General features: G+C 70.4%; 54 protein-coding genes (1 of these 54 running past the window's edge). 30 read left to right on the top strand and 24 right to left on the bottom strand.

Annotation, left to right across the window (positions count from 1 at the left end; all coding sequences use genetic code 11):
* The first annotated feature begins 173 nt into the window (after nt 1-173).
* Nucleotides 174-479 (top strand): WXG100 family type VII secretion target, encoded by a 306-nt coding sequence (locus tag JOB34_RS03965; protein WP_179478947.1) that lies wholly within the window; start codon nt 174-176, stop codon nt 477-479.
* Nucleotides 480-491: 12 nt separating this feature from the next.
* Here JOB34_RS03965 and JOB34_RS03970 read toward each other — a convergent pair whose 3' ends face one another.
* Both JOB34_RS03970 and JOB34_RS03975 read right to left on the bottom strand, forming a co-directional pair.
* Nucleotides 492-2,528 carry an NADPH-dependent 2,4-dienoyl-CoA reductase gene (locus JOB34_RS03970; protein ID WP_208051501.1) on the bottom strand — a complete coding sequence of 679 codons (2,037 nt, stop codon included), beginning with the start codon at nt 2,526-2,528 and terminating at the stop codon, nt 492-494.
* A 94-nt stretch (nt 2,529-2,622) separates the two neighbouring features.
* Nucleotides 2,623-3,438 (bottom strand): DUF1028 domain-containing protein, encoded by an 816-nt coding sequence (locus JOB34_RS03975; RefSeq protein WP_208051502.1) that lies wholly within the window; start codon nt 3,436-3,438, stop codon nt 2,623-2,625.
* A gap of 76 nt (nt 3,439-3,514) precedes the next feature.
* Between JOB34_RS03975 and JOB34_RS03980 the strand changes: the two genes are divergently transcribed.
* A complete protein-coding gene (locus JOB34_RS03980) occupies nt 3,515-4,009 on the top strand; it encodes a SigE family RNA polymerase sigma factor (RefSeq protein ID WP_347813709.1) in 495 nt (164 codons plus the stop codon).
* A 2-nt stretch (nt 4,010-4,011) separates the two neighbouring features.
* Nucleotides 4,012-4,995: a hypothetical protein gene (locus tag JOB34_RS03985; protein WP_208051504.1), complete on the top strand. Its 984-nt coding sequence runs from the start codon at nt 4,012-4,014 to the stop codon at nt 4,993-4,995.
* A 12-nt stretch (nt 4,996-5,007) separates the two neighbouring features.
* Here JOB34_RS03985 and JOB34_RS03990 read toward each other — a convergent pair whose 3' ends face one another.
* From JOB34_RS03990 to JOB34_RS04005, 4 genes are all read right to left on the bottom strand, one after another.
* The gene (locus JOB34_RS03990) at nt 5,008-6,945 is read right to left on the bottom strand and encodes a potassium transporter Kup (RefSeq protein WP_208051505.1); all 1,938 of its coding nucleotides are present in this window, start codon (nt 6,943-6,945) and stop codon (nt 5,008-5,010) included.
* Between the two features lie 51 nt (nt 6,946-6,996).
* Nucleotides 6,997-8,127: an aminotransferase class I/II-fold pyridoxal phosphate-dependent enzyme gene (locus JOB34_RS03995; RefSeq protein ID WP_208051506.1), complete on the bottom strand. Its 1,131-nt coding sequence runs from the start codon at nt 8,125-8,127 to the stop codon at nt 6,997-6,999.
* A 353-nt stretch (nt 8,128-8,480) separates the two neighbouring features.
* The gene (groL, locus tag JOB34_RS04000) at nt 8,481-10,109 is read right to left on the bottom strand and encodes a chaperonin GroEL (protein ID WP_179478932.1); all 1,629 of its coding nucleotides are present in this window, start codon (nt 10,107-10,109) and stop codon (nt 8,481-8,483) included.
* A gap of 248 nt (nt 10,110-10,357) precedes the next feature.
* A complete protein-coding gene (locus JOB34_RS04005; protein ID WP_179478930.1) occupies nt 10,358-10,663 on the bottom strand; it encodes a DUF3263 domain-containing protein in 306 nt (101 codons plus the stop codon).
* A 163-nt stretch (nt 10,664-10,826) separates the two neighbouring features.
* On the opposite strand from JOB34_RS04005, the gene JOB34_RS04010 reads away from it, so the two are divergent.
* Both JOB34_RS04010 and JOB34_RS04015 read left to right on the top strand, forming a co-directional pair.
* Nucleotides 10,827-11,030: a CopG family transcriptional regulator gene (locus JOB34_RS04010; protein ID WP_208051507.1), complete on the top strand. Its 204-nt coding sequence runs from the start codon at nt 10,827-10,829 to the stop codon at nt 11,028-11,030.
* Nucleotides 11,027-11,746, top strand: coding sequence for a hypothetical protein (locus tag JOB34_RS04015; RefSeq protein WP_208051508.1), 720 nt, complete (start codon nt 11,027-11,029; stop codon nt 11,744-11,746). Before JOB34_RS04010 ends, JOB34_RS04015 begins: the two co-directional genes overlap by 4 nt.
* A gap of 128 nt (nt 11,747-11,874) precedes the next feature.
* Here the strand turns inward: JOB34_RS04015 and JOB34_RS04020 are convergent, their stop codons facing one another.
* Nucleotides 11,875-13,218, bottom strand: a complete 1,344-nt coding sequence (locus JOB34_RS04020) for a pyridoxal-dependent decarboxylase (RefSeq protein ID WP_208051509.1) — start codon at nt 13,216-13,218, stop codon at nt 11,875-11,877.
* Nucleotides 13,219-13,275: 57 nt separating this feature from the next.
* On the opposite strand from JOB34_RS04020, the gene JOB34_RS04025 reads away from it, so the two are divergent.
* From JOB34_RS04025 to JOB34_RS04050, 6 genes are all read left to right on the top strand, one after another.
* The gene (locus tag JOB34_RS04025) at nt 13,276-13,953 is read left to right on the top strand and encodes a uracil-DNA glycosylase (protein ID WP_208051510.1); all 678 of its coding nucleotides are present in this window, start codon (nt 13,276-13,278) and stop codon (nt 13,951-13,953) included.
* A complete protein-coding gene (locus JOB34_RS04030) occupies nt 13,950-14,741 on the top strand; it encodes an SGNH/GDSL hydrolase family protein (RefSeq protein ID WP_208051511.1) in 792 nt (263 codons plus the stop codon). Before JOB34_RS04025 ends, JOB34_RS04030 begins: the two co-directional genes overlap by 4 nt.
* 52 nt (nt 14,742-14,793) lie before the next feature.
* On the top strand, nt 14,794-15,306 hold the full coding sequence (locus JOB34_RS04035; protein ID WP_208051512.1) for a helix-turn-helix transcriptional regulator: 513 nt from the start codon (nt 14,794-14,796) through the stop codon (nt 15,304-15,306).
* Between the two features lie 82 nt (nt 15,307-15,388).
* Nucleotides 15,389-16,324 carry a substrate-binding domain-containing protein gene (locus tag JOB34_RS04040; RefSeq protein ID WP_208051513.1) on the top strand — a complete coding sequence of 312 codons (936 nt, stop codon included), beginning with the start codon at nt 15,389-15,391 and terminating at the stop codon, nt 16,322-16,324.
* Between the two features lie 85 nt (nt 16,325-16,409).
* Entirely contained in the window at nt 16,410-18,179 is a 1,770-nt protein-coding gene (locus tag JOB34_RS04045; protein ID WP_208051514.1) for an ATP-binding cassette domain-containing protein, read from the top strand.
* Nucleotides 18,176-19,453 carry a hydroxyacid-oxoacid transhydrogenase gene (locus tag JOB34_RS04050; protein WP_208051515.1) on the top strand — a complete coding sequence of 426 codons (1,278 nt, stop codon included), beginning with the start codon at nt 18,176-18,178 and terminating at the stop codon, nt 19,451-19,453. Before JOB34_RS04045 ends, JOB34_RS04050 begins: the two co-directional genes overlap by 4 nt.
* Nucleotides 19,454-19,478: 25 nt before the next feature.
* On the opposite strand, the gene JOB34_RS04055 is transcribed toward JOB34_RS04050, so the two are convergent.
* The 3 genes from JOB34_RS04055 to JOB34_RS04065 all read right to left on the bottom strand — a co-directional run bounded on the left by JOB34_RS04055 (nt 19,479) and on the right by JOB34_RS04065 (nt 23,504).
* Nucleotides 19,479-20,588, bottom strand: a complete 1,110-nt coding sequence (locus JOB34_RS04055) for a low specificity L-threonine aldolase (RefSeq protein WP_208051516.1) — start codon at nt 20,586-20,588, stop codon at nt 19,479-19,481.
* A gap of 82 nt (nt 20,589-20,670) precedes the next feature.
* Nucleotides 20,671-21,360, bottom strand: a complete 690-nt coding sequence (locus JOB34_RS04060; protein WP_208051517.1) for an SDR family NAD(P)-dependent oxidoreductase — start codon at nt 21,358-21,360, stop codon at nt 20,671-20,673.
* Nucleotides 21,357-23,504, bottom strand: a complete 2,148-nt coding sequence (locus JOB34_RS04065; RefSeq protein ID WP_208051518.1) for a DUF6421 family protein — start codon at nt 23,502-23,504, stop codon at nt 21,357-21,359. Before JOB34_RS04065 ends, JOB34_RS04060 begins: the two co-directional genes overlap by 4 nt.
* 119 nt (nt 23,505-23,623) lie before the next feature.
* Here JOB34_RS04065 and JOB34_RS04070 point away from each other — a divergent pair, with 119 nt between their 5' ends.
* Together JOB34_RS04070 and JOB34_RS04075 are read left to right on the top strand one after the other, a co-directional pair.
* The gene (locus JOB34_RS04070; RefSeq protein WP_208051519.1) at nt 23,624-24,811 is read left to right on the top strand and encodes an acyl-CoA dehydrogenase family protein; all 1,188 of its coding nucleotides are present in this window, start codon (nt 23,624-23,626) and stop codon (nt 24,809-24,811) included.
* Nucleotides 24,798-25,562, top strand: a complete 765-nt coding sequence (locus JOB34_RS04075; RefSeq protein ID WP_208051520.1) for an SDR family NAD(P)-dependent oxidoreductase — start codon at nt 24,798-24,800, stop codon at nt 25,560-25,562. Before JOB34_RS04070 ends, JOB34_RS04075 begins: the two co-directional genes overlap by 14 nt.
* A gap of 3 nt (nt 25,563-25,565) precedes the next feature.
* Here JOB34_RS04075 and JOB34_RS04080 read toward each other — a convergent pair whose 3' ends face one another.
* Nucleotides 25,566-26,480 (bottom strand): aldose 1-epimerase family protein, encoded by a 915-nt coding sequence (locus JOB34_RS04080; protein WP_208051521.1) that lies wholly within the window; start codon nt 26,478-26,480, stop codon nt 25,566-25,568.
* 76 nt (nt 26,481-26,556) lie between these two features.
* Entirely contained in the window at nt 26,557-28,185 is a 1,629-nt protein-coding gene (locus tag JOB34_RS04085; RefSeq protein ID WP_347813710.1) for an AMP-binding protein, read from the bottom strand.
* Nucleotides 28,186-28,281: 96 nt separating this feature from the next.
* On the opposite strand from JOB34_RS04085, the gene JOB34_RS04090 reads away from it, so the two are divergent.
* Entirely contained in the window at nt 28,282-30,474 is a 2,193-nt protein-coding gene (locus tag JOB34_RS04090; RefSeq protein ID WP_208051522.1) for a helicase-associated domain-containing protein, read from the top strand.
* 88 nt (nt 30,475-30,562) lie between these two features.
* Here JOB34_RS04090 and JOB34_RS04095 read toward each other — a convergent pair whose 3' ends face one another.
* The 3 genes from JOB34_RS04095 to JOB34_RS04105 all read right to left on the bottom strand — a co-directional run bounded on the left by JOB34_RS04095 (nt 30,563) and on the right by JOB34_RS04105 (nt 34,081).
* On the bottom strand, nt 30,563-32,518 hold the full coding sequence (locus JOB34_RS04095) for a M13-type metalloendopeptidase (RefSeq protein ID WP_208051523.1): 1,956 nt from the start codon (nt 32,516-32,518) through the stop codon (nt 30,563-30,565).
* 114 nt (nt 32,519-32,632) lie between these two features.
* Nucleotides 32,633-33,571, bottom strand: a complete 939-nt coding sequence (locus JOB34_RS04100) for a hydroxymethylglutaryl-CoA lyase (RefSeq protein ID WP_208051524.1) — start codon at nt 33,569-33,571, stop codon at nt 32,633-32,635.
* A gap of 27 nt (nt 33,572-33,598) precedes the next feature.
* Nucleotides 33,599-34,081: a transcriptional regulator gene (locus JOB34_RS04105; protein WP_208051525.1), complete on the bottom strand. Its 483-nt coding sequence runs from the start codon at nt 34,079-34,081 to the stop codon at nt 33,599-33,601.
* Nucleotides 34,082-34,136: 55 nt separating this feature from the next.
* Between JOB34_RS04105 and JOB34_RS04110 the strand changes: the two genes are divergently transcribed.
* The 7 genes from JOB34_RS04110 (at nt 34,137) to zwf (ending at nt 40,543) form a co-directional block, all read left to right on the top strand.
* On the top strand, nt 34,137-34,934 hold the full coding sequence (locus JOB34_RS04110) for a S41 family peptidase (protein WP_208051526.1): 798 nt from the start codon (nt 34,137-34,139) through the stop codon (nt 34,932-34,934).
* A gap of 42 nt (nt 34,935-34,976) precedes the next feature.
* Nucleotides 34,977-35,702: an alpha/beta hydrolase gene (locus JOB34_RS04115; protein ID WP_208051527.1), complete on the top strand. Its 726-nt coding sequence runs from the start codon at nt 34,977-34,979 to the stop codon at nt 35,700-35,702.
* 309 nt (nt 35,703-36,011) lie between these two features.
* Nucleotides 36,012-36,191, top strand: coding sequence for a hypothetical protein (locus JOB34_RS04120; RefSeq protein WP_208051528.1), 180 nt, complete (start codon nt 36,012-36,014; stop codon nt 36,189-36,191).
* Nucleotides 36,192-36,273: 82 nt separating this feature from the next.
* Nucleotides 36,274-37,020: a DUF4190 domain-containing protein gene (locus tag JOB34_RS04125; RefSeq protein WP_208051529.1), complete on the top strand. Its 747-nt coding sequence runs from the start codon at nt 36,274-36,276 to the stop codon at nt 37,018-37,020.
* Nucleotides 37,021-37,108: 88 nt separating this feature from the next.
* Nucleotides 37,109-38,770, top strand: coding sequence for a DNA repair helicase XPB (locus JOB34_RS04130; protein ID WP_208051530.1), 1,662 nt, complete (start codon nt 37,109-37,111; stop codon nt 38,768-38,770).
* Nucleotides 38,771-38,794: 24 nt separating this feature from the next.
* Nucleotides 38,795-39,043, top strand: a complete 249-nt coding sequence (locus tag JOB34_RS04135; protein ID WP_347813711.1) for a DUF2530 domain-containing protein — start codon at nt 38,795-38,797, stop codon at nt 39,041-39,043.
* Between the two features lie 60 nt (nt 39,044-39,103).
* On the top strand, nt 39,104-40,543 hold the full coding sequence (zwf, locus tag JOB34_RS04140) for a glucose-6-phosphate dehydrogenase (RefSeq protein WP_347813712.1): 1,440 nt from the start codon (nt 39,104-39,106) through the stop codon (nt 40,541-40,543).
* Between the two features lie 61 nt (nt 40,544-40,604).
* On the opposite strand, the gene JOB34_RS04145 is transcribed toward zwf, so the two are convergent.
* The gene (locus tag JOB34_RS04145; RefSeq protein WP_208051532.1) at nt 40,605-41,360 is read right to left on the bottom strand and encodes a hypothetical protein; all 756 of its coding nucleotides are present in this window, start codon (nt 41,358-41,360) and stop codon (nt 40,605-40,607) included.
* A 649-nt stretch (nt 41,361-42,009) separates the two neighbouring features.
* Here JOB34_RS04145 and JOB34_RS04150 point away from each other — a divergent pair.
* Nucleotides 42,010-43,329 carry an HNH endonuclease signature motif containing protein gene (locus tag JOB34_RS04150; RefSeq protein ID WP_208051533.1) on the top strand — a complete coding sequence of 440 codons (1,320 nt, stop codon included), beginning with the start codon at nt 42,010-42,012 and terminating at the stop codon, nt 43,327-43,329.
* Nucleotides 43,330-43,420: 91 nt separating this feature from the next.
* Here the strand turns inward: JOB34_RS04150 and JOB34_RS04155 are convergent, their stop codons facing one another.
* The 5 genes from JOB34_RS04155 to JOB34_RS04175 form a co-directional block, all read right to left on the bottom strand.
* Nucleotides 43,421-44,314 carry a DUF3027 domain-containing protein gene (locus tag JOB34_RS04155; protein WP_208051534.1) on the bottom strand — a complete coding sequence of 298 codons (894 nt, stop codon included), beginning with the start codon at nt 44,312-44,314 and terminating at the stop codon, nt 43,421-43,423.
* A gap of 4 nt (nt 44,315-44,318) precedes the next feature.
* Nucleotides 44,319-44,702 carry a cold shock domain-containing protein gene (locus JOB34_RS04160; protein ID WP_179478864.1) on the bottom strand — a complete coding sequence of 128 codons (384 nt, stop codon included), beginning with the start codon at nt 44,700-44,702 and terminating at the stop codon, nt 44,319-44,321.
* 62 nt (nt 44,703-44,764) lie between these two features.
* On the bottom strand, nt 44,765-45,394 hold the full coding sequence (locus JOB34_RS04165) for an HAD hydrolase-like protein (protein ID WP_208051535.1): 630 nt from the start codon (nt 45,392-45,394) through the stop codon (nt 44,765-44,767).
* Nucleotides 45,391-45,981: a hypothetical protein gene (locus JOB34_RS04170; RefSeq protein ID WP_208051536.1), complete on the bottom strand. Its 591-nt coding sequence runs from the start codon at nt 45,979-45,981 to the stop codon at nt 45,391-45,393. The genes JOB34_RS04165 and JOB34_RS04170 overlap by 4 nt, the downstream gene beginning before the upstream one ends.
* Nucleotides 45,981-46,916 carry a 1,4-dihydroxy-2-naphthoyl-CoA synthase gene (locus JOB34_RS04175; RefSeq protein ID WP_208051537.1) on the bottom strand — a complete coding sequence of 312 codons (936 nt, stop codon included), beginning with the start codon at nt 46,914-46,916 and terminating at the stop codon, nt 45,981-45,983. The genes JOB34_RS04170 and JOB34_RS04175 overlap by 1 nt, the downstream gene beginning before the upstream one ends.
* A gap of 81 nt (nt 46,917-46,997) precedes the next feature.
* Here JOB34_RS04175 and JOB34_RS04180 point away from each other — a divergent pair, with 81 nt between their 5' ends.
* Together JOB34_RS04180 and JOB34_RS04185 are read left to right on the top strand one after the other, a co-directional pair.
* Nucleotides 46,998-47,663 (top strand): maleylpyruvate isomerase family mycothiol-dependent enzyme, encoded by a 666-nt coding sequence (locus JOB34_RS04180; protein WP_208051538.1) that lies wholly within the window; start codon nt 46,998-47,000, stop codon nt 47,661-47,663.
* Nucleotides 47,660-48,685 carry an o-succinylbenzoate synthase gene (locus tag JOB34_RS04185; RefSeq protein ID WP_208051539.1) on the top strand — a complete coding sequence of 342 codons (1,026 nt, stop codon included), beginning with the start codon at nt 47,660-47,662 and terminating at the stop codon, nt 48,683-48,685. Before JOB34_RS04180 ends, JOB34_RS04185 begins: the two co-directional genes overlap by 4 nt.
* Here the strand turns inward: JOB34_RS04185 and JOB34_RS04190 are convergent.
* Both JOB34_RS04190 and JOB34_RS04195 read right to left on the bottom strand, forming a co-directional pair.
* The gene (locus JOB34_RS04190; RefSeq protein ID WP_243757605.1) at nt 48,657-49,433 is read right to left on the bottom strand and encodes an inositol monophosphatase; all 777 of its coding nucleotides are present in this window, start codon (nt 49,431-49,433) and stop codon (nt 48,657-48,659) included. The genes JOB34_RS04185 and JOB34_RS04190 overlap by 29 nt on opposite strands.
* Nucleotides 49,430-50,167 (bottom strand): SDR family oxidoreductase, encoded by a 738-nt coding sequence (locus tag JOB34_RS04195; RefSeq protein ID WP_208051540.1) that lies wholly within the window; start codon nt 50,165-50,167, stop codon nt 49,430-49,432. The genes JOB34_RS04190 and JOB34_RS04195 overlap by 4 nt, the downstream gene beginning before the upstream one ends.
* Before the next feature lie 38 nt (nt 50,168-50,205).
* Here JOB34_RS04195 and menE point away from each other — a divergent pair, with 38 nt between their 5' ends.
* A complete protein-coding gene (gene menE, locus JOB34_RS04200; RefSeq protein WP_208051541.1) occupies nt 50,206-51,363 on the top strand; it encodes an o-succinylbenzoate--CoA ligase in 1,158 nt (385 codons plus the stop codon).
* Nucleotides 51,364-51,403: 40 nt separating this feature from the next.
* Nucleotides 51,404-52,288, top strand: a complete 885-nt coding sequence (locus JOB34_RS04205) for a 1,4-dihydroxy-2-naphthoate polyprenyltransferase (RefSeq protein ID WP_208051542.1) — start codon at nt 51,404-51,406, stop codon at nt 52,286-52,288.
* Between the two features lie 15 nt (nt 52,289-52,303).
* On the opposite strand, the gene JOB34_RS04210 is transcribed toward JOB34_RS04205, so the two are convergent.
* Nucleotides 52,304-53,263: a helix-turn-helix domain-containing protein gene (locus JOB34_RS04210; RefSeq protein ID WP_347813713.1), complete on the bottom strand. Its 960-nt coding sequence runs from the start codon at nt 53,261-53,263 to the stop codon at nt 52,304-52,306.
* A gap of 75 nt (nt 53,264-53,338) precedes the next feature.
* Here JOB34_RS04210 and JOB34_RS04215 point away from each other — a divergent pair, with 75 nt between their 5' ends.
* The 4 genes from JOB34_RS04215 to JOB34_RS04230 all read left to right on the top strand — a co-directional run.
* A complete protein-coding gene (locus JOB34_RS04215; RefSeq protein ID WP_208051544.1) occupies nt 53,339-54,571 on the top strand; it encodes a hypothetical protein in 1,233 nt (410 codons plus the stop codon).
* On the top strand, nt 54,568-55,080 hold the full coding sequence (locus JOB34_RS04220) for a GNAT family N-acetyltransferase (protein WP_208051545.1): 513 nt from the start codon (nt 54,568-54,570) through the stop codon (nt 55,078-55,080). The genes JOB34_RS04215 and JOB34_RS04220 overlap by 4 nt, the downstream gene beginning before the upstream one ends.
* Nucleotides 55,081-55,144: 64 nt before the next feature.
* Nucleotides 55,145-55,528 carry a DUF2255 family protein gene (locus tag JOB34_RS04225; RefSeq protein ID WP_208051546.1) on the top strand — a complete coding sequence of 128 codons (384 nt, stop codon included), beginning with the start codon at nt 55,145-55,147 and terminating at the stop codon, nt 55,526-55,528.
* A 61-nt stretch (nt 55,529-55,589) separates the two neighbouring features.
* Nucleotides 55,590-55,680, top strand: the 5' portion of a protein-coding gene (locus JOB34_RS04230) for a glutamine synthetase family protein (RefSeq protein ID WP_208051547.1). Its footprint extends 1,265 nt past the window's final position; only the first 91 of its 1,356 coding nucleotides appear in the window; the start codon lies at nt 55,590-55,592; the stop codon falls past the right edge of the window.

The raw sequence follows: 55,680 nt of genomic DNA on the forward strand, positions 1-55,680 counted from the left end.
GCCCGGCCAGTGACGGGGCCGGGCCCGACCGGGAGGCTCCCGCCGATGCGGCGGGAGCCTCCTGCGTCATGTCGGGCCCTGTGCACAACTTCTGCGGCGGCTCGCCCGTCGTGCGTAGCGTCCGGTGCAGCGGACCGCCGCACGAGCGGCCCGATCGACACCCGGGAGGGACCATGCATCAGCACGCAGACGGCGCGTTCGCCGTCGACAGCGGTCAGCTGTCACAGCACGGCGCGGACGTGGCGATGATCGCCGGTCAGATCCACGACTCGATGGGCGCGATGCGCACCAAACTGGAGTCGTTGCAGGGCACCTGGAAGGGCGCGGCGGCCGGTCAGTACGTGCAGCTGCACCACGAGTGGGAGGTCGCGCAGGAGAAGGTGCGCGCCACGCTCGAGGACATCAGCGTCGCGCTCGGCCGGGCCGGCGGCGCGTACGCCGCGGTCGAGCACCAGGTGATGTCGACGTTCACGCCCTGAGCCTGCCGATCGCTACAGGCGCGCCGCTAGCTCGGTCGCCTGGCGGATCGCCCGCTTGGCGTCGACCTCGGCGGCCACGTCCGCGCCACCCACCAGGTGTCGCGACGGGTCGTCGGGGCGTGCCAGGTCGCGCACGGACTCCTGACCCGCGCAGATGACCACGGTGTCGACCTGCAGCAGCCGCTGCTCGGAATCGGCCTCGGCATCGGGCTCCTTGCCGTCACCGGAGCGGATCGTGATGTGCAGACCCTCGTCGTCGATCAGGTCGTAGGTGACGCCGCCGATGAACTCCACACCGCCGTCCTTGAGGGTCTGGCGGTGCACCCAGCCGCTGGTCTTGCCCAGCCCTTTGCCGAGTGGCGCCGGTCTGCGCTGCAGCAGGTGGACGGTGCGTTTCGGGGGTTCGTCGTGCTTGGGGCCGAGGCCGGCGCGCGAATCCTGCGGATCCGTGACGCCCCAGCGCGCCTTCCAGTGCTCCACGGTCTCGTCGCGGTCGTGCAACAGGTATTCGCTGACGTCGAAGCCGATGCCTCCGGCACCGATCACCGCGACCCGGGCACCGGCGGTGGCGCGCCCGCTCAACAGGTCGTCGTACATCACGACCTTGGGGTGCTCGATCCCCGGGATCGGCGGGACGCGCGGGGTGACACCGGTGGCGACGACCGTGTGGTCGTACGCCGCCAGGTGATCGTCGTCGACGCGGGTGCCGGTGCGGACCTCGACTCCCAGGACCTGCATCCGCCGGGTGTAGTAGCGCAGCGTCTCGGCGAACTCCTCCTTGCCGGGAATTCGCATGGCGTACCGGAACTGGCCGCCGATCTCGTCATGTTCCTCGAACAGCGTCACGCGGTGGCCGCGTTCGGCGCTCGCCACAGCCGCCGCGAGTCCGGCCGGACCTGCGCCGACGACCGCCACCGTGCGGGCGGCGTGCGGGCCGACCGGCAGCAGGCGCAGGGTCGTCTCGCGACCTGCGCGCGGGTTGACCAGGCAGGTGGCGCGCTGGTTCTTGAAGGTGTGGTCCAGGCACGCCTGATTGCAGGCGATGCAGGTGTTGATCTCGTCGGCGCGATCCTGCTCGGCCTTGCGCACGAACTGCGGATCCGCGAGCAGAGGCCGCGCCATCGAGATCAGGTCGGCCTGACCGTCGACCAGGATCTGCTCGGCCACCTCCGGGGTGTTGATCCGGTTCGAGGCCATCACCGGCACGGTGACGTGCTCGCGCAGCTTGCCGGTCACCGACGCGAACGCCGCCCGCGGCACCGACGTGACGATGGTGGGGATGCGCGCCTCGTGCCAGCCGATGCCGGTGTTGATGACGGACGCGCCCGCCTGCTCGACGCGCTGTGCGAGCTCGACCGTCTCCTCCCAGGACTGCCCGTCCGGGACCAGGTCGAGCAGCGACTGGCGGTAGATCAGCAGGAAGCCCTCCCCCACGGACTCGCGCACCCGGCGTACGACCTGCTCGGGGAAGCGCATCCGGTTGCTCGCACTGCCGCCCCACTGGTCGGCGCGCCCGTTGGTGCGGGCAGTGAGGAACTGGTTGATCAGGTAGCCCTCCGACCCCATGATCTCCACGCCGTCGTAGCCGGCCTGCATGGCCAGGCGCGCCGCCCGGGCGTAGTGACCGATGGTGCGCTCGACGTCCCTGCCGGACATGGCGCGCGGCTTGAACTTGCTGATCGGCGACTTGACGGAGCTGGCCGACTTCACCAGCGGGTGGTAGCCGTAGCGGCCGGCGTGCAGGATCTGCAACGCGATCCGCCCGCCCGCCTCGTGGACGGCATCGGTGATGACCCGGTGCTTGTCGGCAGCACGGGAGGAGGTCAGCTGCGACCCGGCGGGCAGCAGCCAGCCGGTGGTGTCCGGGGCGAAACCGCCGGTGATCATCAACCCGGTCCCGCCGCGGGCGCGTTCGGCGAAGTACTCCGCGAGCTCACCGAAATGCTTGGCCCGGTCCTCCATGCCGGTGTGCATGGACCCCATCACCACCCGGTTGGGCAGGGTGATGCCACCGATCGTGAGCGGCGCGAGCAGCCGGTCGTACGGCATCGAGGACTCCCTGTGCATGGGCGGTGGGCGGGCCGGTGCACGGTATCGCGCCCCACCCCGACCGCCGACCGAGGTCGGACGGGGCGCGCCGGGGTCAGGCGGGGGTCTGCGAACGCAGGATGCGCAGCACCGTCGTGTCGATGTGCCCCGCCCGCAGGCGCAGCTCGAGGTTCTCCACACCCGCCCAGGTGTCCAGGTCGTCGTAGCCGAGGGTGAAGAGCCGCGACCGCACCTCCTGCGCGAGCTCGCCGGCGAGCGGCAGCAGCTCCTCGTCGGTGGGCGGCTTGAACAGCACGTCGTGGATGTCGAGCAGCCGACCGAGTTCCGTCACCGGGTCGGGGTGGTCGTCGACGCGCAGGTCGTACGCCAGGTCGTCACCCGGGGTGTAGCCACCGGTCTGCGAGACGACGTAGAGCGCCGCCGACTGACGCCCTCGACGGTCGCCGCCCGCGGCGTCCCCTGCCACGAGCGCGGCGTAGAGCCGCTGCGCGAGCGACCGGCCCTCCCCCGCGATCCACGCGTCGCTCATCGCTTCGACCACCTCGGGGCCGGTGAGGATGTTGCCCTGGATCGCGACCCCGTCGCGCGCGACTCCGCCCGCCCAGGCGTTGCACTCCTCGCCGGTGAAGGTGACGGCGCGCCCGGCCGCGTCGACGATGCCGACCTGCCGCTCCTCGCGCTGGTCGTCGGCGTCGGTCAGCGAGCGCAGCGTCGCGGCCGCGTCGGCCCCGCCCGCGAGCGCCGCCAGCCCGTCGCGCTTGTAGAGGGTGTTGGCGAAGGACTGCGTGGCGATCGCACCCTGCCCGAGGCGCGCGGCAGGCACCGCGGCGCCGACCCCCAGGAATTTGGATGCGACCGCGACACCGAGGTCGCCGGTGGCCGGATCGTGGCCAACGATGGAGAACGTCATACCGGCCACGCTAACGACTCAACCTTTCGCGCGTCCCCTGCGTAGACAATGCACGCACACAGGGAAGGGGGTGGCTGTGAACACAGCCGACACCGAGGAGTTCGAGCGGTTCGTCCGGGTCTCCTCGCCGGGTCTGCTTCGCACCGCATGGCTGCTGTGCGGCGACCCGCACCGCGCGGAGGAGATGGTGCAGGAGTCGTTGGAACGCGTCTACTTGCGATGGGGACGGGTGCGCAGGGGCGGCCAGCCGCTCGCCTACACCCGTCGGGTCCTGATCAACCTCAACACCGACCGGTGGCGACGGACCCACAAGGAGGTCCTGACGTACGACGGCTCGGTCGGCGAGACCCCGGATGTGAGGGGCGGGTGGGTCGAGGACCGCGACCAGGTCATCCGGCTGCTGCGTCTCCTGCCCCGTCGCGAGCGCGAGGTCGTCGTCCTGCGCCATTACGCCGATCTGTCCGAGCGGGACGTCGCAGACCTGCTTCAGATCAGTGTCGGCACCGTGAAAAGCACTGCGTCTCGTGGCCTTTCGACACTGCGCGCCGCACTGACCGAACAGGAGAGCTGACCATGAGTGATGACATCGAGACGTTGCTACGTCACGCGGACGCGCCCGCGATGGGTGTCAGCGCCCGGGAGATCATCGCCGGCGCGCGGCGCACCCGCCGTCGCCGACGCGCCCGGTACGGCGCGTACGGCCTGGCCGCGGCCCTGGTCATCGGCGTCGGCGTCGGCGCCGACCGGGTCGTCGCCAACCATGCCCAGCTGACGCCGGCCACCGAGTCGTCGACCGGGCCGCTGGGTGCGCTCTTCGCGCACGCGAAGCTCGGCGAGAACCACTTCGACCAGTACGTCGTGAGCGGAACGGCCGACGACCTCGAGGTGCGTGTCGCCGGCAGCTCGAGCACGCTGCGTCGTATCCAGCACCTGAACGGCGGAGCCTCGGTGTTTCGGGACGGGTCACAGACCATCGTCGCCACACCGCTGCCGCGCACTGCCGACCAGGTGTCCGTGCGCTTCACGACGTACCCCACGAACCTGAGGACGGCCTCGAGCGCCGAGTTGCGCCTGAACCCGACTCTCAACGTCGACCTGGAGGTCACCGATCAGCCGGTCACGGTCCGCGCGGTCCTCTGGTCCTCAGGTGCTGACTTCCGCTCCACGACGGGTGAGCGGGCGCAGGTCGCGACCTTCGGCAATACCCAGGTCTACTGGTACGAACGGTTCGGGGTCTACGGGGTGACCGGGGCCCAGCCGGTCGGTGACACCAGCGGGCTCGGGTCGTTCGTGTCCGGATCTCTGTCCATCAGCGGAAGAGTCTCGGGCGACACGTCGCACTTCGCGGCGACCGTCCCGCACGGCGCACGTGACGTCTCGGTGGGCGTGACGAAGGGCGACACCGCGAACCCGCCGCAGATACGCCGGCTGGGTGACACGGCGTACGACGTCGTCTACGTCACGGGAACGGTCAAGGACCCGTCGTCGGCCGACGGTTTCGTGCAGAGCGTCTCGTGGACGGACATGTCGGGCCGGCACACGAAGAGCTACAACTGATCCAGCCGCGCCTCAGAAGAAGACCTGGGCGCCCATCGCGACCGTGCGGTCCGGCGGCAGCTTGAAGTAGTCGACCGGGGAGGCGGCGTTGTGCGCCATCCCGAGGAAGACCCGTTTGCGCCATCGCGACATCCCCGGCCGCGAGCTGGGGTGCACCGTGATGCGCGACAGGTAGTAGTAGGCCTGGTCGGGATCGATGGCCAGACCCTGGGTCGCGGCGAACCGCAGCCCCTCCGGCACGTCCTGCTCGTCCTGGAAGCCGAAGCGCAGCGTGACGTGGGTGATCGCGTCGTACGACCCGCCGAGGGGCTGCGCGTCGAAGCGGTCGGCGTCGGCGACGTGCGGGATGTTCTCCGGCGAGGTCGAGACGATGAAGACGTTCTCGTGGATGACGTGGTTGAAGTTGGCGTTCTCCCGTAGCGCCAGCGGCGTCGTCGGCCGACCCGGGTGCAGGAAGATCGCGGTGCCCGGCACGGTGGTGAGCGGCGCGGCATCGAGCCACTCCACGAAGGGCTCGATGGGGCCCTCCAGTTTGGCCCGGCGCTCGGTGACGATCCGGCTGCCCTTGCGCCACGTCAGCATCGCAGTGCAGACCAGTAGCGCGATCAGCAACGGCAGCCAGCCGCCGTGCACGATCTTGGTCAGGTTGGCGCCGAAGTAGGTGAGCTCCAGCAGGCCGAAGAGGATGCCGACCAGCAGCAGCTTCCAGCGTGCCCACTTCCACGCCGACTCGGCGTACGCCAGGAAGAGCGTGGTCGTGATGAGGAAGGTGCCGGTCACCGCCAGGCCGTACGCCGTGGCGAGCTTGGCGGAGGACTGGAAGACCAGGAGCAGGATCATCACGCCGGCGTAGAGGATCCAGTTGATGCTGGGGACGTAGATCTGGCCGCTGCTGGACGCCGAGGTGTAGCGCACCGTCAGCTGGGGCAGGTAGCCGAGCCGCTCGGCCTGCCGCGACACCGAGAACGCGCCCGAGATGACCGCCTGCGAGGCGATGACCGTGGCAGCGGTCGCGAGCACGACCAGCGGCAGCTGCGCCCAGTTCGGCGCGAGCAGGAAGAACGGGTTCTTGACGCTGGACGGGTCGTGCACGATGAGCGCGCCCTGGCCGAGGTAGTTCAGCGTGAGACAGGGGAAGACCAGGAAGAACCATGCCCGGCGGATGGGGCTCGGACCGAAGTGGCCCATGTCGGCGTACAGCGCCTCGGCCCCGGTGATCGACAGCACCACCGCGCCCATCGCAACGAACGCGATGTACTGGTGGTCGACGACGAAGAGCACGGCGTACGACGGGGACAGGCCCTTGAGGATCGCGGGGTCGCCGATGACCTTGCGCAGCCCGAGCACTCCCAGCACCACGAACCAGACCACCATCACCGGGCCGAAGAGCCGCCCGACGACGTGGGTGCCGAAGCGCTGGGCCAGGAAGAGCACGGTGATGATGACGGCACCGACGGGTACGACGACGTGGGCCAGGGACGGCGCCGGCACCTCGAGCCCCTCCACGGCCGAGAGCACCGAGACCGCGGGCGTGATGACGCTGTCGCCGTAAAAGAGCGACGCGCCGAGCACGCCGAGGATCATCACGACGCCGAAGCGCTTGCCGCCGGTCGGTACGTGGCGGCGCACCAGCGCAGCCAGCGCCATCACGCCGCCCTCGCCGTCGTTGTCAGCCCGCAGGATGAAGAGCACGTACTTGATCGACACCACCACGGTGATCGACCAGAAGACGAGCGAGATCACGCCGTAGACGTCGCCTCGGTCGGCGGTGACCTTGCTGTGGTCGATGGAGAAGACGGTCTGCAGCGCGTAGAGCGGGCTGGTGCCGATGTCGCCGAACACCACCCCGAGAGCTGCGAGCGCCAGCGCGGGACCGCTCGACCCGTGGGTGACGGGCGAGGTCGGCCGGTCGGCCGGTGCGCCCTTCGGGAGGGCCTGCTCAGTGGTCACGAGCGTCCATTGTGCCCTTGGTTTCCGACTGCCGACACGCGGGTGAACAGGTCAGTGGAGGACGCCGGCCATCCGCTCGACGGCCTGACCGATCACCTGCGGCGAGGTCGCCACGTTGAAGCGGACGAACTGCCGACCGTGGGGGTCGTAGTTGGTCCCGACGCCGAGCGCCACCCGGCCCTGTTGCAGGAAGGAGCGTGCCGGATCGGCCAGTCCCAGCTCGGTGCAGTCGAGCCAGACGAGGTAGGTCGACTCCCCTGGTGTCACCCGGATCTCGGGCAGCTGTTCGGCGAGCATCCCCCGCAACAGCTCTCGCCGCTCGACGATCTCGCCGCGCAGCTCGTCCAGCCAGGGGGCGCCGTGCGCGTACGCCGCGGTGTGTGCGATCTCGGCCAGGTGGTTGGCGCCGTGCGTGTTCACCTCGTGCAGGGCACCGAGGGAGGCCGTCGCGTCCGCGCCCGGCACGGCGAGCGCGATCTTCAGGCCCGCGAGGTTCCAGGACTTCGACCCGCTCACGACACTGATGCCCCGGCTCGCCTCGGGCACCGCGAGGTACGGCGTGTACGTCACCCCCGGGTGCGTCAGCGGCCCGTGGATCTCGTCGGAGACGACCAGCACGTCGTACCGGTCGGCGAGCCGGGCCAGCATCGCCAGCTCGTCCGCGGTGTGAACGGTGCCCATCGGGTTCTGCGGATTGCACAGGATGTACGCCGCGCCGGGTCCGGCGTCCTGGAACGCCGCCTCCAGCGCCTCGGGGTCGAGCCGGAAATTCGCGTCCAGCCGGGCCGTGACCAGCCGACGTCCGACGGCCTGCACGAAGCCGAAGAAGGCGTCGTAGCAGGGCGGACTCAGCACGACGGCCGCATCGGGGCGGGTGTTCGCACGCAGCAGCTCACCCACGCCGATCATCACGTCCGGGAGCATCATCGCCTGAGCCGGGTCGACCGCCCAGTCCCACCGTTCCTTCGCGAAGTGCGCGAACGCCTCCTCCAGCGGACCCGGGGCCGCGTACCCCACGTCGCCCCGACGCAGCGCACCCTCGATGGCCTCGACCACGGGATCGCACGGCGCACAGTCCATCTCAGCGACCCATACCGGGATCACGTCCGGGTCGTAGGCACGCCACTTGATGCTCGTGCGCGTCGCGCGCAGTTCGTCCAGGCTCGCGTCGAGGATCGCCATCGCGCCATCGTCGCACCCGCTCCCGCTGCTTTCGGCAACCGTGCCCCTCTTCCTGAGCTGGGTACGACAGAACCGCCCCGCGCCATCTCTGGCGCGGGGCGGTCCCGGTGATTCGTCTGCGTTGTTCGCTTGCGTTTTTCGCGGAGTGGTCAGTCGGAGATTAATCCGTATCGGTTCAGCGCAGAAGCTGGTCCTTCTCGGTTCAGCTCAGAAGCTGTTCCATCCGGTTCAGCTGGGGAGCTGGCCCTTCTCGGTTCAGCTCAGAAGCTGTTCCTTCTGGGTTTCTGCCCCAGCCACTCCACTGCGGCCGCGGACTCGCTTCGCTCGTCCGCGACCTTCGTTGCGCGGCTGGGTCAGAAACCCATGCCACCCATCTCGTCGCCGCCACCCGGCGCCGCCGGCACGTTCTTCTCCGGCTTGTCGGCGATGACCGCTTCGGTGGTGAGGAAGAGCGCGGCGATCGACGCGGCGTTCTGCAACGCCGAGCGGGTCACCTTGGCCGGGTCGATGATGCCGGTGGCGACCATGTCGACGTACTCGCCGGTCGCGGCGTTCAGGCCTTCACCGGAGGGCAGGTTGCGCACCTTCTCGACCACGACGCCGGGCTCGAGGCCCGCGTTCGAGGCGATCTGCTTCAGCGGAGCCTCGGCGGCCACCTTGACGATGTTCGCACCCGTGGCCTCGTCGCCCTCGAGCTTGAGTCCACCCCACGCGGCGTCGGTCGCCTGCAGCAGCGCGACGCCACCACCGGCGACGATGCCCTCTTCGACGGCAGCCTTCGCGTTGCGGACGGCGTCCTCGATGCGGTGCTTGCGCTCCTTCAGCTCGACCTCGGTCGCAGCGCCCGCCTTGATGACGGCCACGCCACCGGCGAGCTTCGCGAGGCGCTCCTGGAGCTTCTCGCGGTCGTAGTCGGAGTCGGAGTTCTCGATCTCGGCGCGGATCTGGCTGACGCGACCGGCGATCTGGTCGGTGTCACCCGCACCCTCGACGATGGTCGTCTCGTCCTTGGTGACGACCACGCGACGCGCGGTGCCCAGCAGGTCCAGCTCCGCGGTGTCGAGCTTGAGGCCGACCTCCTCGGAGATGACCTGACCACCGGTGAGGATGGCGATGTCGCCGAGCATGGCCTTGCGACGGTCACCGAAACCGGGGGCCTTGACGGCAACCGACTTGAAGGTGCCACGGATCTTGTTGACCACCAGGGTCGACAGCGCCTCGCCGTCGACGTCCTCGGCGATGATCATCAGCGGCTTGCCGGACTGCATGACCTTCTCCAGCAGCGGCAGCAGGTCCTTGATGCTGGAGATCTTGGAGTTGACGACCAGGATGTACGGGTCGTCCAGCACCGTCTCCATGCGCTCGGTGTCGGTCACCATGTAGCCGGAGATGTAGCCCTTGTCGAAGCGCATGCCCTCGGTGAGCTCGAGCTCGAGCCCGAAGGTGTTGCTCTCCTCGACGGTGATGACGCCTTCCTTGCCGACCTTGTCCATCGCCTCGGCGATGAGCTCGCCGATCTGCGGGTCAGCGGCCGAGATGGAGGCGGTAGCAGCGATCTGCTCCTTGGTCTCGATCTCCTTGGCCTGGCTCAGCAGCGATGCGGACACCGCGGCCACGGCGGCCTCGATGCCGCGCTTGAGGGCCATCGGGTTCGCGCCGGCGGCGACGTTGCGCAGCCCCTCGCGGACCATGGCCTGGGCCAGCACGGTCGCCGTCGTCGTACCGTCACCGGCGACGTCGTCGGTCTTCTTGGCGACCTCCTTGACCAGCTCGGCGCCGATCTTCTCGTAGGGGTCCTCGAGCTCGATCTCCTTGGCGATGCTGACACCGTCGTTGGTGATCGTGGGGGCTCCCCACTTCTTCTCGAGCACCACGTTGCGGCCCTTGGGGCCGAGTGTGACGCGCACGGCGTCAGCGAGGATGTTCATGCCCCGCTCGAGGCCGCGGCGGGCCTCTTCGTCGAATGCAATGGTCTTGGCCATCTGCGTGGTCCTCCCACAGTGCGTACCGAAGCTGGCCGTACGACGCCCGCGACGGACGAGCCGCGCCTGCCCGGGTGTACGGATACCCGGCGGTGAGCGGCACTCGTCGGACGGCCACTGTCTGTCACTCTCATGGCGAGAGTGCTAACAGCATTATTGGCACTCGCCGCCCCCGAGTGCAAACGGCTGAGGCCCCACGGATCGCACCGGATGGCAGGCCGGACTTCAGGTCCGGCGGCTGGAGGGGGTCAGGCCTTCTCGCCCTGGTCGAACCCGAGTCGACGAGCGGTGCGCTGGCGCATCCGGCCGGCCCGCAGCCGCTGCAGTCGCTTGACCAGCATCGCGTCGTACGCGAGGGCGCCCGGGGTGTCGATCAGGGAGTTCAGCGCCTGGTAGTAGCGCGTGGAGCTGAGGTCGAACGTCTCGCGGATGGCCTGCTCCTTGGAGCCCTGCAGCTTCCACCAGGTGCGCTCGAAGTCCAGGATGCGACGGTCGCGATCGGACAGATCACTGGTGCGGTCGGCCCCCTGGACCTGCGCGTCGGCGACGCTCATGGGCAACCTTTCAGCCGTCGAGATGAACAGCCTCGACTATAGGAGCGAATCACACCCTTGTCATTCTGCTGCGGCGTGCCGTGACGGATGAGCCGGATGGGGCGATCTGGGAGCGTCTCGTCGACATCCTATGACTCGCCTGCTACTTTGCTAGTATTCTGTCATGGCAACTCGCGACCCCTCCTCCAAGGTGCAGTTCAACGTCTACCTCCCGCCCGACCTCGTGACCCGGGTGAAGCACCGGGCCGTCGACGAGGGCAGCAGCCTGTCCACCCTCGTCTCACGTGCGCTCACCGACTACCTCGACGGCGACGCCCACGAGCACCCCGGCACGCCCACGAGCACATCCACCGAAAGGGAGTCATGACCATGCCTCTGACCGTCGCCGCCATCCGCTACACCGACGACCTGCCGGCCATGCGGGAGTTCCTCGAGGTGCTCGGCCTCTCCCCCGCCGTCACGTCGTCCGGCTGGGTCGATCTGCACGCGGGTGCGGGCCGGGTCTGGCTGCATTCCGCCGGCGACGCGGACTCCCCGAGCGCCGCGGGCCAGACGAATCTGTGTTTCGAATCCTCGGACCTGATCGGCCTGGCCGAGCGACTCGGCACGACATACGTCGATGAGACCTTCGGCGCATCGCTGATGATCACCGATCCGCTGGGTGACGAGGTGCAGATCAACTCGGTGCACGCCGACACCTACGGCTACCAGACGCACGAACCGACGCCCGACGCCTCGATCTGCGTGGTGGCGGTCCGTTTCACCGATCCCGCGGGCCCCTACGTGCGGTTCCTCCGGACGCTGGGGCTCGAGCGCTCGATGAGCGCGGCGGACGGCACGTACGCGCAGTTCTCCGTGGGGACGGGCGCCGTGGGCCTGCACGTCGGCGACGGCACCTCCCTCACCGGCAGGTCCGGCGCTCTGGTGAGCCTGCGCCTGACCACGGCCCGCGACCTCGACACAGTCGCGAAGGACCTACAGGACCACGGCTACGCGGACGCGACCGTCATCCACGAGGACGACTCGAGGTCGGTCCACGTGACCGACCCGGACGGGCAACAGCTGCAGATCCGCGCCGCCTGAGGCGATCCGACGGCGAAACGAGAGCGTCGGCGTGGCCGGTTTGCGTCTGCGGCCAGGGCTGCAGCACTGGCCGCAGACGCAGAACCAGCACCGACGAACGTCCGCGCGCCGCGGGAGGTCCGGGCAGGTCAGGCCATCGAGTCGAGGATTGCGGTGATGTCGTCCTCGCTGGTGAGCGGGTTGACGATCGCGAAGCGCGCGAGCGTCTCCCCGTCGTGCGAGGTGGGCACCACGAACCCGTCCTGGCGCTCCAGCAGACCGTCGGACCAGCGGTGGTAGTCCGCGGGCTCCCAGCCGAGCCGGCGGAAGACCAGGATCGACAGGTCGGCGTGGCGCACGACCTCGAGGTAGTCGCGCGAGATCACCTGCGCCTCGGCGAACCGGGTCACCTCCAGGGTGCGCTCGATCGCCGCGCTGTACTTCTGTGTGCCGTTCGCGACCAGGGAGAACCAGAACGGCAGACCCCGCGCGCGCCGGGTGAGCCCCACCGAGTAGTCCGTGGGGTTCCAGTCCGGGGCGTCGGTGAGGACGTCGAGGTACGACGCGTGCTGGGTGTGCGCGGCCCGGGCCAGCGCCGGGTCGCGGTAGAGCAGCGCGCAGCAGTCGAACGGCGCGAAGAGCCACTTGTGCGGGTCGACGATGAAGGAGTCGCAGCGCTCGATGCCGGCGTACTTGGGCCGGACGCTGGGCGCGGCGAGCCCGGCGCCGCCGTACGCGCCGTCGCAGTGGAACCAGATGCCGAACTCCTCGCACACTGCGGCGACCGACTCCAGGTCGTCGATGATGCCGAAGTTGGTGGTTCCGCAGGTCGCCACGACGGCGAAGAACGACTCCGGCCCCTCGTCGATGAGCACCTCGCGCAGCGCCTCACCGGTCAGCCGCAGGTCGTCGCCGACCTGCACCTGCACCAGTTCGGCGTCCATGACCCGGCAGGCCGACGCGATGGAGGAGTGCGATCCGACGGTCGCGGCTACGCGGAACGGTCGGGCACCGCTGCGTACGCGGGCGGTCTCGCGGGCGGTGACCAGCGCGGAGAGGTTGCCGATCGTGCCGCCCTGCACGAAGGAGCCGCCGGCGCCCTCGGGCAGCCCGACGAGGTCGGCGATCCAGCGCAGAGCCTGATTCTCTGCATATACGGCGCCCGCCCCCTCGAGCCATGAACCCGCGTAGATGGACGAGGCCCCCACGACCAGGTCGAACATCGCGGCCTCGCGCGTCGGCGCGCACGGGATGAAGGACAGGTAGCGCGGGTGGTCGGTCGACAGGCACGCCAGCGAGAGCTCCTCGGCGAAGAGGCGCAGCGCCTCCTGGCCGCCGATACCCTTCTCCGTCAACGCCTCCCCGGCCACAGCGTCCAGCTGCTCCTTGGTCCGCGGACCGTCGAGAGGGACCGGGTCGAGCGCGAGTCGCTCCGCGGCGTACTCGAGGATCGACTTGCCCAGGTCCTGCGTGTATTCGTCGTAGCCGTGCACGACCGCGAGTGTAGGTGCCAGGCCGGCCGCGCCACATGGGCGTCGTAGGTTGGCCGTATGCCGACCGCGCCGCTGCCCGAGCTCGTCCACCCGAGCTGGGCCGGCGCCCTCGAGCCGGTCGCCGACACGATCAGCGCCTGCGGAGCCTTCCTGCGCGCCGAGCTGGCCGCCGGACGTGGCTACCTTCCCGCCGGTGACAGGGTGCTGCGCGCGTTCGGGCAGCCCCTGGACGAGGTGAAGGTGCTCATTGTCGGACAGGACCCCTATCCGACGCCCGGCCACGCGGTCGGGCTGTCCTTCTCGGTCGCGCCGGACGTGCGCCCGGTGCCCCGCAGCCTCGCCAACATCTACACCGAGCTGAGCAGCGACCTCGGCGTCCCGACCCCCGGCAACGGCGACCTGTCACCGTGGGCCGAGCGCGGGGTGCTGCTGCTCAACCGGGTCTTGACCGTGCAGCCCGGCAAGCCCGCCAGCCACCGCGGCCACGGCTGGGAGGAGGTCACGGCGTGCGCCATCGACGCGCTCGTCGCGCGCGACCAGCCGCTGGTCGCGATCCTGTGGGGTCGCGACGCCCGCTCGCTGGTGCCCCGCCTCGGCAGCACGCCGTACGTCGAGAGCGCGCACCCCTCCCCCCTGTCCGCACGCAACGGCTTCTTCGGCTCCCGCCCGTTCAGTCGCGCGAATACCCTGCTCACCGAGCAGGGTGGCGCCCCCGTGGATTGGAGCTTGGCATGACATGGCATCGGTACGTCGCGATCGGGGACTCCTTCACCGAGGGGGTCGGCGACCCGGACCCGGCGCGCCCGGAGTCCTACATCGGCTGGGCCGACCGCCTCGCGGGCCAGCTGGCCAAGCAGAACAGCGACCGCCGCACCGACTTCGACTACGCCAACCTCGCGATCCGCGGACGTCTGCTGGCCGACGTGGTCGGGCCGCAGCTCGACGCCGCGCTGCCCCTCGAACCCGACCTGCTGTCGATGATCGGCGGCGGCAACGACATCCTGCGCCCCCGGGCCGACCTGGACGACATCGCCGACCGGATCGAGGCGGCCGCCATGCGGGCCCGGACCGCGGGCGCGGACGTCCTGCTGGCCACGCTGGCCGATCCCGCGCAGGCGCCGGTCATCAAGGCCGCCCGCCCGCGGATCGCGGCTCACAACGCCAACCTGTGGGGTATCGCGCAGCGCACCGAGGCGTACGTGCTCGACATCTGGTCGATGCGGTCGCTGCGGGACGCGCGGATGTGGTCACCGGACCGGTTGCACCTGTCGACCGAGGGCCACCGTCGGGTCGCTCTGCAGGCCGGCTGGACCCTGGGTGCCATCGAGGGCGAGCGGGAGTGGGCCGCGGCGCTGCCCGCCGGGCCCGTCCTGTCGCGCGCCCACATCGCCCACGAGAACGCCGCCTGGGCGAAGGACTACCTGGCGCCCTGGGTGCAGCGGCGGTTGAAGGGCCGAAGCTCCGGCGACGACCTGCTGCCCAAGCAGCCCGAACCGCGCCGGCTCACGTCGCGGAACGACTGAGCGTCCCGCCGTTTCGGCGACCGCCCGCACGATGCCGCCCAGCCACCCGCCGATGAGCCCTGCGGCGTACGCCGTGCTGGGCGCGATCGCGCAGGGGCCCACCCACGGTTTCGCGATCGCCCGGCGGCTGCAGCCCACCGGTGACCTGGGACGGGTGTGGAGTCTCACCCGGCCCCTGGTCTACCGCGAGCTGGCCCGGTTGATCGAACGCGACCTGGTGCGCGAGCGGGCCGGCGAGCCGGGCGACCGCGGGCCGCGGCGCACCATCGTCGACATCACCGCGGCCGGGCAGGTCGAGACCGAGCGCTGGCTGGCGGAGCCTGTCGAACGGGTGCGCGACTTCCGGTCGATGTTCCTGCTCAAGCTGGCCCTGATCGACGGCGCCGGGGCCGACCCGCGTCCGCTCGCCCGGGCACAGCGCATGAGGTTCACCGAACGGGTGGCGCAGATCGAGCAGGAACTGGAGCAGAGCGTGGGCTTCGATCGCCGGGTCGTGGTGTGGCGGCTGCTGTCGACCCGGGTGGCGATCGACTTCCTCGACACGATCCTCGACGAACCGGCGTAGTAGTCGCACCTTGACTACCGAATGGGACAGGATGGTCCCGTCGCGCGCACGCGCTGTCGTCGTCCACCGGAAGGCACCACCCATGAAGCGCCTGCTCGGCAGTCTGGTCCTCGTGACCCTCGGTACCTGCGCCACCGCCGGATGCGGCGGTGGGTCGTCCTCGCCGGGCTCGTCCTCGGCCGGCGCATCCGGGTCCGGCTCCAGCTCGAGCAGTGCGTCCACCACGACTTCGTCCACGTCGCCCGCCAAGGGCAGCGGGAGCGTCAACGTGCTCTACGCCGGGTCGCTGGTGAAGCTGATGGAGGACAAGATCGGGCCGGGATTCAAGGCCGCTACCGGGTATTCGTTCAGTGGCTTCTCTGCGGGGTCGACCGCCCTGGCGAGCCAGATCAAGGGCAAGGTGCGCCGGGGCGACGTCTTCGTGAGCGCCAGCCCGAAGGCCGACCAGTCCCTGATGGGCACCGCCAACGGCGACTGGGTGAGCTGGTACGTCACCTTCGGCTCCTCCAAGCTCGTCCTCGGCATCAATCCCAAGAGCAGGTTCGCGAGCGCCCTCAAGACCGAGCCCTGGTACGACGTGATCACCCAGCCCGGTTTCAAGGTCGGCTTCACCGACCCCAAGACCGATCCGAAGGGCAAGCTCACCGCGCAGGCGCTGAGCGACGACGCGAAGGCCCATCCGGCTCTGTCGAAGGTCGCTTCGTCCACCTCCGACGTCTTCCCCGAGGAGACCCTGGTCGCGAATCTGCAGTCGGGGCAGCTGGACGCGGGCTTCTTCTACACCAGCGAGGCCAAGACGGCCGGCATCCAGACGGTCCCGCTGACCGGGACCGACCTGAAGGCGAGCTACACGGTCACGGTGTTGAAGGGCGCGCCGAACGCCGCGGGTGCCGCGGCGTTCGTGAAATATCTGCTGGGATCGCAGACACAGGCGATCTTCAAGGCCGCGGCGTTCACCGTGACCTCGCCGCCCAAGGTCACCGGCACACCGCCCGCAGGTCTGCTGCCCAGCAGTTGAGGAGCACCCCGTAGCCCACCGTCGCGCCACGACGCGCAGCAGCCCGCTGAGGTATCTCGGCGGGCTGCTGGCGCTCTATCTGCTCGTGCCGCTGGTCTACTTCGCCTGGCGCTTCGCGACCTCCGGCGACCGTGGATTCGGCGAGTCGGGGCTGTGGGCGGCGGCACGTACGTCGGTCGTGAGCGCCAGCATCAGCACCGTCATCGTCCTGCTGCTCGGGGTGCCGCTCGCGCACTGGCTCGCGACGTCGACCGGCGCGTTCGCACGCGTGGTGACGGTCGTCGTCCAACTGCCGCTCGCGCTGCCGCCGGTGATGAGCGGCATCGTGCTGATCTACCTGGTCGGGCCCTACACCTGGCTCGGCACACATGTCAGCGGCGGGCTCACCGGCACCACGGCCGGAGTGGTGATCGCGCAGACCTTCGTCGCCGCCCCGTTCCTGATCATCGCGGCACGGTCGGCCTTCGCGGAGCGGGACCCCGCGCTCGACGACCTGGCAGCCACCCTCGGTCACGGCGCGCTCGCTCGCTTTGTCAAGGTGGATCTGCCGTTGGCTGCGGGTGGGATCCGAGCGGGTGCGGTGCTGACCTGGCTGCGAGCGCTGGGCGAGTACGGCGCCACGGTGCTGCTCGCCTACCACCCGTACACGCTGCCGGTCTTCACCTCGGTGCAGTTCTCGGCCACCGGTCTGCTCACCACCCAGGCACCTACCGCCCTCGCGCTCGGCATCGCGGTCGTCGGCCTCCTGCTCGCCGGTCTCCGCCTCCCCCGGCGCCGACACCGCGCCCGGGTCCCCGCGCCCGTGCACCCGCCGGCCGCCGCACGGGTGCCGGTCGGCTTCGCCCTGCGACAGCGGGTGGGCGACTTCGACCTCCGGCTCGCCCATCGGGCGGGCAGCGACCGGCTGGCCGTGCTCGGACCCTCCGGGTCGGGAAAGACCCTCACCTTGAAAGCGATTGCCGGACTGAATGCCGCAGCCGGCGACGAAGTGGACTTCGCGGGGGACGCGGTCGCACAGGTGCCCGCCCAACTGCGCGGCGTCGGCTACGTCCCGCAGAACCGTGGCCTCTTCCCCCATCTGACCGTGTGGGAGCACGCGACGTTCGGGGTGCGCGCGGACCCGGCACTGGCCGCGTGGTGGCTGCAGACGCTCGGACTGGACCAGCTGCTCGATCGCCGCCCGCAGGAGCTCTCCGGCGGGGAACGCCAGCGGGTGAGCCTCGCGGCGGCGCTGAGCCAGAACCCTCGCGTCGTGCTGCTCGACGAACCGTTCTCCGCGCTGGACGTGCCCGTGCGCGCCGGCCTGCAGACGACCGTGCGACGTCTGCAGCGCGAGAGCGGGCTGTCCACCGTGCTGGTCACGCACGACCCGGTCGAGGCGGCCCTCCTGGCGGACGAGGTGCTGGTCATCGCGAACGGCAAGCTGCTGCAGGCAGGTCCGGTCACCGAGGTCTACCGGCACCCGGCATCACCGACCGTGGCGCGGCTGGTCGGCATCCCGGACGTCGCGACGGGCCGGCTCACGGCCGGCGGGGCGTTGCGGGCAGGGGGTTGCGAATTCCTCGTGACGACAGGGCTACCGGCTGATACGCCGGTGACGTGGTGCGTGCGCCCGCAGGACGTCGTGCTCCGCCCGGACGGTGAGCATCATGCGGTCGTCGAGGACGCTGCCGACCTCGGATCCCACATCGCGGTGACCCTGCGGCTCGGGGACGACGTCCTCCTCGCCGCCACGGCCCGTGACCTGTCGCAGGTACCGGTCGGCGGCACCTGCCGCTTCGACGTCGACCCGGCACGCGTCGTCGTATGGGCCGATCAGGACGCAGCGGCGGGCGACGACATACTGGCGAAATGAGCGATGCCCGCGAGACCGTCTTCACCTACGCCGCACCGCACCTGAAGCTCGGCCCGGGGGCATCGCGCGAAGTGGGCTACGACCTGGCGGCGCAAGGAGCGCGGAGGGTCCTGGTCGTCACCGACAAGGGCGTCGCCGCCACGGGCGCGCCCGGACACGTCGCCGACTCGCTGCGCGAGGCGGGCGTGCAGGTCGAGGTGTACGACGGGTCCCACGTCGAGCCGACCGACGAGAGCCTTGCGGCTGCTGTGGACTGGGCGCGCGAGCACGGACCGTGGGACGCCTTCGTGGCTGTCGGCGGCGGCTCCAGCATCGACACCGCCAAGGCCATCAACCTGCTGACCACCAACTCCGGCGAGCTGATGGACTACGTCAACGCGCCGGTCGGGAAGGGCGCCGACCCGACGCGGCCCCTCAAGCCGCTGGTCGCCGTACCCACCACCACCGGCACCGGGTCGGAGAGCACCACCATCTGCGTGCTCGACGTGCTCTCCCAGCACGTGAAGACCGGCATCAGCCACGTCTCGCTGCGCCCGACCACCGCCGTGGTCGACCCCGACCTCACCGTCAGCCAGCCGCCGATGGTCACCGCGTGCTCGGGCATGGACATCCTGTGCCACGCGCTGGAGAGCTACACGGCCAAGCCGTACACGTCGTTCGCGGCGAAGCAACCGGGCGAGCGGGTGCCCTACTGCGGCGCCAACCCCGTCGCCGACATGTGGGCCGAGAAGTCCCTCACCCTGATGGCGGGCTCGTTCCGGCGCGCCGTGCAGGACGGGTCGGACAAGGACGCGCGCTTCGACATGGCGCTCGCGGCGACGTTCGCCGGCATGGGCTTCGGCAACGCGGGCGTGCACATCCCGCACGCGAACGCCTACCCCATCGCCGGGCGGGTGCGCGACTACCGGCCCGCCGACTACCCGCAGGACGCCGCGATGGTGCCGCACGGGATGTCGGTGTCGCTGACCGCGCCCGCGGCGTTCCGCTTCACGTACGACGCGTCATCCGATCGACACCTGCGGGCGGCAGCCCTGCTCGCGCCCGACGCGCCGCTCGCCGACGACCCCCGCGACCAGTTGCCCTCGGTGCTGGTAGACCTCATGCGCGCCATCGGCATGCCGAACGGCGTTGCGGCGATCGGCTACTCGGCCTCTGACTTCGACGACCTCGTCGGGGGGACGATGAAACAGCAGCGGCTGCTCGCCACCGCACCCAGGGACGTCACCGAGCAGGACATCCACGACGTCTTCGCGGGGTCGCTGCACCTCTGGTGACCCCGGCCCGCTCTCACCGAGCGGGTCAGCGTGCGGTGCTCGTCGCGCTCGTCACGCTCGTCATCTCGGCGCGGATCGCCGCGGCGAACGTCTCGATGTCGTCCTCCGTGGTGTCGAAGGAGCACATCCAGCGCACCTCGCCGACGCCTTCGTCCCAGAAGTAGAAGTGGAAGCGCTCCATCAGCCGCTCGCTGACGTCGTGCGGCAGGATCGCGAAGACGGCGTTCGCCTGAACCGGCCGGGGCACCTGCACGCCGGGGATGTCGCGCACCCGCTCCGCGAGCAGCCGGGCCATCGAGTTGGCATGCGAGGCGTTGCGCAGGTAGAGATCGCCGGACAGCAGCGCCTCGAGCTGGGTGGAGATGAAACGCATCTTCGACGCCAGCTGCATCGACTGCTTGCGCAGGTACTTCATGCCGGTGACGACGTCCGGGTTGAGGACCAGCACGGCCTCGCCGACCATGAGACCGTTCTTCGTGCCGCCGAACGACACGATGTCCACGCCGGTGTCGGTGATCATCTCCTTGAAGGAGACGCCCAGCGACGCGGCGGCGTTGGACAGGCGTGACCCGTCCACATGCAGCACCCACCCTCGGGAGTGCACGTGCTTGGCGATCGCGGCGATCTCGTCGACGGCGTACGCGGTGCCCAGCTCGGTCGTCTGCGTGATGGAGACGACCTTGGTCTGCGCGTGGTGCTCGTCGTTGAGCCGGATGGCCACGGTGTCGATCAGGGCGGGGGTGAACTTGCCGTCCGGGGTGGGCACGGTCATCAGCTTCAGCCCGCCCATCCGCTCGGGCGCCGCGCACTCGTCGACGTGGATATGCGCCGTGGAGGTGCAGATCACCGATTCCCACCGCTGCGTGACCGACTGCAGCGCAACGACATTGGCACCGGTGCCGTTGAACACAGGGAACGCCTCGACGCGCGGGCCGAAGTGCTCGCGGAAGACCTCCTGCAGGCGAGCGGTGTAGACGTCGTCGCCGTACGACGTCTGATGGCCGCCGTTCGCGCGGATGATGGCGGCGAGCACCTCGGGATGCACACCCGAGTAGTTGTCGCTCGCGAATCCGCGCTCGGCGCGGTCGTGCAGGATCGGCAGGCTCACGGTCGGCCACCTTTCATCGAGTGGCATACCAACTGCTCGAGTGGCATACCTGTGCGGGGTGCACCCGAAACATATGTATGCCACTCGGGGCTGGTCAGGGCGGGGGCCTTCAGAGGATCGCGCCGATGACCTCTGCGGCCGTCGAGTCCCACAGCGAGATCAGCTGCGCCGCGACGTCGTCCACGTCCCGGTAGTTCTTGAACGCCGCGTCGGGACGCGCCTCACGCATCGCCGGGGTGAGCAGCGCCATCACGCGTACGACGCTCGCGGCGGCCTGCGTGCCGCTGAACGAGTCGGCCACGGCGAGGGTCCACGCCTCGGAGGCGGCCTTCGCGGCGGCGTACGACGCGTTCTTGGCCCGCGGGCGCGCCACCCCGGTGGAGGAGACGATCGCGAGCCGCCCGCGGGGGCTGTCCCGGATCGGGTCGTGCAGCGCCCGGGACGCGTGCTGCAGCGTCTGGATCAGCGACGCGTGCAGCACGTCCCAGTCGGTGAGGTCCGACTCGACGATGCCCTTGCCGCCGCGCCACCCGCCGACCAGGTGCAGCAGCCCGTCGACCCGGCCGTACTGCTCGACCAGCTCATGGCCCCACGCCAGAGTGGCCTGCTCGTCGGCCAGGTCGACCGTGCTCGGGCTCACCGATCCGTCGGTGGCAGAGGCGAGTTCGACCAACGCGGTCTCGTCACGACCGGCCGCCACCACGTGGGCACCGGAGTCGGCCGCGCGACGTACGACGGCCGGTCCGAGCGCACCGGTGGCGCCCGTGACCACGATCACGAGCTGGGAGAGATCCGTCATGCGACCCGCACCGCAGGTGCCGGAGCAGCACCGGCAGCATCATCCGCGGTCGCCGCGGTGATGCCCGCGGTCGAGGCGATGACCGGCGTCATCTTCTTGCGCAGCGCCTCGTAGAAGACGTTGAGCGGGAACTCGTCGGGCTGCACGGCGTCGGTCAGCGGCTTGAGCGGACCGTCGAGCGGTAGCGCCGCGGCGCCCTTCGCCCAGGTCGAGGCCGGGTGCGGCGCGACGTACCGCGCAACGAACTCGTGCGACGCGAGCCAGTGGCCGACCCGCGACCGGTCGATGCCCGCGCGGTAGAGGTGCTCGACCTCGTCGCACAGCTCGATGACCACCTCGGGCACGCGGCGCCAGTCGAAGGACAGCTTGTTGTCGGTCCAGCGAAGCGCGTCGTGCTGGTGCAGGTAGGCGAAGAGCAGCTGCCCGCCGAGCCCGTCGTAGTTGCGCACCCGGTCACCGGTGATCGGGAAGCGGAAGATGCGGTCGAAGACGATCGCGAGCTGCACCGACCGGGCGTACGGCTGACCGGCCGCCTCCAGCTTGACCGCCTGGCGGAAGGTGTTGAGGTCGCAGCGCAGCTCCTCCAGCGCGTACATCCAGAACGGCATCCGCTGCTTGATCATGAACGGGTCGAACGGCAGGTCGCCGTGGCTGTGGGTGCGGTCGTGGATCAGGTCCCACATGGCGAAGGTGCTCTGAGCCAGGTCCTGCGACGCGACGAGCCGCTCGGCGTCCGGCGGCAGCTGCAGCGACAGCAGCGCCGAGGCCTCGCGGACGACGCGGCGGAACCGCGCGCCCTCGCGGTCGCAGAAGATGCCGCCCCAGCTGAACTTCGGGATCTCCCGCACCGCGACGGTCTCGGGAAAGAGCACGGCCGAGTTGGTGTCGTAACCCGGAGTGAAGTCGATGAAGTTCATGGCAAGGAACATCGGGTTGTCGTACGACGCCTCGACCCACGCCAGCCAGTCCGGCCACGCCACCCACAGCAGGACGGCCTCGAAGACGCGGTCGGGGTTGCCGTTCTGGGTGTACATGGGGAAGAGCACCAGGTGCTCGACGCCGTCCGCGCGGTGCTGGTCCGGGCGGAACAGCATGAGGGAGTCCAGGAAGTCCGGCACGCCGAAGCCGCCGTCGACCCAGGCGTCCAGGTCGCGCGGCAACGCCGCGAGGTAGGCGGCGTCGTGCGGGAATCGCGGCGCCAGCGCAGCGATCTCGCGCTTCATCACGTCGACCAGGTCGGCGGCGCGCGTGTGGTCGTGCGCCGCGCCGTCGATGGACCCGTCCTTGGACTGCAGGAGGCGCAGCTCCTGCACCGCGTCCTTCAACCGCAGCCATTCGGCCGAAGTCTCGACGCCCGACCCCTGGTGCCGCGTCTCGTGGGTACGCCGGCCAGCCGCCCAGGTGACCGCGTTCGTCCAGAACTGCCCGTGGTCGAGCTCGCCGATCGAGTCGTCGCCCATGATGTCGGAGTCGGCGAGTACGACGACCCGGCCCGCGCCGTACGACGCGGTCACGACCAGCGCCTCCTCGGCCGGGTAGGCCGTGGGGCTCGTGCGCGCGAGCACCCGCACGTCGGCGCCGGGCTCGATGTCGATGACGCCACTGCGGTAGAAGCACAGCTCGTCGACGCCTGCGAGCAGGCCCTGGCCCTTCGTGCCGGTCAGGTCGGCGAGCACCCAGGTGGCGTTCCCCAGGTGGCGGTGGCCGCCGTCCGCGGACTCATGCACCACGGTGCTGCGGACGCTGACGCCGAAGTGCGCGAGCAGGTCGTTGACGTTGTTGCCGTGGACGTCCTGATCGCAGTCGGCCAGGACGACGAGACCCCCGCCGGCGCGCACGAACTGCAGGATTGCATCCAGCTCGGACTGCTCGAAGGCCGCGGGCAGGCTCCCGGCGACCCGCTCGGAGCGTCCGTCGGCAGGGTGGGCGATGACGTAGACGTCAGCGGTGTCGAGGCTCGAGGCGCTGACCCGGCCGTCGTGCCGCGCGGCGACCTCGAAGCCGCGGGCGCGCAGCGTCGCCGCGGCGCGCTCCAGGCTGGCGTCGTCGGGGTTCGCGGGATTGATCACCGCAGCGAGCCCGCGATCCAGCGCCCAGGCACTGGAATGCTCCTGCTCGACCAGAACCTTCGGAAAGACAGCCACCACGTCTCCTTGCATCACTTTTTCCTGTCGAGCGAAGGTTAGGCGAGATTATTTCCTGCCGCAAGACGGGATGTGGGGCGCACCACACGCCGTTCCGGACGCCAATTACAGTCGGTCGCATGCCTGCCTCACGCCTGCTGCCGGATGCCGCTGGCGACGACCTGATCGAGCTGACCCGCGACCTGTGCCGCAAGGAGCTCGCGCCGCGCGTCGAGGCCGCCGAAACCAGCGGGGAGCTGCCCCGCGATGTCTTCCGCACCCTGGGCCGCAGCGGGCTGCTCGGCCTGCCCTACCCCGAGGAGCTCGGCGGCGGAGGCCAGCCGTACGAGACCTATCTGCAGGTGGTCGAGGAGATCGCGGCCACCTGGATGAGCGTCGCGGTCGGCGTCTCGGTACACGCACTGACGTGTTTCCCCCTGGCCACAGCGGGCACCGGTGAGCAGCAGGCCACGTGGCTCTCGGACATGCTGGGCGGCGACCTGCTGGGTGCCTACTGCCTGTCCGAGCGCGACGCCGGCTCGGACATCGCGAGCATGCGGACGCGGGCGAAGCCGGTCTCGGACGGCTCGGCGTACATCATCCGCGGCACCAAGGCCTGGATCTCGCACGCGGGCCATGCCGACTACTACACGAGTTTCGTGCGCACTGCCGACACCGGCAGCCGCGGCCTGTCCTGCTTCCTCGTCCCTGCGGACGCGCCGGGGCTGTCGGCCGGGACGCCCGAGCGCAAGATGGGCCTGGCGAGCGACACCGTCTCGGAGATCCACTACGAGGACGTCCACGTCGACACCGGTCGCCGGATCGGCGCCGACGGTGAGGGCATGCATCTCGCACTGGCGGCGCTCGACTCCGGACGTCTCGGGATCGCGGCTGCCGCAACCGGACTGGCCCAGGCGGCACTCGACACCGCCGTGAGCTACGCCGCCACGCGCACGCAGTTCGGGCGCACGATCGCCAGCAACCAGGGACTGCAGTTCCTGCTCGCCGATCTGCAGGCGCAGACGTATGCCGCGCGGTCGGCGTACCTGCTGGCCGCACGACTCAAGGACGCCGGCCGGCCGTTCTCGATGGAGGCATCGAGCGCGAAAGTCATCGCCACCGACGCCGCCATGCGCGTGACGACGGACGCGATCCAGGTGCTCGGCGGCGCCGGCTACACCAGCGACTTCCCGGTCGAGCGGATGTTCCGTGACGCCAAGGTGACCCAGATCTTCGAGGGCACCAACCAGATCCAGCGCATCGTCATCGCCCGGCACCTGCTCGCGGGCACCACTCCCCCGAAAGGAACCCCCAGTGCAGATCACTGATTCCACCGTCGCCCTCGTCACCGGAGGCGGGTCCGGACTCGGCGAGGCGACCGCGCGACGGTTGGCCGCGGACGGTGCGGCGGTCGTGATCCTCGACCTGGACCGTTCCCCCGGGGCCGAGGTGGCGGCGTCGCTCGGCGAGCGGGCCCGGTTCGTGGCCGCCGACGTGCGCGACGAGGAGCAGGTGCAGGCCGCCATCGACGCCGCGCGCGAGCTCGGCGACCTGCGGATCACCGTCAACTGCGCAGGGATCGGCACGCCGGGCCGCATCGTCGGCAAGCGTGGGGTGCTCCCGCTGGAGGACTACCGCACCGTCGTCGAGATCAACCTCATCGGCACCTTCAACGTGCTACGCCTCGCGGCCGCGGCGATGCTCGGCCTCGAGCCGGTCGACGGCGAGCGCGGCGTCATCACGATGACCGCGTCGGTCGCGGCGTACGACGGTCAGATCGGCCAGGCGGCGTACGCGTCGTCCAAGGGCGGCATCGTCGGGCTCACCCTGTCGGCGGCGCGCGACCTGGCCGACAAGTCCATCCGGGTCATGACGGTCGCGCCCGGCACGTTCGAGACGCCGATGCTCGCGGGGCTCCCGCAGGAGGCAATCGAGGTGCTGGAGTCGCAGATCCCGCACCCGTCGCGCCTCGGCAAGCCCGCCGAGTACGCCGCCCTGGTCGCCCACATCGTCGACAACCCGATGCTCAACGGCGAGGTCGTCCGACTCGACGGCGCGCTGCGGATGCCCCCGCGCTGAGCCTCAGCCCGGGCTGATCCCCCACGACCCGGTCCAGGTCTGACCCGGCTCGAGGGTGAGCAGCCCTTCGCCGTTGTTGAAGGCGTCCGCCGGGCAGGTCATCGGTTCCAGCGCGACGCCGGTGCGACGCACCCGTCCCGGCGGGAGCGTGTCACCGGTGAAGGCCTGCGCATACGGGAAGCGGGTCGCGTCCGCCCACAGGGTCGTCCGGGTCCCGCCGTGGTCGAGGGAGATCACCCACCGTCCGTTGTTCGAGGTCAGGTCGGCGTAGCAGTGGTCGAGCTGGGTGGTGCCGATGGCACGCCCGGCGCGGAAGTCGTACGGCGTCCCCTCGACCGCCGCCGACCCGATCGGGAGCAGCCGCTCGTCCACGGTGATGGTGCGCGATCCCGGCAGGGTCAGCGTCAACTCGTCGACGGTGTCCTCCCCCGCGGTCAGGTAGGGGTGTACGCCGTACCCGAACGGGGCCGGGGTGTCGCTGAGGTTGGTCGCCGCCGGCGTCACCATCAGACCGAGGGCGCTCAGCGTGTAGGCCACCTGCAGGCGCAGCGTCCAGTCCCAGCCCGGCTGCGGCCGTAGCAGGTGCTCGACCACGATGGCATCCGAGTCATGTTGCACGACAGACCAGTCGGCCCACCGGACCAGGCCGTGCGAAGCGTTGGAGCGGGCGGGTTCGGTGAGCGCCAGCTGTTGGTCCTTGCCCGCGAAGGTGTACTTCCCGTCGCGGATCCGGTTCGGCCACGGCATCAGCAGATGTCCGCGACCGGCATCGGACTTCGCGTCCTCCGGATAGCCGAAGATCACATCTCGGCCGTCGGCGCGGTAGGTGCGCAGCCCGCCACCGACCTGCACGATCACCGCCTCGTGGTCATCGTGCCGGATCGTCCACTGGTCCCCGCTGGGAAGCGCCGTTGCCATAGGGCAATCTCAGCACGATCCAGCATTCGGACATGCACATCGGGGCACATCCGCTCCCTCGTGCATGTCCGAAACGTCAGCGGGCGAGGATCTCGACCGCTTCCTCGCGCATCTGGACCTTGCGGATCTTGCCGGTCACGGTCATCGGGAACTCGCCGGTCACGTGCAGGTAGCGCGGGATCTTGTAGTGCGCCAGCTTGCCCCGGCAGAAGTCCTGCAGCGCGTCGATCTGCAGCTCGGGTCGACCCGGACGCATGATGACCCACGCCATCAGCTCCTCGCCGTACCGCTCGTCGGGCACCCCGACGACCTGCACGTCGGCGATGTCGGGATGGGTGTAGAGGAACTCCTCGATCTCCCGCGGGTAGATGTTCTCCCCGCCGCGGATGACCAGGTCCTTGATGCGGCCGACGATCGCGACGTAGCCGTCGTCGTCCATGGTGGCGAGGTCGCCGGTGTGCATCCAGTGCGCCTCGTCGATGGACTCGGCGGTCTTGTCGTCCTGCTCCCAGTAGCCGCGCATCACGCTGTAGCCGCGCGTGCACAGCTCGCCGGTCTCCCCGCGTCCCACCCGCCGACCGGTCGCCGGGTCGATGATGCGCACCTCCAGGTGCGGCATCACCCGGCCCACGGTCTCCGTCCGCCGGGCCAGGTTGTCGTCCATCCGGGTCATCAGCGACACCGGCGACGTCTCGGTCATGCCGTAGGAGATCGCGACCGCCTCCATGTGCATGTCGGCGATGACCCGCTTCATCACCTCGACCGGGCACGGGGAACCCGCCATGATCCCGGTCCGCAGACTCGACAGGTCGTACGACGCGAAGTCCTCCAGCCCCAGCTCGGCAAGGAACATCGTCGGCACGCCATAGAGCGACGTACACCGTTCCTGTTGCACAGCTTTCAGCGTCGCGGCCGACTCGAACGACGCCGCCGGGATGACGAGGCAGGCGCCGTGCGAGGTCGCCGCCAGGTTGCCCATGACCATCCCGAAGCAGTGGTAGAACGGCACCGGCACCGCGATCCGATCCTCGTGGGAGTAGGCGATCATCTCCCCGACGAAGAAGCCGTCGTTGAGGATGTTGTGGTGGGTGAGGGTCGCGCCCTTGGGGAAACCGGTCGTGCCCGACGTGTACTGGATGTTGATCGGCTGATCGGGGTCGAGGTCGGCGGCTCGGCTCGCCAGGTCCTCGTCGCTCACCTCGCCCGCCCGCGCCAGCAGCTGCGACCAACTGTCCTCGCCGAGGTAGACCACGTCCTGCAGCTGCGGGCAGTCGCCGCGCACCTCCTCCACCATGGCGCGGTAGTCCGACGACTTGTGCGCCGTCGCGCTGACGAGGGTGCGCATGCCCGACTGGCGCAGCACGAACGCGAGCTCGTGCGAGCGGTACGCCGGGTTGACGCAGACCAGGATCGCGCCGATCGTCGCGGTGGCGTACTGCACCAGCACCCACTCCGGGACGTTCGGCGCCCAGATGCCCACCCGGTCGCCGCGCTGCACCCCGCTCGCGAGCAGCGCTCGGGACAGCCGGTCGACGTCCTGCACCAACTCGTCGTAGGTCCACCGCCGTCCGCTGGGGACGTCCACCAGCACCTCGCGCTCACCGTGGGCATCCGCCGTACGACGCAGGTTCGCGCCGATGGTGTCGCCGAGCAGGGGGACATCGGAGGTGCCGGACGCATAGGACGGCAGAGGGACGGTGACCACGGGGAGCCTCCTGGAACGCGGGCGTTGCGGTGAGAAGACCCTAGACCGGCGGGCGGGGGTTCGCGGCGTCGTTCGCCCGCGCCATACGCTCGGGTGATGACCGCCCGCAGCTTCGCCGACGACGTGCGGTCGCGCACCGATGCCCAGCTGCGCCGTCTGGTGCTGCGCCGCCCCGACCTGGCCCGGCCCGCCCCGGCGGATCTGACCGGCCTCGCCGCGCGCGCGGCGACCCGGCCGAGCGTGCAGCGCGCGATCGAGGCCCTCGAGGCCGACACGCTACGGGTGCTGGAAGCGGTCCTGGTCGCCGACGACAAGAGCGCGGCCGGACTGCTCGGCGTCGCCCAGAAGACCGTCGCCCCGCAGCTGCGCTCGCTGCAAGAGCTCGGCCTGCTCTGGCGCTCGTCCACCGGTCTCACCCCGGCCCGCGCAGTCGCCGAGGTGCTTCCCGAGCCGGCGCACCTCGGACCGACGGCCCGCGAGCTCGGTGTGCGGCCGCCGGCCGACATCGCCGCCGCGATCGAGCAGTGCTCGGACGCGACCCGAGGCGCGCTGGATCGCCTGCGGTGGGCCGGTCCGCGGGTCACGTTCTCCAGCAACGGCGCCCGCGCGGTGCGGGATGAACTGCTCGAGGCGTCGCTCGCAGCGTCCGTGGCGGAGGACACCGCCGTGCTGCCCCGCGAGGTGGGCCTCGCCCTGCGCGATGGGCGGCTCTACGAAGACGCGCTCTCACGTCCGGAGCCAGCCTCGACGGCGCTCGACCCGGCCGCGGTCGATGCTGCCGGCGGCAGCGCAGCCCACGACCTGCTCGTCCGGGTCGAGGAGCTGGCGGACCTGTGGAGCAGCGAACGGCCACGGGTGCTGCGCTCGGGCGGACTGGGCGTGAAGGACCACCGTGCGGCCGCGACCGCGCTGGAGATCTCACCCGAGATCGCGGCGTTCGTCATCGAGATCGCCGCGGCCAGTGGTCTGGTCGGCCGGACCGTCGACGCCGTGCCCGTCTTCCTGCCCACGGCCGAGTACGACGAGTGGCTGGACGCCGAGCCCGCCCACCGGTGGAGGCTGCTCGCGAAGACGTGGTGGACGACGCTGCGCGCGCCGAGCCTGTGCACCGACACCGACCAGCCGGGCGGTCCGCTGAACGTGCTCGCACCCGAGGCGACCTGGCCGCTGCTGCGGACCCGCCGGCACGAGGTGCTCGGCGTGCTTGCCGCACTGAAGCCGGGCCGGCCCGCGACGCTCGACGAGGTGGGCGAGTTGCTGCGCTGGCACCTGCCGATGCGGCTCCCGCGCAGCGCCCCGACCCGCGCCGCGATCGTGCTGAGGGAGGCCGAATGGCTCGGCGTGGCAGCGACGGGTGCCGTGACGAGTGCGGGCCGCGCGCTCGTCGGCGGCACCGAACCGGCGCCCGCGCTGCCGACGCCGATCGACGAACTCCTGGTGCAGGCCGACCTGACCGCGGTGGCGCCCGGCGCGTTGAGCGACGACCTGCGCCGCTTCATGCACCGCGCAGCGGAGGTCGAATCACGAGGTGCTGCAACGGTCTATCGCTTCACGCCCACCTCCATCCGCACGGTGCTCGACGGGGGCGCCGACGCCGACGCCGTCCTGGAACGCCTGCGCGGCGCCAGCCGCACCCCGCTGCCCCAACCGCTGGAGTATCTGGTCGGAGACGTCGCCCGCCGGCACGGACAGACCCGGATCGGAGCCGCGGGGTGCTATCTGCGCAGCGACGACGAGGCATCGCTGCAGGCGATCCTCGGCGACCGCTCGCTCGCCCCGCTGCAACTGCGCCGCATCGCGCCGACCGTGCTGATCTCCCCCGCGCCTGCGACCACCGCGCTTGAGATGCTGCGGGACCATCGGCACACGCCGGTCGCGGAGAGCGCGACCGGCACGGTCGTCGGCACCGGGCCGGGCAAGGACCGCGCTCCGACGCCACGCGCGCCGCAGGCCGTGCAGGTCTCCCTGGTCGACGAACCCCTGGCGGAGCGACTGGTCGCCGCCATGCGTGCCGGCGAGCGCGACCGCCCGGAGCCTGCCGCAGGTCCGCGCATCCCGTCGACCGAGCCGAGCGTGACCCGGTCGCTGCTGCAGGAGGCCGTCGGCAGCAGCGCGCGGGTGTGGATCGGGTATGCCGAGCCGTCCGGTGAGCTGCGTCGCGGTCTCTTCCGGCCGCGCCGGATCGAGGGCGGCCGGGTGTCCGGCCTGATCAGCCCGAACGAGCAGGATCCGGAGCATCCGCGGACGTTCTCCATCCACCGCATCACCGGCATCGTCGAGGTCGCCTGAGCGATCCGTCCCCGTCGAGGGGTGGAGAAACGCACGAGGGGTGGGGACATCTCCCCACCCCTCGGCGCGTTCCCTTGCCCCTCGATGATCAGAAGATGCGGACCCGCCGGTCCTCCGGCAGCCACATGCCGTCGTCCTGCGAGACGCCGAATGCCTCGTGGAACTCGACCAGGTTGCGGGCGATGTTGGCCCGGCAGTTCGCGGGGGCGTGCGGGTCGATCGCGAGCAGTCGCACGGCCTCCTCGCCGCGAGCCTTGCCACACCAGATCTGCGCCCAGCCGACGAAGAACCGCTGGTCGCCCGTCAGCCCGTCGAGCTCCGGTGACGGTGCCTCCTCGGTGGCGATCCGGTGGGCCTTGAAGCCGATGGTCAGGCCGCCGAGGTCGCCGATGTTCTCCCCGACGGTCAGGCCGCCGTTGACCTTCGACCCGGGCGCGTCCGCGGGCTCCTGGTCGTCGAACTGCTCGATGAGGGCCTTCGCGAGGGCGTCGAACCGGGAGCGGTCCTCTTCGGTCCACCAGTCCTCCAGACGACCGTCGCCGTCGTACCGCGAGCCCTGGTCGTCGAAGCCGTGCCCGATCTCGTGGCCGATGACCGCGCCGATGCCGCCGTAGTTGACCGCGTCGTCGGCATCCACGTCGAAGAACGGCGGCTGCAGGATCGCGGCAGGAAAGACGATCTCGTTCATCGTCGGGTGGTAGTACGCGTTGACCGTCTGCGGGGTCATCAGCCACTCGTCGCGGTCGATCGGTCCGCCGAGCTTGGCCAGCTCACGATCGGACTCGAACTGTGCCGACCGCAGCACGTTGCCGAGCAGGTCATCCGCGTCGATCTCCAAAGCGCTGTAGTCGCGCCACTTGTCGGGGTAACCGATCTTGGGGGTGAAGTTCGCGAGCTTCTCCAGGGCCCTGGCCCGGGTCTGCTCACCCATCCAGGGCAACGTCTGGAAATCGCGCCGGTAGGCCTCGATGAGGTTGTCGACCAGCTGCACCATCCGCTCCTTGGCGTGCGGCGGGAAGTGCTTCTCGACGTAGAGCTGCCCGGCGACCTCGCCGAGCGCGCCCTCCACCAGGGCGACCCCGCGCTTCCACCGCTCGCGCAACTCCGGCACCCCGGACAGCGCCTTGCCGTAGAAGGCGAAGTTCTCATCGACCAGAGGCGAGCTGAGGTACGGCGCGCGCGCACTGATCGTGTGCCACAGCAGCCAGGACTTCCAGTCCTCCAGCGGCAGCTCACGCAGGGTGTCCGAGAGTCCGCTGAAGAACGACGGCTCCCCCAGGACGATCTGGGCGAACGCGCGTTCGGGGGCTTGCAGGCCCGACGCCCATGCGTCCCAGTCGAATTCGGGCGCCAGCTCGCGCAGGCCCGCCGCGTCGAACTTGTTGTAGGTCTTGACCGCGTCGCGGGTGGCGACGACGTCCCAGTGGTGGGAGGCGAGGCGGGTCTCCAGCTCCAGCACGGCCTGCGCGCGCCGCTCACCTTCGTCGATGCCGGCGTGCCCGAACATCGCCGCGATGTGCGCGACGTACGTGCCTCGGATCTCGGCGTACTTCTCCTCGCGGTAGTAGGACTCGTCGGGCAGCCCGAGGCCCGCCTGCTCGAGGTAGACCACGTAGCTGTCGGGGTCCTTGGCGTCCGCGCTGACGTACGCCGCCACGGCGTTCGGGATGCCCGCGCGGGCCAGCACGCCGAGTTGGGCGCACAGCTGCTCCACCGTCGCGACGGCGGTGATCGCGTCGAGCGTCGGCACGAGCGGGGCCACTCCGAGGGAGTCGATGTGCTCCACGTCCATGAACGAGGTGTAGAGGTCGCCGACCTTGCGACCGGGGGTGCCGGGCGCGTCCTGAGAGGCTGCCGCCTGCTGCACGATCTCGCGCATGCTGGCCTCGGACGCCTCGCGCAGCCGGTCGAACGAGCCGTAGCGCGCCCGGTCGCCGGGGATCTGGGTCTCACGCACCCAGACGCTGTTGACGTACCCGAACAGGTCGTCCTGCGCCCGGATGTCCGGATCGAAGGTTGCGGTGATGCCCGATGTCTGCCCCACGAAGAATCCTGTCCGCTGCGTCGACTGCGGGTGCCTCACGCGAGCGCGAGGGGCGCGGTGCTGCTCCCCCGTGGCGCGCGAGGACCCGACGTTGGTCTGGTCTCCTGCATCCTGTCACTGACCACTGTCACCAAGGGCGCGCACGACCCTCGACGGGGACGGTCGGCCGAGCTGCCCGGCCATCCAGACGCTCGTGGCGACCAGCTCGGTCAGGTCCACTCCGGTCTCGATCCCGAGCCCGCGGCAGGCCCACACCAGGTCCTCGGTGGCGAGGTTGCCCGTCGCGCTCTTGGCGTACGGGCACCCACCGAGACCGCCGGCGGAGGCGTCGACCGTGCGCACCCCCTTCGCGAGCGCGGCCAGGGTGTTGGACAGGGCCTGGCCGTAGGTGTCGTGGAAGTGCACGCCGAGTGTCGCCGGCGCGATCCCCTTCTCCGCCAACGCATCCAGCAGCCGTACGACATGACCGGGCGTCCCGGTGCCGATGGTGTCGCCCAGGCAGAGTTGATCGGCGCCGAGCGCCAGCATCGCCTCGCAGACCGTCACCACCTGATCGATCGGGACCGCGCCCTCCCAGGGGTCGCCGAAGCACATCGACACGTACGCGCGCACCCACAGCCCTGCGGCCCTGGCGCGTTCGACGACGGGAGCGAACATCCGCAGGGACTCCTCGACGCTGCGGTTGAGGTTCTTCTGCGCGAAGGTCTCGGTCGCCGATCCGAAGACGGCCACCGCTCCCACGCCTGCTGCGAGCGCCGCGTCCAGGCCCCGCTCGTTCGGCACGAGCACCGGCCGGTCGGCACCGCGGCCGAGGTCGCCCAGCTGCTCCAGCAGTTGCGGCGCGTCGCCCATCTGCGGCACCCATGCGGCCGGCACGAAGGACGTGGTCTCGATGGTCTGCAGGCCGGTCGCGACCAGGCGTCGTACGAACTGCGCCTTCACATCCGTGGAGAGGATGGTCTTCTCGTTCTGCAGTCCGTCTCGCGGACCGACCTCGTAGATCGTGATCCGGTCCGGCATGACGGAGGACGGCTCGACCTGGGGAAGGCTCATCCCGTCATGCTGCCATCACGCCGCACCTCAGCCGCGAGCGACTGCGACGAAGACGTTCACGAGAGATCCGGAGTCGTCGGCGGGCAGGCCCGCGACCCATCGTTCGAGGTGCGCGGTCAGTTCGCGGGTCTGGACGGGCGTCAGACGCACGGCGCGCAGGAACGCGAAGGACTGCGGATCCGCATCCAGTCCGGCCCGGACCGCGCCGAGCATGCCGGTCGTCGCGTCACGGTCGTGGAAGTGCAGCGATCGACCGGCGCGCGCGTAGAGCGTCCCGGTGCCGCCGCGGCCGGTCCGTGTGCCGACACGCCTCACGAGACCGGCGTCCACCAGCACCTTGACGTGGTGGGCGACGTTGCCCTTGTTCATCGCCAGCTCGCGCGAGAGGGCGCTGACCGTCATGGGTTCGATGCCGAGGGCCAGGGTGATGCGGTGCCGTGACGGGTGCCGCATCGCCTCGTGCTGTTCGGGCGTCGACACGTTCAAGGCATCCGGTACGTCAGTGCTCACTCCCGAAGCGTCAACTGGACTGGCGTGAGCGTCAAGAGCCTTCGATCCTGTGTAGATGACGATCTTCGATGAGATGGCAGACCTGGTCGAGCACCACTACGTGCTCGAGGCCGATGCGGCCCGATACGCAGGACTCCTGCGTCAGCACTCGGCCGAGCTCGCAGCGCTCGTACCGGACCGCAATGCCGTCAATGCCCGTCTCCACCAGTTGATCCCGGACCGGCACCTCAGTCTGCGGGCCGCGACCGTGCAGGCACCGGCACCTCGCCCTCCGGCCGCGGGGATCGCCGGGGTGCAGCGTCGCCTCGATGGCATCGCCGTCGTCACGATCAGCCCGTACCTGGACGACGCTGATCGCGCCGAGCCCTGCATCGACGCGATGTGCGCGTTGGTCGCCGGCGCGGAGCGGCTCGTCATCGACCTGCGGGCCTGCGGCGGAGGTGACACCGACACGATCGCGATGATCCACGGCTGGCTGCTGGGCGCGGAGCCGGTCCTGCTGGGCTGGTTCGAGCATCGCCACCGGCCGACCATCGACTACCTCAGCAGGCCGCGGACCATCGCGTACGACGGCCCGGTGGACATCCTGACCTCCCACCGCACGTTCTCCGGTGGCGAGGACCTGGCCTACGTCCTGCAGGCGAACGGGCGTGCCCGCGTGATCGGCGAGAGGACAGGGGGCGGTGCGCACCCGGTCGAACGCTTCACGCTGGCCGAGGGGCTCATCTGTCAGATCCCTGTGGCGCGCTCCGTCATCGCCCGCACCGGCGGGAACTGGGAAGGCGTCGGAGTCACCCCCGACCTCCCCTGCCCGGCCGACGAGGCACTGCAGGTCGCCGGGGCCGCAGGGTGATGGTCGAAGGGGTGGCGCCTGTCTGACAGAGTCGGCGGCATCATGGGGAACCCACTGGTCGTCTTCGTACCCGGCCTCGGCCTGGACGAGCAGGAGTGGGAGCGGGTACGCGCCCGTCTCGATCGGGACAGCGTCGTGGTGGTGCTACCGACGATGGGGCAGCCGGGTCGCCGCGGTCTCGACCTGCGGGTGGAGGCCCAGGCGGCGCTGCTCGCGCGGCGCCTGCCCCGGAACGCTCCGCTGATCCTGGTCGCGCACTCCGCGAGTTGCCCGATCGCTGCCGACCTCGCCTCCCGGTCAGGCGATGTGGTCGGCCTGGTCCTCGTAGGACCGGTGACCGATCCCGCTGCCGCGTCGTGGCCCCGGTTGTTGGTGCAGTGGGCTCGTACGGCGGTCCGGGAGCCGTGGTGGCAGCTGCCGGCACTGTTCCGACAGTGGGCGCGCACGGGGCCGTTGAGCATGATCCGCGGCATGAACGCCGTACGCCCCTTCCGCACCGATCACGCCCTCCGCTCGGTGCAGGCACCGGTGGCGATCGTGCGGGGAGAGCGGGACCAGATCGCGGCGAAGGAGTGGTCGGCCACGGTGCAGAGCGCGTCGGGCGGCCACCTGAGCACTGTTTCGAGGCGCCGCGCACATGGTGCCCACGACCCATCCCGACGCCGTGGTCGACGCCGCCCACCACGTTCTCGCCGCCGTCACAGCCGCCGAGCGCCTCCGAGACGACGAACCCCAGCTGCCCATCTGACGTCACCGGCCCAGGCGTAACGCCACTGGCCGCATGCCATTGTCGAATCGTGCTGTTGCTGGTGACCGGATCGAGTTGCTCGGGCAAGACCACGGCCGCGCGGCTCTGTGCCGACCTGCCGCACCTGGCCGTGCACGACAGCGACGAACACGGCGTACCGAGCGACGCGGACACCGCCTGGCGCCAGCGCGACCTGCGTCGCTGGGTGCAGGAAGGGATCCGGCTCGAGCGGACGGGCACCGACCTGCTGCTCACGGGTCAGTCCCCCATCGGCGAATTCCTGGCTGTTCCCGAGGCCGACCGACTGCCCACCGCGGTGCTCCTGATGGATGTCGAGGACCGCACCCGAGGGCGCCGCAACCGGGAAGCGCTGGGACCGGTGGCTGCCGAGTGCCGGGACGGGTCCCTCGTGGATGGTCGAGGTGATCGACACCACGGAACTGGACGTCACGACCACCGCAGCCGCACTGCGGGACTGGGTCACGCTCCAGCGCTCCCAGAACGGTTGACCTCGGCGCCACCGGCTCGCATCCCGTTGCGGCCCTGCCTTCGTGCGATGCTTGCCGCTCACGCCAGCACCGGGAGATCACGATGAGCAACCAGCCGCCCTACGACGGCTCGCAGGACCCCATCCACGAGCAGCCGACCCAGGGCGTGCCGCACGTGGAGGAGCAGGGGCAGGGAGACGACTCGGGGAGCACCCAGAGCGGCAACGGCTGGTCAGCGCCGCCCTCCGCCGCCCCATACGGCGAATCGTCGGGATCGTCCTACGGACAGTCCACGCCGCAGTACGGCAGCGCGCCCCAGTACGGGCAGGCCCCGCCCCCTCAGTACGGCCAGTCGGCGCCGCAGTACGGCAGCGAGCCCCAGTACGGCCAGTCGGCGCCGCAGTACGGCAGCGCTCCGCAGTACGGCCAGTCGGCGCCCTACGGTCAGACGGAGAAGGACCCGTACGGCGCGCCGCAGGGCGGGTACGACGCGTACGGCCAGGGTGGTTACGGACAGCAGGGCTACTACTCCCCACCCGCCACCCAGGGCAACGGCAGCAACACCTCGGCGATCGTGTTGACGGTCGTCTCCGGGCTGTCGATCTTCCTCTGCTGCGGGGCCGGCATTCCCTCGCTGATCCTGGGCATCATCGCGCTCACCAAGCAATCCAACGACCCGGGCGGCGCGGCCCGCCTCGCGAAGATCGGGTGGATCGTCTTCGGCGTCCTCGTCGCGCTCGCGGTCATCGCTCTGGTCGTGCTCTTCGCCGTGGGCGCGTTCGCGGGAGACTCCGGCTCCAGCGACACGTATCCCTACGGGAACACCCCCAGCTACAGCTCGACGTTCTGACCTCGCAGACAGTTCCTATCGGGCGGCGCCGGAAGATCGGCGCCGCCCGGTGCGTTGTACGGGCGAACCCCGAGGCGAAAGAGCAGGTATGACCGACGGACCCCTGATCGTGCAGAGCGACAAGACGGTGCTGCTCGAGGTCGACCACCCCGACGCGACCGCGGCGCGCCGCGCGATCGCCCCCTTCGCCGAGCTCGAACGCGCGCCCGAGCACATCCATACCTACCGGGTCACCCCGCTCGGGCTGTGGAACGCGCGTGCGGCCGGGCACGACGCCGAGCAGGTCGTGGACGCCCTGGTCCGCTTCAGCCGCTACCCGGTGCCGAACGCCCTGCTGATCGACATCGCCGAGACGATGGACCGGTACGGCCGCCTCGTCCTGGAGAAGCGCGAGGACGACCAGCTGGTGCTGACCTCCACCGACAAACCGGTGCTCGAGGAGGTCCTGCGGCACAAGAAGATCGCCCCGATGATCGGCGCGCGGCTCGACGACCTGACCGTGGCCGTGCATCCGAGCGAGCGCGGTGCCATCAAGCAACAGCTGATCAAGGTGGGCTGGCCTGCCGAGGACCGCGCCGGGTACGTCGACGGCGAGGCCCACGAGATCTCGCTCGACACGACCGAGTGGTCGCTGCGGCCCTATCAGGAGCAGGCCGTCGACGGGTTCTGGCACGGCGGGTCCGGGGTCGTCGTCCTCCCCTGCGGCGCCGGCAAGACGCTGGTCGGCGCGGGTGCGATGGCGCGCGCCAAGGCCACCACGTTGATCCTGGTGACCAACACCGTCTCGGCCCGGCAGTGGCGCGAGGAGTTGCTGAAGCGCACCTCCCTCACCGAGGACGAGATCGGCGAGTACAGCGGCGCCCGCAAGGAGATCCGCCCGGTCACCATCGCGACGTACCAGGTGCTCACGCACAAGCGCAAAGGCGTCTTCCCGCACCTGGAGCTGCTCGATGCCCGCGACTGGGGCCTCGTCCTCTACGACGAGGTGCACCTGCTGCCCGCGCCGATCTTCCGGATGACCGCCGACCTGCAGGCACGGCGCCGCCTCGGTCTCACCGCGACCCTCGTACGCGAGGACGGCCGTGAGTCCGACGTCTTCAGCCTCATCGGGCCGAAGCGCTTCGACGCGCCGTGGAAGGACATCGAGAACCAGGGCTACATCGCCCCCGCCGACTGCGTCGAGGTGCGGGTCACCCTGCCCGAGCACGATCGTCTGGTCTACGCCACGACCGAGCCCGAGGACCGCTACCGCTTCGCGTCCTGCTCGGAGGTCAAGAACCCGGTCGTGGAGCAGCTGGTCGCCCGGCACGCCGGCGCGCCCACCCTGGTGATCGGTCAGTACCTCGACCAGCTCGACACCCTCGCCGGCCGGTTGAACGCCGACATCATCACCGGCGAGACGACGGTCGCCGTACGCCAGAAGCTCTTCCAGCAGTTCCGGGACGGCGAGATCACCCTGCTCGTCGTGAGCAAGGTGGCGAACTTCTCCATCGACCTGCCGGAGGCGAGCGTCGCGATCCAGGTGTCCGGCACCTTCGGGTCACGCCAGGAGGAGGCGCAACGCCTCGGGCGCGTACTGCGCCCCAAGCGCGACCACGGCACCGCGCACTTCTATACGGTCGTCGCCCGCGACACCGTCGACGCGGAGTTCGCGGCGCACCGCCAGCGGTTCCTCGCCGAGCAGGGCTACGCCTACCGGATCGTCGACGCCGAGGATCTCGGGGACACTGCTCCGTCCGGTGCGCGCTGACCGGGCGCCGCTAGGCTGGCATCCGTGAGCCAGGACGTGGGCCGGGAGCCCGGGCAGGATGCGCAGATCGAGCCGCTGCAGGTCGACACCCCGCACATCATCATCGTCGGTCTGGTGCTGTGGGCGATCGCGCTCGTGGTCACGCTCGTCGTGCCGGCTCTGCACAGCGGCGACCGTCACTGGTGGCCGTGGGCAGCGCTGTCCGGCCTCCTCCTGGGCGCGCTGGGGCTTGCCTACGTACGACGCGGGCGCGGCAACGCGAGCGCGGCATGATCCGGCGAAACTCCTTCTCCCGAGAGGCTGCCCATGGTTTCCGAGACGTCCACTGACAACGTGGCCGACCGCACGGCGACCGTCGTGCTCTTCGGCGCCACCGGCGATCTGGCCAAGCGCAAACTCCTCCCGGGCCTGCTGCACCTCTTCCACTCCCGGCTGCTCGGCGACATCCGGCTCGTCGCCACGTCGCTGGAGGAGATGACCCGCGAGGAGTTCATCGACCTCGCGTCGCGCTCCATCGACGAGTTCTCGGTGCACAACCGCGACGACAAGGTCTGGCAGGCTTTCGCCAAGCGCGTCTACTACGTGCCCGGGTCGGCGGGTCCGCAGGGACTGGCCAAGACCGTGGCCGAAGCGGAGGCCGAGGTCACCGGCACCCTCCTGCCGCAGCGCCTGCACTACCTGAGCGTGCCGCCGAAGGCGGCGCTGGCGGTGACCCGCACGCTCGCCGAGGCGGGGTTGGCCGAGGGCAGTCGGATCGTCATGGAGAAGCCGTTCGGCACCGACCTCGCGAGTGCCGTGGCGCTCAACGCCGCGGTCCACGAGTTCTTCGACGAGGACCAGGTCTTCCGCATCGACCACTTCCTCGGCAAGGAGGCGGCGCTCAACATCCTGGCGTTCCGCTTCGCTAACGGACTCTTCGAGCCGATCTGGCACCGCAACAACATCGAGCACATCCAGATCGACGTGCCGGAGACCCTCGGCCTGGAACAGCGGGCGTCCTTCTACGAGGGCACCGGCGCCTACCGGGACATGGTCGTGACCCACCTCTTCCAGGTGCTGGCGTTCACTGCCATGGAGCCACCGACCGCGCTACTGCCCCAGGCGATCACCGAGGAGAAGAACAAGGTCTTCCGGTCGATGCAGCCGATCAACCCCAACGACGTCGTACGTGGCCAGTACCAGGGCTACCGCGACGAGAAGGGCGTCGCTCCGGAGTCGGAGACCGAGACGTTCATCGCCCTGAAGGCCTACATCGACAACTGGCGGTGGGCCGGCGTCCCGTTCTATCTGCGCACCGGCAAGAAGCTGTCCGAGGGCCAGCGGATCATCTCGGTCGCGTTCAAGGAACCGCCGAAGTCGATGTTCCCGTCCGGTTCCGGGGTCGGACAGAACGGCCCGGACCACCTGACCTTTGACCTCGCGGACAAGGCCAAGCTCTCGCTGTCGTTCTACGGCAAGCGACCCGGACCCGGCTTCCGCCTCGACAAGCTCTCGATGCAGTTCGCCTACCAGGACACCAGCTGGGCCGGGTCGGTGCTGGAGGCCTACGAGCGGCTCATCTACGACGCGATCCGAGGTGACCACACGCTGTTCACCTCGGCCGAGGGCATCGAGCGGCTGTGGGAGATCTCCGAACCCCTGCTCGACAACCCGCCGCCGGTGCGGCCCTACGCGCTCGGCTCATGGGGTCCGAATCAGATCCACCAGCTCATCGCCCCGCGAGCCTGGCGGCTTCCCTTCGAGCGCAAATGGCGTGCGCCTGCTCGCGATTGAGCTGCGCACACGAGGAGCGGCCGGTCGGGGATCACCCCGACCGGCCGTTCTCATCCGCCGGTCAGTGGCGGACGCGCCACGCGTGGGTGTGCGCCTGGTGGGCGTCCTGCGCCAAGGGGTAGTCGTAGCCCAACGCGTCGAGCATCGGCTGCGGTTGCGGCGCCTCGCTGGTCGGGAGCGGCTGGTCGCTCAGCAGTCCGGCGGTGGCGGTCGTCGCGGCGTAGTCGACGTAGTAGCTGATGATGCCGTTGTCTACCTCGCACGCGGTGTCCGCGGCCACGGTGCGGGCGTGCGGGTTCACCTTGACCAGGTTGACGAAGTAGTTCAGGTACTTGTCGCAGGTCGCCACGTCGGTGGACGACGCGCGCTTGCTGACGGAATGCTCGTAGGACCAGACGTTCTCGGAATCGACCGTCTTCACGCCGTTGAGCAGGTCGGACAGCCGGTTGGAGGTGTCGACGTAGATGTCGGTGGAGGCGACCGGGTTGCCCGTCTTCGACGTGTACGCCGTGAGATAGGTCCACTGCGCGCCGCGTACGGGATAGCAGTTGAAGCGCAGCTCCGGGCCCTGGAAATCCGAGTCCTGGGTGCCCGGCAGGAGGGTCGCGGTCGCGGAAGCCTTGGTAACCTGGCCGACCTCCCACTTGGCGTGCGACTCGCAGTCGCTGCGCGACCAGAAGTGCGCCTGGCGGCTGGTGCCGTGCAGGAAGATCGAGCCCGCAGGGTGGGCGGCAGCATGGGCGGGTGCGGCCGCCAGGGTGATGCCGGTACCGGCGAGCGCGGTCGCACCTGCGACCGCCGCGAGCGTCTTCAGCATGAGGTGATCCTTATCGGGAGACGGCGTGAGCGACCGCTCACGATCGGATCATAGGAGTCGCACACGGCTCGGTGCCCGCGTTGACACGGTTGTTCATCTGCTTCTCGCCGGACGTTCGCGGCGTACGGCGGGTGCCCGGAGGTCATATGCCTGGTGGCCGGGAGAACACCCCCGGCCACCCCACGCGTGCGGTCCCCTCTTTGCTGAGGGTGTGAGCACGGGCCCTCAGCAGCTGACGACGCCGACGACTGCCGGTACGCCGATAGTCGGGTTGAGCGGTACGTAGGACCATCCATCTCAGACCTAACTTCGGCTGATTTTCAGACCTAGGACCCGCCCTAGAACCCCTTCGCGGAACTCCGTCATCGATCGCGGTCGATCAGCGATCCACCATCCGCGAGAGATGTCCGCGCTGGGTGTGGACAACCCCGAAAAGTGTCACCGCGACGCGGGGGGATGTGGATAACTCAAGCTCGAATCGTGAACATCGGCAGTAGTTTTCGTGGTTCGATCTCTTGTGCAATGCATCGAACAAGCGTATGATTCAGGATAGACGGCAAGGGGCGCCGTCATCAGCGCAGGAGGGGCCATGGCGCAGTCGACGACCGACATCCATGGGCCTGCTGCGCCGGGTACAGGTGACCGGTTGATGGCTCTGCTGGGCGAGTTCGCTGCCGGGCTGGAGGAGTGGCCGGACGCTCTGTGGCAGTTGGACGAAGCGGCGCTGGGTGAGGTGGTCGGGAGCATGCTGCGGATCACGGCTCGTGCGGAGAATGTTGCGGCGCTGGCCACGGCGGATGCCCTGAGCCGTGGCACGGTGGCGAACTCCACGGCGACCGGGGCACCCGCCTGGGTGGCTCGGCAGGCGACCGGTGTGGACCCGACCGTGGTGCGCCGGGTCGGGGTGGTGGGCGTGGACTGTGCGGATCCGCGCAATCAGGTCGTGGTCGACTCGCTGGCCGATGGGTCGGCCAGCGTGCCGGTGGCCGCTGCCGCGTTACGCCAGGTCCCGCTGATCCTGCCGCAACTGCCGACCGCCGACCGGGATGACCTGCTGGGCCGGTACCTGTCCTTGTCGGACTACGGGGCACGCACGTTGCGGGAGTTGACCACCCGGATCCTGGGGCAATACGCCCCGCAGCAACTCGTACGCGATGAGGAGCGCCAGCAGGAGTGCGAATCAGTCTTCTGGGCCGACCTGCCCAGTGGGCTGACCCGGTTCGTCGCCGAACTGTCCGGCGCACACGCCGCGGTCGTGAAGCACGCCCTGCGCGCCTTGTCCGCACCCACGCCAGAGACCGGAGAAGGTGCACCAGAGCGTGACACCCGCACCCCGGCCAAGCGCCGCGCGGACGCCCTGGTGCAACTGGTCGACACCGCAGCCGGGGTGTTGGACGGCACCGCCCCGCGGCCGGTCGGAGAGTTCGGCGGAACCACCAAGATCCTTGTCACCCTCGACTACAACACTCTGCACGAGGGGCTCCGAGACGCCGGCCGGCTCGGTCACCCCAGCGAACACAGTTCAAACGACGGCAGATCCGCACCGACCTACCTTCCCGGCATCGGACGCACCACCGACGGCGAGCACCTCGACGCCGGCACCCTGCGACGACTCGCGTGCGACGCCGACCTCATCCCCGCAGTCCTCGGCACCGAGTCCGAACCGTTGGACATTGGCCGCGCGAAACGCCTGTTCACCGGCGGCCTGCGGACCGCGATCATCCACCGCGATAAGCACTGCACCTTCGCCGGCTGTGACCGGCCACCGGACTGGTGCGACGCACATCATGTACGGCCCTGGTGGGCCGGCGGCGAAACGAACCTCGGCAACGCAGCACTGCTCTGCGCCCGCCACCACACCATCGTGCACCGCGACCTGCTCACCGCCACCGTCGCCGCATCCGGTGTCACCTGGGATCTCACGCCAGGCCTTCTGCCCACCTGGCCCGGACAGCGGCCCGCCGCATAACGCTGACGGCGTTCACCACCATTGACGGCGTTCAAACACCGTCAACGAACGCGAACACCGTCAGCGTGCAGCGCGATCGGGTGTGGCGAACTCAGGCCTCCTGCGGCCCGTCGTCCGGTGCGTCGGACTCGGAGGTCGCGTCGGTCGGCTCGGGGAGTTCGGACTCTGGCGCGGCCGGCTCGACCTCCACCGCGGCGGGCGGCTCCTGCTCGGGCGCAGCAGGCGCGGCCTCGGAGACCTCCAGCGCGAACTCGTCCAGCACATGGCCCTGTTCGGGCTCGGAGGACGGCAGATCCAGCTCGACCTCGCTGTGCGCGCCGCACCCGTGGTCCAGGGAGACCACGGCGCCGTCGCTCGGCGACCAGGCGTTGGTGCAGACCCCGAAGACCTGGCGCAGTGCACCGGCCATGGGCAGGAAGAAACCGCACGTCGTGCACTGTGCCGGTGCCTTCACGGCGATCTCGGACGTGGGCCCGTGCGCGCCGTCGTACCAGCGCTGCGCAGCCTCGTCGCGACCCTCCGCGGACAGCACGCGCGGCCGTCCGAGGCCCAGTTCGAAGAAGCCCGTCTCGTCGACGTCCTCATCGCCGGTGGCCTCGAAGCCGGCCTCCAGGCGCGGGTCGTCCTCGATGTACGGCGTGATGTCGCCGGCGCCGATGTCACCGGGCGCCAGGCGCTCGGCGTACGGCAGCCACTCGGGCGACAGGACGGCCTGGTCGCCGGGGAGCAGGTTGGCCTCGCAGACCGTCGCGATCTTCGCGCGGGGGGCGCGGGCGACGGAAATCGACCAGTGCCAACCCTGGTATCCCCTGCGCTCACAAGCGAACTGGTGCATGGCCAGGCGCTCGTCGAGCATCACGACACCCAGGTGCTCACCGACGTCCTCGGCGGAGGAGATCTCGACGGCGGCCGCGCGGGCGACCTCGACCGCATCGGTCAGGACCTTGTCGGCCTTGGGCCGCGTCGAGCGCGTCTTGGTGGGCATGGACTCAGACCTCGAGGTCGTCGGCGACCGCGCGGAGGACGGCGGCGATCTTGCCGCTCTGCGCCTTGTCGGGGTAGCGGCCGCGGCGCAGTCCGTTGCCGAGCCCGTCGAGCATCTTGATCAGGTCCTCGACGATGAGGCTCATGTCGTCGGCGGGCTTGCGGTGGCGGGCAGCGAGCGAGGGAGCGGCGTCCAGGATCTTCACGCTCAGCGCCTGCGCGCCGCGACGGCCCTCGGCCACGCTGTACTCCACGCGGGTGCCGCCCTTGACCACGGTCGTGCCGGTGGGCAGGGCGCTGGAGGGCAGGAAGACGTCCTGGCCGTCGTCGCCGGAGACGAATCCGAAGCCCTTCTCGGAATCGAAGAATTTGACCTTGCCGCTGGGCACGATGCACCTACTCGTTCGCTGCGTGTTGGGGTGTTCCGTCGCATTTCCGCTGACGGACAAGGTTAACCCGTCGAGGCGGCTCGCTCGAACTCATTGAGCCGCTCCCCCAGAGCCACCAGGTCGGGCACGACGGCGTCGGCCCCGGCTTTTCTCAGCATCGCCTCGTCGTGCGGCCCGGTCGTCACGCCGACCGCGTACGCCGAGGCGGCCCGGGCGGCGTACATGTCGCCCTGGTGGTCACCGACGTACATCCGCGCGTCGTGAGCGCGCAGCGGGACCGCCTTGTCCTCGGCGAACACCGCCCCGACCACCACATCCGGGCGCAGGCCCACGTGCTCGAGCACCGCGTGCACCGCCGCGGGAGCCTTGGCGCTCACCACCAGCACCCGGCCGCCGTCGGCGTGGATCAGCTCGACCAGCTCGACCGCCCCCGGGAGGGCGGTGGTCAGTCGTACAGCGTGCTGTAGATAGACCGCCCGGTAGTCGTCAGCCGCGCCGCGCACCTGCTCAGCGGGGAGGAAACGACCCAGGTTGGCCTCCAGCGGAGCTCCGATCAGCGGCCACAGCTGCTCGTCACGTGCGGTGACACCGCGCTCGGACAGCACCTGCTGCATGCATTCGACGATCCCCTGCCGGGAGTCGACCAGGGTCATGTCGAGGTCGAACCCCACGACGAACGGCGCGCCGCTCACCACTGGTTCGGTGCCCCGCTCTGGGTCCACCGGCGGCGCTCGCCGGAGGAGCTCACGAGCCGCACGATCGCGAAGATCACCAGTGCGAGCCCGAGCAGCCCGAAGACGGCCGCACCCGCGAAGCCGAGAAGCACCGGGATCCCGATGTCGTGACCGAGGCCGTCGATCCTGCTCTGGGTGGCGACCCGGAAGGACGCGTCGCCGCAGTCGAGCCGGTAACTGCCCGCCGTGGTCGAGGTGAAGGCGGCCGCCTCCGTGTCGTCGTCGATGGTGCTGCCGGAGCTGCTGACGAAGCGGATGAACTGCCCGGACGGGTCCAGCGCGCCGCACCGCGCGCCCGCGCCGATCTGGTCGGCGGTGCCGCGGGAGGCCAGGAGGACGTACCGGGTCGACGCCTCCAGCCGCTGCGGGGCCGACGCCGTCCATCGGCCGTGCTGCAGGGCGTCCAGGCCGCTGCGCACGCCGGTCCAGATCCCGAGGCCCAGGCATCCGGGCGCCAGGATCAGCAGACAGACCAGCCCGATGCCGAGCGGCCACCAGCCGCGGGTGCGCGGTGGTCCCGCCGGGTCGACGTAGTGGTCGTTCATCAGAAGTACCAGGGGTAGGGCGACCAGTCGGGGTCGCGCTTCTCCAGGAACGAATCGCGGCCCTCGACGGCCTCGTCGGTCATGTACGCCAGGCGGGTCGCCTCGCCCGCGAAGACCTGCTGCCCCATCAGACCGTCGTCGGTGAGGTTCATGGCGAACTTCAGCATCCGCTGCGCGGTCGGGGACTTGCCGTTGATCTCGGCCGCGACCTGGATCGCCTCGCGTTCGAGCTCCGCGTGGTCGGCCACGATGTTGACCGCGCCCATTCGCTGCATGGCCTCCGCGTCGTACGTGCGGCCCAGGAAGAAGATCTCGCGCGCGAACTTCTGGCCGACCTGCTTGGCCAGGTACGCCGACCCGTAGCCCGCGTCGAACGAGCCGACGTCCGCGTCGGTCTGCTTGAACCGCGCGTGCTGGCGGCTCGCGATGGTCAGATCGCACACCACGTGCAGCGAGTGGCCGCCGCCCGCTGCCCAGCCGCCGACGACCGCGATCACGACCTTCGGCATCGTGCGGATCAGCCGCTGCACCTCCAGGATGTGCAGCCGCCCGCCCTGCGCCTTGACCCGCGCGGCGTCCACGGTGTCGGCGGTCTCGCCCTCCGCGTACTGGTATCCGCTGCGCCCGCGGATGCGCTGATCGCCGCCGGAGCAGAAACTCCACTTGCCGTCCTTGGGGCTCGGGCCGTTGCCGGTGAGCAGGATCGCGCCGACGTCGGGGGTCATCCGCGCGTGGTCGAGCACCCGGTAGAGCTCGTCGACGGTGTGCGGCCGGAACGCGTTCAGCACCTCCGGACGGTCGAAGGCGACCCGGACCGTGCCGCGCGCCGGGCCCTCCAGCGTGCACCGGTGATAGGTGATGTCGGTCAGGTCGAAACCGGCCACCGGCTCCCAGGACGAGGGATCGAACGGCTGGTCGGCGGCTGCGTCGGTCACGCGGACGACTGTATGCCGGGCGGTCGGGCGGGTGCACTCCCTGCCGGTCGCGGCTGCCGACCCGGTCGTACTGTCGGTGCCATGGATGCGGTGCAGGAGTGGAAGGACGCCCAGGCGCGCGTCATCGAGCTGGTCGAGGGGCTGTCCGCGGACGCAGCGGAGACGATCGTCCCCGCGTGCCCGGACTGGACCGTGCGCGACCTGCTGTCGCACATGATCGGTCTGGACGCCGACGTCCTCGCCGGTGACGAGCCCGATGACCACAACGAGGCGTGGACCGGCCAGCAGGTCGACCAGCGCCGTGGGCGGGACGTCGCGGCTCTGGTCGGCGAATGGCGTTCGCTCACCGAGCCTCTCGCGACATGGATGCAGGCGCACACCACCCGACCGCTCGGCGACGTGGTGATCCACGAACAGGACCTGCGAGCCGCGCTGCACTCCCTGGGTGCCCGGGACACCGACGGGCTGCGCGCGTTGCGCGACCGGATGGCGGACGGGTTCGCCGAGCGGGTGCGTGACACCGGCGCCTCCACGATCGAACTCCGTTCACCGACGTGGCAGTTCGTCGCGGGCGAAGGTGCGCCGGCGGTGCGGGTGGAGGCCTCGGAGTTCGACCTGACCCGCGCGCTGATGTCACGCCGCAGCGCCGACCAGCTACGCGCCTGGACCGTGGAGGGCGACATCGAGCCGTACGTCGAGCTCTTCGCCGGCCTGGGGCCGCTGCCGCACGACGCACCACCGGAGTGAGCCTCGTGAGCTGCGCCGACGTACCCGCTCTCGGGGATCTGCTCGACGGTCTGAGGGTCGTGAGCATCCCCCTGCGCACCCGGTTCCGCGGCATCGACTATCGCGAGATCGCCTACCTGGCAGGCCCGTCCGGCTACGGGGAGTTCGCGCCGTTCCTGGAGTACGAGCCGCCAGAGGCGTCGCGATGGCTGCTGGCCGCGATCGAGGCGGCATACGACGAGTGGCCCGTCGCGGTCCGCGAGAGCGTCCCGGTCAACGCGACCGTCCCTGCCGTCGACGCGGTCGACGTGCCCGCCGTCCTCGCCCGCTACGACGGCTGCACGACCGCCAAGGTGAAGGTCGCCGAGCGCGGGCAGCGCCCGGCCGACGACCTGGCGCGAGTGGCGGAGGTGCGCAACGTCCTCGGCGCGGACGGCCGGGTGCGGGTGGATGCCAACGGCGGCTGGTCCGTGGAAGAGGCCGCCGCGTCCCTCGAACGCCTTGCAGCGTATGGACTGGAGTACGCCGAACAGCCCTGCGCGACCGTCGAGGAGCTGGTCGAGTTGCGAACTCTGTTGGCGCACAGGGGCGTCGATGTGCGGATCGCGGCCGACGAGTCGATCCGCAAGGCCGAGGACCCGCTGCGGGTCGCGCGGCTCGGCGCCGCCGACATCGCCGTGGTCAAGGTCGCGCCTCTGGGCGGCGTGCGCGCCGCCCTTGCCGTCGCGCAGGAGTGCGGACTGCCGATCGTGGTCTCCAGCGCGCTGGACTCCAGTGTGGGCATCGCCGCCGGCCTCGCCCTGGCGGCGGCGCTGCCGTCGCTGGAGCACGCCTGCGGGCTCGGCACGGTCGAACTGCTCGAAGGCGACGTGACCACGGATCGCCTGGTGCCGCAGGCAGGCTCGCTGCAGGTCCGCAATCCCGAGGTCTCCCCCGAACTGCTCGACCGGTGGGCGGCCGCGCCCGGCCGGGTCCATTGGTGGCAGGACCGCGTCTCGGCCTGCCGCACAGCACTCAGCGCAGATCGCGCAAGGCGCCTCTGACCGACTCGAACAACTCGGGCGTCGCAGCCGCGAGCAGCGGCTTCGCGAGGCTGCCCGCGTCGTATGCGCCACCGTCGAGGTAACCGACGGCCCCGCCCACCTCGGCGACGATCAGCGAGCCCGGCACGTGGTCCCACGGCATCACGGATCGATAGAGCAGGTAGTCGCACTCGCCGGCGGCGAGCTTGGGGTAGTCGATCCCGCAACTGACCCAGGTCAGGGTCAGCGGCTCGAACCCGGCCGGGGTTCGGCCGATCATGGCCCGGTCCGACGTACGCCCGTCCGCCGGCTCGTGCGCCACCCGCCGCTCCAGCCGCACGCCGTCGCGGTAGGCGCCCGAGCCGCGTTCGGCGACGTACGCCGCCCGGTGCTCGGGCTGCCAGATCCACGCGCGCACCGGCTGGCCCCCGCGTACCTCGCCGATCATCATGGCGTGGTCGACCGAGCCGTGCACGAAGTTCTTGGTGCCGTCGATGGGGTCGACCGTGAAGAAGTCCTGCGTCGTCCGGGCGGCGGTGAGCAGCGACGGGTCTCCCGCGACCGCCTCCTCGCCCACGACGAGCACGCCGGGGTACGCCGCCCGCAGCCGCGCGGTGATCAGCACCTCCGCCTCGCGGTCGGCGACGGTCACCAGGTCGCCGGGATTCTTCTCCATCACCTGGTCGGCCGACAGGGCCCGGAACCGTGGCGTGACGACCTGCTCCCCGACCTCCTGCAGGAGGGCCAGGATCTCCTCGGTCTGCATCATTCGCGGTCGATCTTGTCCTTGCTGGCCTGCGCTCGGGGCCGCACCAGGATGCTGTCGAGGTTGACGTGCTCGGGCTGACCGGCGACGAACGCCACACACTCGGCGATGTCCTCCGCCGTCAGCGGTCCCTTCACCCCCCTGTACACCGCGTCCGCCCTCGCCTGGTCGCCGCCGAGGCGCACGAGGCTGAACTCGGGCGTTGCCACCATCCCGGGGTCGATCTCGCAGACCCGGACGGGCTGATCCCACAGCTCCAGCCGCAGCGACCCCATCAGCGCCTGCACCGCCGCCTTCACGCCGCAGTAGCCCGCGCCGCCCTCGTACGGCGCCCACGCTGCGTACGACCCGGTCGCGAGGATCGTGCCGTGCCCGGCGGTCAGCGCGGGAAGCAGCGCCTTGATCGTCGCGGCGACGCCGATCACGTTGACCTCGTACATCTTCCGCCAGTCGTCCAGGTCGGCCGTGGCCACCGGGTCGAGGCCGTAGGCGCCGCCGGCGTTCGCGAAGAGCAGGTCGATCCGGTCGCCCGCCGCCTCCGCGAGCGCAGCCACGTCAGCGCTCGACGTCACATCGCAGCGCACCGCGCGTCCGCCGATCTCGCGGGCCAGTCCGTCGATCCGGTCGGTTCGACGCGCCGCGCAGATCACCTCGAAACCGTCCGCCGCAAGCCGCAGGGCCGACGCCTCCCCGATCCCGCTGCTCGCGCCGGTCACCACTGCGATCCGCTTGGTCATGGGGGCAACGATAGGGCCGCGGCCTACGCTTGCTGACCGTGCCGACCCTCGTCCCGTACGCCGTCCGCCCGGATGACGTCGGCGCGTACCGGAACGCGCTGGGTCAGGCATTGGAAGGGACGGGGCCCGCGCTCGCGCTCGACTCCGCTGCGTTGCCCGATGGTCCCCTCCCGGACGATCTGGCCCTGGTCGTCAGCACATCCGGGTCGACCGGCTCCCCCAAGCGGGCGATGCTGACCGCGGCGGCGCTGCGGGCGAGCGCGGACGCGACGCACGAGCGACTCGGCGGTCCCGGCCAGTGGTTGCTGGCCATGCCGGCCCACCACATCGCCGGCACCCAGGTGATCATCCGGTCGCTGCGCGCCGGGACCGACCTGCTGGTGCTCGACCGGTTCGACGTCGACGGATTCGTCTCTCGCACCGCGCAGCTGACCGAGGAGCGCGCGTACACGTCGGTGGTGCCCACCCAGCTCGGCCGGTTGCTCGACGCGGCGCCGGAGTCCCTGCGCCGCTACGCCGGGATCCTCCTCGGCGGGGCCGCGGCCTCACCGACCCTGCTCGCGCGCGCCGCGGACGCCGGGGTGAGCGTGCTCACGACGTACGGGATGAGCGAGACCGCAGGTGGCTGCGTCTACGACGGCGTGCCCCTGGCGGGCGTGTCGGTTGAGCTGGAGGAGGACGGGCGGATCACGCTGGCCGGCCCGACGATCGCGCACGGCTACCTGGCCGACCCCGAGCGCACGGAAGCGGCGTTCGACCTCTCGACCCCGCTGCGGCGGTTCCGCACTGACGACCTCGGTGAGGTGCGCGACGGGGTGCTGCGGGTGCTCGGGCGCCGCGACGACGTGATCGTCACCGGCGGCCTGAAGGTCGCGCCGCAGGTCGTGCAGGACGCGGCGGCCGCGCTCCCCGGGGTCGCGGACGCGGTCGCGCTGGCGCTCCCGGACCCCGAGTGGGGGCAGGTGGTCGCGCTGGCCGTCGTCCCCACCCGTTTTGGACATGCGCAACGGGGCACATCCGACCCGCTGCGCATGTCCGATTCATGGACGGTGCACGAGGTGCGCGACGCACTGCGAGGGGATCTCCCGGCGTACGCGCTGCCCCGCCGGCTCCTCGTGCTGGACGCGCTCCCGCTGCGCGGACCAGGTAAGCCGGACCGCGTGGCGCTGGCGGCCCTGCCCGGATGGCAGGATTGAGCCACCTCCCCGCACGTCCGAAAGGCAGCCGCACCCCACCATGGCCACGTTGAACCAGTGGGTGCAGGGCGCCCGGCCGCGCACCCTGCCCCTCGCCGTCGCCCCCGTCGTGGCCGGCACCGGAGCGGCGTACGCGCTGCGGCACGCCAACCCGACGTACGCCGTGCTCGCCCTGCTCGTCGCCGTCAGCCTGCAGATCGGCGTGAACTACGCCAACGACTACTCCGACGGCATCCGCGGCACCGACGACGAGCGCGTCGGCCCGGTCCGGCTGGTCGGGCAGCGGCTGGCGACGGCGGGCAACGTCAAGCTCGCGGCCTTCATGGCGTTCGGTTTCGCCGCGCTGTGCGGGCTGGCGCTCGTGGCGCTGGCCAACCAGTTCTGGCTGCTGCTCATCGGGGTCCTCGCCATCGTCGCCGCGTGGAAGTACACCGGCGGCAAACACCCCTACGGCTACCTCGGCCTCGGCGAGCTCTTCGTCTTCGTCTTCTTCGGCCTCGTCGCGACGCTGGGCACCACCTACACCCAGGTCGGACACGTCGAGAGCGCCACCTGGGCTGCCGCCGTGGGCGTGGGCGCGATGGCGTGCGCGGTGCTCGTCGCCAACAACCTGCGCGACATCCCGGGCGACCGCGAGGTCGGCAAGCGGACCCTGGCCGTGCGGATGGGCGAGCACGGCACGGCGGTCTTCTACGTCTTCCTGCTCTGCGTCGCGCTGGCAGCGACCATCTTCGCGGCCCACACCCGCACGTGGACGCTGCTCGGGATCCTCGGCGTCGGCGCGGCCGTCCCGTCCATGCTGCTGATCGTGCGAGGCACCCGCGGTCGCGCGCTGATCCCCGCGATCGCCGGCACCAGCCTCGCGGCGCTCGGGTACGGCGTGCTGCTCGGCCTCGGTTTCTACCTCGACTACCTGGTCGGCTGACCTCACGGCGTCGGATCAGGTCGACGTGAGCGCGTCGCCCAGTTCGGTGCGCCAGTAGAGCACTTCGCGTCCCGAGCGCCGTCGCAGGACGGCACCGGCGTCCAGCAGCACCCGCAGGTGGCCGCCGACAGACCCGATGGGCAGTCCGGTCAGTGCCGCGAGTTGGGTGGTGCTGTGCGGGGCGGACAGTTCCCGCAACACCCGGGCCCGGTTGCCGCCGACCAGCTTGGCCAGGCCGTCTCCGAGGGGTGACCCGGTGTCGGCGAGCGCGCCTCCGACCGGGTAGGCCAGGGCGTAGTGGGTGGGCAGTCTCCACGAGACCCAGGTGCCCGGGGAGTGGACCGGCACGAAGGAGAGCGAGAGCGCGTCCCGCAGGTCGCGCGGCGGGATGTCGTGTCGGCTCACCACCAGCTGCCCGTCGGGAAGCCAACTCCATCGCGCGGACAACTCGGGTATGACGGCCGCCCATCCTCCGCTCGCGAGCCGCGCCGTCCGCGAGACGATGTCGGCCTGCAGCACCCGCTCCCGACGGGGCCAGTCCGACGCCACCGTCGCGGTCCACACCCACTCCAGCAACGCCAGCAGCTCACGGTGGACGCCAGGTGCCTGCAGGATCTCCGCGGGTGACTGGTGCCCGACCTCCCACAGATCGCCCAGCACCCTGGCGTCGTCCCATTCACGGGCGATGACGTCGAGCTCCTCCTGGAAGCTCATGCCGGGCCGCTCCGGTGCGACGGTCAGAAAGTCGGCCATCCATCCCAGTCTGTTCGCGGTGCTACCGCGAAAGGCGCTGTGCAGCAGCGTTGCTCGCACGGGATGATCGGCCAGCATGGCGTCGTACGCCGCACGGTGCGCCGAGTAGAAGGCACGTTGCCAGGGCACGTTCGGCGGTCGCCCGAGCAAGGTGATGGCCGCGGACACCTCGTGCAGCGGCGACACCACGAACCGGGACCGCGCGAGAAGGTCCGCCGGCACGATCCATCGGCTCAATGTTTCGCCCTCACGCGAATCATTGTGCCTCGGCGACCCCGAGTGCCAGCGTCGATCTTCATGCGCACCTACCGCGACATCTTCGCCGTCTCGCAGTTCCGTGCGCTCTTCGTGGCTCGATGCATCGTGATGACATCGATCTCGCTGGCAGGTCTGGCGCTCGGCACCATCACCTACGGTGCCACCGGCTCACCGGTCCTGACCGCGCTCAGCATGTTCGGCGGACCCCTCATCACGCTGCTCGGCTCGTCCCTGGTGCTCGGAGCCTCCGATTCGCTGCGCCCCCGCACCGCGATGATCGCCTCGGCCGTGGCCGCTCTGGTCGCCGACTCGCTCCAGGCCATCCCGGGCATGCCGTGGGGCGCGCGGTTCGCGATCCTTGCGGTGCCGTTCCTGGTCGCGTCGGCGACGGGTGGATCGACGGTCAGGCTTCTCACCGCGATCGTTCCGGCTGACGGACTGCTCCTGGGTCGCGCCACACTCAACATCGCCGTCGGCGTCATGCAGATCATCGGATACGGGCTGGGTGGCGTTCTCCTGCACTGGTTCTCGGCACCTGGGCTGTTCGTGATCGCCGCCGTCGCCGATGTCGTCGCGATCGTCGTGGTGCGCCTCGGCGTCGGCGACCACCGCGCCGTGTCGAACGGGGGCAGCAGCCTCATGCGCCGTACCCGCACCGTGAACCGCTCGTTGCTCGGTTCGCGCGTGACACGCCCGCTCTACCTCTGCATGTGGGTGCCCAACGGTCTGATCGTCGGATGCGAAGCGCTGTTCGTCCCGTTCGCGGGTGCGGCCGGGGCGGGTCTCCTCTTCGCGACGTCCGCGGCAGGGATGCTCTTCGGGGATGTGGTGATGGGGCGCTTCATCCCGCCGCCCCTGCGCGATCGACTGATCGGGCCGGTACGGCTCTGGCTCGCCGCGCCGTACCTGGCGTTCTTCTGCCACCCCGCGCTGCCCGTGGCAGCCGTGCTCGCGTTCCTGGCGTCCTTCGGCTACTGCGCGTCGTTGCCGATGCAGGAGAGGCTGCTGGGCTGCACCTCACCGGACATCCGTGGTCAGACCTTCGGGCTCTTCAGCAACGGACTGATGATCGGCCAGTCGCTGGGCGCGCTCGCCGGAGGGGCCGTGGCCATGGCAGTCCCGCCGTACGATGCCATGGGCATCCTCGCGGTCGCGTCGGCCCTGGTCACCGTCTCACTCACCCGCGGCCTCAGACGTTCGGCGCCCCACGTCCGGTCGGGGAAGACGACCGGCGTCGAGCCGGCAGAGGACGAGGGCATGATGCTGCGGTGACGACAGCACATGGCGACAGCGGCGGCCCTGCGATCCGGGCTGCCGCGACCGAGGACGTCCCGGCGATCGCAGCCCTGGTCGACCGGATGTGGCGCACGACGTACGCCGATCTGGTCGACGATTCCTTCTGGGCGACCGTGCCGATGACGTTCTGGGCCGCGGAGGTCCGCTCCCACCTCTGCGTCGCGCCGACCGCGCTCGTCGCGGTCGAGGGGGACGACGTCGTCGGATGGGTGTGCAGCGGCCCGGCCCGTTCGGAGCAGATCGACATCCCACGAGCGCGCAGCCGCGAGCTCTACACCCTGTACGTCGGCGCCCCCGGCCACGGCCTCGGCCAACACCTCCTCGACGCCGCGCTCCCGAACGACGAGCCGGCCGAACTCTGGGTCTTCGAGGCCAACCTCGCGGCGCAGCGCTTCTATCGGCGCAACGGCTTCACGCCGGAGGGCAGCCGGCACGTCTACCTGCCCGAGACCGCGGCCCTGCCGGAGATCCGGATGGTGCGCTGACACCGCGCGGCATGATGGATGGTGACGGCGTCGGCGGACGCGCGACGCGGATCGGAGCAGCGTCATGACCTCTTCGTGGTCCACCGACGAGGCGGCTCACATCACCGCCGCCGACGAGCTGCAGATCGCCGTCAGGCGGGCGGACGGGACGTTGCGCCGGTGGGTGACGATCTGGGTCGTGTGCGTCGGCACGGAGGCCTACGTGCGGACGTGGTACCGGCGCGACACCGGCTGGTTCGGCCACGCGACGAGGTCCCTGAAGGGCCGCATCAAGGTCCCCGGCCTCGAGGCCGACGTCACCATCAAGGACGTCGGCAGCCGCCCCGCCGAGCTGCGCGCGGACGTCGACGCCGCCTACCGCGCCAAGTACGGCAGCACCTCCGGGGACCGGATGGTCGGCGACGACGCAGCCGACGCCACGCTGCGGCTGGTGCCCGACCGTCCCTGACGGTGATTGCGGCGCCGTCGGATTGCGGATGGTTCGGTGACCGACCCGGCATGATGCTGCGATGACGACTTCGCAGCACGCCGATCGCGAGAAGTTCGAGCACCTGCGCACGACGCTCGAGACGGCGGGGGTGCGGGCGGTGCTCGGCACCA

The sequence above is a fragment of the Allobranchiibius sp. GilTou38 genome (assembly GCF_017565325.1).
Lineage (GTDB): Bacteria > Actinomycetota > Actinomycetes > Actinomycetales > Dermatophilaceae > Allobranchiibius > Allobranchiibius huperziae.

What these genes read in the sequence shown, in the direction of transcription:
- JOB34_RS04115 (WP_208051527.1), top strand. Translation starts at nt 34,977, where the DNA reads ATGGGGAACCCACTGGTCGTCTTCGTACCCGGCCTCGGCCTGGACGAG.
- JOB34_RS04035 (WP_208051512.1), top strand. Translation starts at nt 14,794, where the DNA reads ATGAGCCCTGCGGCGTACGCCGTGCTGGGCGCGATCGCGCAGGGGCCC.
- JOB34_RS04190 (WP_243757605.1), bottom strand. Translation starts at nt 49,433, where the DNA reads ATGATGCAGACCGAGGAGATCCTGGCCCTCCTGCAGGAGGTCGGGGAG.
- JOB34_RS03995 (WP_208051506.1), bottom strand. Translation starts at nt 8,127, where the DNA reads ATGGCGATCCTCGACGCGAGCCTGGACGAACTGCGCGCGACGCGCACG.
- JOB34_RS03975 (WP_208051502.1), bottom strand. Translation starts at nt 3,438, where the DNA reads ATGACGTTCTCCATCGTTGGCCACGATCCGGCCACCGGCGACCTCGGT.
- JOB34_RS04050 (WP_208051515.1), top strand. Translation starts at nt 18,176, where the DNA reads ATGAGCGATGCCCGCGAGACCGTCTTCACCTACGCCGCACCGCACCTG.
- JOB34_RS04070 (WP_208051519.1), top strand. Translation starts at nt 23,624, where the DNA reads ATGCCTGCCTCACGCCTGCTGCCGGATGCCGCTGGCGACGACCTGATC.
- JOB34_RS03985 (WP_208051504.1), top strand. Translation starts at nt 4,012, where the DNA reads ATGAGTGATGACATCGAGACGTTGCTACGTCACGCGGACGCGCCCGCG.
- JOB34_RS03970 (WP_208051501.1), bottom strand. Translation starts at nt 2,528, where the DNA reads ATGCCGTACGACCGGCTGCTCGCGCCGCTCACGATCGGTGGCATCACC.
- JOB34_RS04010 (WP_208051507.1), top strand. Translation starts at nt 10,827, where the DNA reads ATGGCAACTCGCGACCCCTCCTCCAAGGTGCAGTTCAACGTCTACCTC.
- JOB34_RS04215 (WP_208051544.1), top strand. Translation starts at nt 53,339, where the DNA reads ATGCGCACCTACCGCGACATCTTCGCCGTCTCGCAGTTCCGTGCGCTC.
- JOB34_RS04170 (WP_208051536.1), bottom strand. Translation starts at nt 45,981, where the DNA reads ATGAACGACCACTACGTCGACCCGGCGGGACCACCGCGCACCCGCGGC.
- JOB34_RS04040 (WP_208051513.1), top strand. Translation starts at nt 15,389, where the DNA reads ATGAAGCGCCTGCTCGGCAGTCTGGTCCTCGTGACCCTCGGTACCTGC.
- JOB34_RS04125 (WP_208051529.1), top strand. Translation starts at nt 36,274, where the DNA reads ATGAGCAACCAGCCGCCCTACGACGGCTCGCAGGACCCCATCCACGAG.
- JOB34_RS04155 (WP_208051534.1), bottom strand. Translation starts at nt 44,314, where the DNA reads ATGCCCACCAAGACGCGCTCGACGCGGCCCAAGGCCGACAAGGTCCTG.
- JOB34_RS04055 (WP_208051516.1), bottom strand. Translation starts at nt 20,588, where the DNA reads ATGCCACTCGATGAAAGGTGGCCGACCGTGAGCCTGCCGATCCTGCAC.
- JOB34_RS04110 (WP_208051526.1), top strand. Translation starts at nt 34,137, where the DNA reads ATGACGATCTTCGATGAGATGGCAGACCTGGTCGAGCACCACTACGTG.
- JOB34_RS04130 (WP_208051530.1), top strand. Translation starts at nt 37,109, where the DNA reads ATGACCGACGGACCCCTGATCGTGCAGAGCGACAAGACGGTGCTGCTC.
- JOB34_RS04025 (WP_208051510.1), top strand. Translation starts at nt 13,276, where the DNA reads ATGCCGACCGCGCCGCTGCCCGAGCTCGTCCACCCGAGCTGGGCCGGC.
- groL (WP_179478932.1), bottom strand. Translation starts at nt 10,109, where the DNA reads ATGGCCAAGACCATTGCATTCGACGAAGAGGCCCGCCGCGGCCTCGAG.
- JOB34_RS04030 (WP_208051511.1), top strand. Translation starts at nt 13,950, where the DNA reads ATGACATGGCATCGGTACGTCGCGATCGGGGACTCCTTCACCGAGGGG.
- JOB34_RS04225 (WP_208051546.1), top strand. Translation starts at nt 55,145, where the DNA reads ATGACCTCTTCGTGGTCCACCGACGAGGCGGCTCACATCACCGCCGCC.
- JOB34_RS04005 (WP_179478930.1), bottom strand. Translation starts at nt 10,663, where the DNA reads ATGAGCGTCGCCGACGCGCAGGTCCAGGGGGCCGACCGCACCAGTGAT.
- JOB34_RS04145 (WP_208051532.1), bottom strand. Translation starts at nt 41,360, where the DNA reads ATGCTGAAGACGCTCGCGGCGGTCGCAGGTGCGACCGCGCTCGCCGGT.
- JOB34_RS04090 (WP_208051522.1), top strand. Translation starts at nt 28,282, where the DNA reads ATGACCGCCCGCAGCTTCGCCGACGACGTGCGGTCGCGCACCGATGCC.
- JOB34_RS03965 (WP_179478947.1), top strand. Translation starts at nt 174, where the DNA reads ATGCATCAGCACGCAGACGGCGCGTTCGCCGTCGACAGCGGTCAGCTG.
- JOB34_RS04060 (WP_208051517.1), bottom strand. Translation starts at nt 21,360, where the DNA reads ATGACGGATCTCTCCCAGCTCGTGATCGTGGTCACGGGCGCCACCGGT.
- JOB34_RS04150 (WP_208051533.1), top strand. Translation starts at nt 42,010, where the DNA reads ATGGCTCTGCTGGGCGAGTTCGCTGCCGGGCTGGAGGAGTGGCCGGAC.
- JOB34_RS04080 (WP_208051521.1), bottom strand. Translation starts at nt 26,480, where the DNA reads ATGGCAACGGCGCTTCCCAGCGGGGACCAGTGGACGATCCGGCACGAT.
- JOB34_RS04100 (WP_208051524.1), bottom strand. Translation starts at nt 33,571, where the DNA reads ATGAGCCTTCCCCAGGTCGAGCCGTCCTCCGTCATGCCGGACCGGATC.
- JOB34_RS04180 (WP_208051538.1), top strand. Translation starts at nt 46,998, where the DNA reads ATGGATGCGGTGCAGGAGTGGAAGGACGCCCAGGCGCGCGTCATCGAG.
- JOB34_RS04015 (WP_208051508.1), top strand. Translation starts at nt 11,027, where the DNA reads ATGACCATGCCTCTGACCGTCGCCGCCATCCGCTACACCGACGACCTG.
- JOB34_RS04205 (WP_208051542.1), top strand. Translation starts at nt 51,404, where the DNA reads ATGGCCACGTTGAACCAGTGGGTGCAGGGCGCCCGGCCGCGCACCCTG.
- JOB34_RS04120 (WP_208051528.1), top strand. Translation starts at nt 36,012, where the DNA reads ATGTCGAGGACCGCACCCGAGGGCGCCGCAACCGGGAAGCGCTGGGAC.
- JOB34_RS04195 (WP_208051540.1), bottom strand. Translation starts at nt 50,167, where the DNA reads ATGACCAAGCGGATCGCAGTGGTGACCGGCGCGAGCAGCGGGATCGGG.